The organism is Pseudomonas sp. NIBRBAC000502773 (assembly GCF_006517195.1).
Taxonomy (GTDB): Bacteria; Pseudomonadota; Gammaproteobacteria; order Pseudomonadales; family Pseudomonadaceae; genus Aquipseudomonas; species Aquipseudomonas marginalis.
The window spans coordinates 2048289-2104762 of record NZ_CP041189.1 but is presented as its reverse complement, the minus strand read 5'-3'; the positions used below and the strand labels follow the sequence as shown (position 1 = coordinate 2104762).

Genomic DNA, 56474 nt, shown 5'->3' with positions numbered 1-56474 from the left:
CGCCTGCACATCGATGAAGAGATGATGGGCGAGATCAAGGCGCTGCATGCCGCGATCAACCCGGTCGAGACGCTGTTCGTGGTCGACGCCATGACCGGCCAGGATGCGGCCAACACCGCCAAGGCCTTCGGCGACGCGCTGCCGCTGACCGGCGTGATCCTCACCAAGGTCGACGGCGACGCCCGTGGCGGTGCCGCGCTGTCGGTGCGTGCCATCACCGGCAAGCCGATCAAGTTCATCGGTATGGGCGAGAAGAGCGAAGCGCTCGAGCCGTTCCACCCTGAGCGTATCGCCTCGCGTATCCTCGGCATGGGTGACGTGCTCAGCCTGATCGAGCAGGCCGAAGCGACGCTCGACAAGGACAAAGCCGATAAGCTTGCGAAAAAGTTGAAGAAGGGCAAGGGCTTCGACCTCGAAGACTTCCGTGACCAGCTGCAACAAATGAAGAACATGGGCGGCCTCGGCGGCCTGATGGACAAGCTGCCGAACATCGGCGGCGTGAACCTGGCGCAAATGGGCAATGCCCAGGGCGCGGCAGAGAAGCAATTCAAGCAGATGGAAGCCATCATCAACTCCATGACCCCGGCCGAGCGCCGCGACCCTGAGCTGATCAGCGGTTCGCGCAAGCGTCGGATCGCCATGGGTTCCGGCACCCAGGTGCAGGACATCGGGCGCTTGATCAAGCAGCACAAGCAGATGCAGAAGATGATGAAGAAATTCTCCGCCAAGGGCGGAATGGCCAAGATGATGCGCGGCATGGGCGGTATGTTGCCCGGCGGCGGCATGCCGAAAATGTAAAGTATTCGAGCGGGAGTTCACTCCTGCTCCGACCCACAGGGATGTGGGATCTCCAGCAAACCCGCCGTTGGCGGGGGCTGACCTGCCGTTTTAACCGACGGCTCTCTAGCAGATCTGAATGGCACGCTGATAGGCGCCAGAAAAAGACATTTGCAAAAGTCCGGATATTCCTTAGAATATGCGGCCTTTCGGGCACCTATGCCCGCTGTGCATTTAGATTTGCAGCACCGACTACAGGAACGATGTTCACATGCTAACAATCCGTCTTGCCCTTGGCGGCTCCAAAAAGCGCCCGTTTTACCACTTGACCGTAACTGACAGCCGCAACCCACGTGACGGCTCTCACAAGGAACAAGTAGGTTTCTTCAACCCGATCGCTCGTGGTCAAGAAGTCCGCCTGTCCGTGAACCAAGAGCGCGTAGCCTACTGGCTGAGCGTTGGTGCACAACCGTCTGAGCGTGTTGCCAAGTTGTTGAAGGACTCGGCTAAGGCCGCAGCCTGAGCAATATGAACGCGACGCCAACTGTTGCTGATGATTTGATCGTTATCGGCAAGATTTATTCTGTTCATGGCGTTCGCGGCGAAGTGAAGGTGTATTCCTTTACTGATCCGACTGAAAACCTGTTGCAGTACAAGACCTGGACGCTCAAGCGCGAAGGTAGTGTGAAACAGGTCGAGCTGGTCAGTGGACGCGGGAGCGATAAGTTCCTGGTCGCAAAGCTCAAGGGTCTTGATGATCGTGAAGAAGCTCGTCTTCTGGCCGGTTATGAGATCTGCGTGCCGCGCAACCTGTTCCCTGAATTGACCGACGGCGAATACTACTGGTACCAGCTGGAAGGTCTGAAGGTTATTGATCAACTCGGGCAATTGTTCGGGAAAATCGATCATCTTCTGGAAACCGGCGCCAATGATGTAATGGTGGTCAAGCCTTGCGCTGGCAGCCTGGATGATCGCGAACGCCTGTTGCCCTATACCGAGCAATGCGTGTTGGCTGTCGACCTGGCGGCGGGCGAGATGAAGGTGGAATGGGACGCGGACTTCTAAGCGTGGCTAATTTGCGCATTGAAGTGATCAGTTTGTTTCCCGAGATGTTTTCCGCCATCAGCGAGTACGGCATCACCAGTCGGGCGGTGAAACAGGGGCTGTTGCAGCTCACCTGTTGGAACCCGCGAGACTACACGACGGATCGACATCACACTGTGGACGATCGCCCATTTGGCGGTGGCCCGGGCATGGTGATGAAGATCAAGCCCCTGGAAGATGCGTTGGTTCAGGCCAAGGCAGCCGCCGGGGAGAAGGCGAAGGTAATTTACCTGTCCCCTCAAGGCCGTCAGCTGAAGCAGGCTGGGGTCCGCGAACTGGCGAATGAGGAAGCACTGATCCTGATTGCCGGTCGCTATGAAGGCATTGACGAGCGGTTTATTGAAGCTCATGTCGATGAAGAGTGGTCGATTGGGGACTATGTCCTGTCTGGCGGCGAGCTGCCGGCGATGGTCCTGATAGATGCGGTTACACGACTGCTGCCTGGAGCTTTAGGGCATGCGGACTCCGCGGAGGAAGATTCCTTCACGGACGGTTTGCTGGATTGCCCGCACTACACCCGACCGGAGGTGTATGCGGATCAGCGTGTTCCCGACGTATTGCTAAGTGGCAATCACGCACACATCCGGCGTTGGCGTTTACAGCAGTCCCTTGGTCGGACCTATGAACGACGCGCCGATCTTCTGGAAAGCCGCTCGCTTTCTGGAGAAGAGAAGAAGCTGCTCGAGGAATACATCCTCGCGCGGGACGATAGTTAACAACGTATCGATGGTAGGTCCATTGACTTACCTTAGGAGCACAGCATGACTAACAAAATCATCCTTGCACTCGAAGCAGAGCAGATGACCAAAGAGATCCCTACCTTTGCCCCGGGCGACACCATTGTCGTTCAGGTGAAAGTGAAGGAAGGCGACCGTTCGCGTCTGCAAGCGTTCGAAGGCGTGGTAATCGCCAAGCGTAACCGTGGTGTGAACAGTGCTTTCACTGTTCGTAAAATCTCCAACGGTGTTGGCGTAGAGCGTACTTTCCAGACCTACAGCCCGCAAATCGACAGCATGGCCGTCAAGCGTCGCGGTGACGTACGTAAAGCCAAGCTGTACTACCTGCGTGACCTGTCCGGTAAAGCAGCTCGCATCAAGGAAAAACTGGCTTAAGTCCAGCTTCCCGATGCAGAAAAAAGCAGCCTACGGGCTGCTTTTTTGTGCCCGCGATTTGAGGTCCGGGATAGGATCTACCTGATTCAGCCACTTTTCTGTTCGAGTCCCTATGCCCGCCATCGACCACCCTTTGATCGACCGTTTCCTCGATGCCCTATGGCTGGAAAAAGGCCTGTCAGATAACACCCGCCAGGCCTACCGCAGCGACCTGGCGCTGTTCAACGGCTGGTTGCAGGAGAAACACCTGGAACTGATCAATGCCGGCCGCGAGCTGATCCTCGATCACCTGGCCTGGCGCCTGGAGCAGAACTACAAACCCCGTTCCACTGCGCGATTTCTCTCCGGTGTGCGTGGCTTTTATCGTTATTTGCTCAGGGAAAAACTGATTACCCTCGATCCGACCCTGCAAATCGATATGCCGCAGCTGGGCAGGCCCTTGCCCAAGTCCCTGTCGGAAGCCGACGTCGAGGCCTTGCTCGCTGCGCCCGACCTCAGCGAAGCCATCGGCCAGCGTGACCGCGCCATGCTGGAAGTGTTGTATGCCTGTGGCCTGCGGGTCACGGAGCTGATCAGCCTGACCCTGGAGCAAGTCAATCTGCGCCAGGGGGTGCTGCGGGTAATGGGCAAGGGCAGCAAGGAACGGCTGGTGCCGATGGGGGAGGAGGCGATTGTGTGGGTCGAGCGCTACATGCGCGATGCCCGTAGCGAGCTGCTGGGCGGGCGGCCCAGCGATGTGCTGTTTCCCAGCCAGCGTGGCGAACAGATGACCCGCCAGACGTTCTGGCATCGCATCAAGCACCAGGCCAAGGTCGCGGGGATCGGCAAGAGCCTGTCGCCCCACACCTTGCGCCATGCATTCGCCACCCATTTGCTCAACCACGGTGCGGATTTGCGCGTGGTGCAAATGCTGCTCGGGCACAGCGACTTATCCACCACCCAGATCTACACCCATGTGGCGCGTGCGCGCTTGCAGGATATGCATGCCAAGCACCACCCGCGAGGCTGAAAAGCGCCAATTTATGCCGCCACGGGCTGCCCTGCGGCCCAACTGTGGTAGGCTTTGCCGGTTAGCAAAGGGGACCGCCCGCACTCGTGTTTCCGTATTGGCGCGCCTGCACCCGTCCCTGCATCTGCCTTCAGGAGTTTCCATGCGCTTGACCCAGATTATTGCCGCCGCAGCCATTGCGTTGGTTTCCACCTTTGCCGTCGCCGATGACGCTGCCGAGCAGACCATCCGCAAGAGCCTGGCCAACCTGCAGCTCGATACCCCAATCGAAAGCATCAGCGCCAGCCCGATGGCCGGCCTGTATGAAGTCAAGCTCAAGGGCAGCCGCGTGCTGTACGCCAGTGCGGACGGTCAGTACATCGTCCAGGGCTACCTGTTCCAGCTCAAGGACGGCAAGCCGGTCAACCTGACCGAGAAAGCCGAGCGCCTGGGCGTGTCCAAGCTGATCAACGGCATCCCGGTGGCTGAAACCGTGGTTTACCCGGCCATCGGCGAGACCAAGACCCATATCACCGTGTTTACCGACACCACGTGCCCGTACTGCCATAAGTTGCATGCCGAAGTGCCTGCGCTGAACAAGCTGGGTGTGGAAGTCCGCTACGTAGCGTTCCCGCGCCAGGGCCTGGGTTCGCCGGGCGACGAGCAGTTGCAGGCCGTATGGTGCTCGGCCGACAAGAAAGCGGCCATGGACAAGATGGTCGATGGCAAGGAAATCAAGGCCGCCAAGTGCGCCAACCCGGTGTCGAAGCAATTTGCCCTGGGCCAGTCCATCGGCGTCAACGGTACACCGGCCATCGTTTTGGCTGACGGCCAGGTGATTCCGGGCTACCAGCCGGCACCACAAGTTGCCAAACTGGCGCTGGGTGCCAAATAAACCAGCATCGTCGAACCTTTGACGATCATGGCCTGTGGATAAGTCGACGGGCCATTAATTGAAAGCCGCAGTTGTGCGGCTGTTTTCCACGGCCGACCTAGCGTCGGCCGTTTCATGGGGAGTTCTTCAGTGAAACCGGTCAAAGTAGGCATCTGTGGGTTAGGGACCGTCGGTGGCGGCACCTTCAACGTACTTCAGCGTAATGCTGAAGAAATTTCCCGCCGTGCAGGGCGTGGGATTGAAGTGGCGCAAATTGCCACGCGTTCGCCAAAGCCTCAGTTCCAAACGACCGGTATTGCGATTACCAACGATGTCTTCGCCGTGGCCACCAACCCTGAAATCGATATCGTCATCGAGCTGGTGGGCGGTTACACCGTGGCTCGCGAGCTGGTGCTCAAGGCGATCGAAAACGGCAAGCACGTGGTCACCGCCAACAAGGCGCTGATCGCCGTACACGGCAACGAGATCTTCGCCAAGGCCCGCGAGAAAGGCGTGATCGTGGCATTCGAAGCCGCGGTTGCCGGCGGTATCCCGGTGATCAAGGCGATCCGTGAAGGCCTGTCCGCCAACCGCATCAACTGGGTGGCTGGCATCATCAACGGCACCGGTAACTTCATCCTCACCGAAATGCGCGAGAAGGGCCGTACCTTCGAAGACGTACTGGCCGAAGCCCAGGCCCTGGGGTACGCCGAAGCCGACCCGACATTCGACGTGGAAGGCATCGACGCGGCGCACAAGCTGACCATCCTGGCGTCCATCGCCTTTGGTATCCCGCTGCAGTTCGACAAGGCCTACACCGAAGGCATCACCCGGCTGACCACTGCCGACGTGAACTACGCCGAAGCCCTGGGCTACCGCATCAAGCACCTCGGTGTCGCGCGCAGCACCCCGGCGGGTATCGAGTTGCGTGTGCACCCGACGCTGATCCCGGCCGATCGCCTGATCGCCAACGTCAATGGCGTGATGAACGCCGTGATGGTCAACGGTGATGCCGCTGGTTCCACGCTGTTCTACGGCGCCGGTGCCGGCATGGAGCCGACCGCTTCGTCGGTGATCGCCGACCTGGTGGACGTGGTTCGCGCCATGACCAGCGACCCGGAAAACCGTGTACCGCACCTGGCCTTCCAGCCGGATTCGCTGTCGGCCCACCCGATCCTGCCGATCGAGGCCTGCGAAAGCGCCTACTACCTGCGCATCCAGGCCAAGGATCACCCGGGCGTGTTGGCCCAGGTGGCCAGCATCCTGTCGGAGCGCGGTATCAATATCGAGTCGATCATGCAGAAGGAAGTCGAGGAGCAGAACGGCCAGGTGCCGATGATCCTGCTGACCCACCGGGTGCTCGAGCAGCACATCAACGATGCCATCACCGCGCTGGAAGCCTTGCAAGGCGTCGTGGGCCCGGTGGTGCGGATTCGCGTCGAACACCTGAACTAACCGATCTGTTCCAGAGGTCCCGTGTGTGCGGCGGCCTCTGTTCGAGAATGTTTTAGAGGAGCCAGTCATGCGTTACATCAGCACCCGCGGCCAGGCACCGGCCCTGAATTTCGAAGACGTCTTGCTGGCAGGCCTTGCCACCGACGGCGGCCTGTACGTGCCGGAAAACCTGCCACGCTTTACCCAGGAAGAAATCGCTTCGTGGGCCGGCCTGCCGTACCACGAGCTGGCGTTCCGGGTGATGCGCCCATTCGTCACCGGCAGCATCCCCGATGCGGATTTCAAAAAGATTCTGGAAGAGACCTACGGCGTGTTTTCCCACAGCGCCATCGCGCCTCTGCGCCAGCTCAACGGCAACGAATGGGTGCTCGAGCTGTTCCATGGCCCGACCCTGGCGTTCAAGGACTTCGCCCTGCAACTGCTGGGTCGCCTGCTGGACTACGTGCTGGAGAAGCGCGGCGAGCGCGTGGTGATCATCGGCGCCACCTCCGGTGATACCGGTTCGGCCGCCATCGAAGGCTGCAAGCACTGCGAAAACGTCGACATCTTCATCCTGCACCCGCACAAGCGTGTGTCGGAAGTACAGCGCCGCCAGATGACCACCATCTTCGGTGAGAACATCCATAACATCGCCATCGAAGGCAACTTCGATGACTGCCAGGAAATGGTCAAGAACAGCTTCGCCGACCAGGGCTTCCTCAAAGGCACACGCCTGGTGGCGGTGAACTCGATCAACTGGGCGCGAATCATGGCCCAGATCGTCTACTACTTCCACGCCTCGCTGCAATTGGGTGGCCCGGCGCGCTCGGTGTCGTTCTCGGTGCCGACCGGCAATTTCGGCGACATTTTCGCCGGCTACCTGGCCCGTAACATGGGCCTGCCGATCAACCAGTTGATCGTCGCCACCAACCGTAACGACATCCTGCACCGCTTCATGAGCGGCAACCAATACGTCAAGGAAACCCTGCACGCCACCTTGTCGCCGTCCATGGATATCATGGTGTCGTCGAACTTCGAACGCCTGCTGTTCGACATGCACGGTCGCAACGGCGCAGCCATCGCCGGCTTGATGGACACCTTCAAGAGCGGCGGCGGTTTCAGCGTTGATGAAGAGCGCTGGACCGAAACCCGCAAGCTGTTCGACTCCCTGGCCGTGGACGACGCGCAGACCTGCGAAACCATCGCCGAGGTCTACGCCCAGACCGGCGAGTTGCTCGACCCGCACACCGCCATTGGGGTGAAGGCCGCCCGCGAATGCCGTCGCAGCCTGGATATCCCGATGGTGATCCTCGGCACCGCCCATCCAGTGAAATTCCCGGAAGCGGTGGAGAAGGCGGGTGTCGGCAAGGCGCTGGAACTGCCGGTGCATCTGACCGACCTGTTCGAGCGTGAAGAGCGTTGCACGGTGCTGCCGAATGACTTGAAGGCGATGCAGGCGTTTGTCAGCCAGCATGGCAACCGTGGAAAGCCTTTGTAAGGCAGGTCACCCAGACAAAAACGCCGCTTGGGTCAGCGGCGTTTTTTGTTTCTGGCAGGCCCGACGGCGTGCCGGTTACAAGAGCAACTTAATCGCTACTCCAGTAATCGAAGCAATCGTTGCGACCACGGCCATTGCTACGCCCATGGGGTACCAGAAAGTTTCACAGTTTATTTTCAGGGATTCCGATTTGAGCTTGTCTTGCTCAGCCTGCATGCGTGATATTTCTGCGTAGATGCGCCTCACATCGGCATGCATTCTCTCCATCGTCGCCAGTCGCTCATCGTTTTCCACCATCGCATTCCTCCTTCGCAATAAGGGCCTTTGGCATACGCTTTACCCACGTGGCACTGTGATCAGCGCTCATCGAGTATAGGATTCACCCATGGTCTGCGCGGCAGGGGAAGCCCAAAACAGCAGCCCATTGCGTAAGCATTTATGTGTCGCCGTTTTTTGCCTGTCATGTTGCAAGCGCATGCTGGAAACGTCATCCCCCGACAACCCCGCATAAACGAAAAAGCGAACTTTCCTACGTCACAACCAGTCACTTAGGATAGATGCAGCTCCCGTTTACAAGAATGTTTGCGAACTATTGAGTGGTGATCGAGATGGAAAGTATCAGCCTATTGCTCGAAGAAGCACTGAGCCCTTATCAGGTGACATTGACCACCGCAGGTGTGCAGGAAGAGTGCCTGGTAACCGTGAAGAACCCCGCCGGCGCGATCGTGGTCGAGCGTGAAGTCGACCGGGCGCAATTGCTCGATAAGCGCGTATTGGTGGATGTGGTGGATTGCCTTTTGCGCGACCTCAAGATCGCTGAAGGACGCCTGGAACCCTCGGTCATCGCGGCCTTGCGCAACGCCGCCCAGACCCGCAGCGCTGCCGTTGCATGAAGAATTGTTTATAGATGGAAACTTCCCACGTCATGGCCGGTCAGATTTTGTAACAGCAAGAGCAAACATTGTGCTCCGGTGTTTGTGCCTTGCTGTACTGGTCTTTGTAGGCCACGTTTAACCCCGAAGTGTCTCCCCACTCTTCGGGGTTTCTTTTTGCCTGGGGTTTGTCACGGCGCTGGCGAGTCCTGGAAAAAGCTCGGGTTGTCTCGCAGGTAGTGTTCACGCATGGCAGGGTCCAGCCAGGCGGCATAGGACTGCTGTACGTGTTCCAGCGGGAGGCTGAGCAGAACCTGGTTGATCCGTTCCATGGCCTCGCGCCCCTCAGGTGTATCCGAGCAGCCGATATGCGTGCGCTGGTAAGGCGCTGTGCCCTTGATGGGGTAGAAACTCAAGTCTTCGGCCGCGATCCCCTGTTGCATCGCGTGGTAGCGGATTTCCGGCCAATAGCCCAGCACTGCTTCCAGCCGGCCCAGGCGCTGCATCTGCAGCAAGCTGCCAAGGGCATCGTTGCCGTAGTGCAGTGCCAGTTTGTGTGTGTCGGCCTGTTTCAGTCGCTCATCGATAACGGCGCCGTAGCTGCGTTCCGCGATCGCGCCGACCCTTGCCTCATGGGCGTCGAAGAAGGCCTGCAGGTCGAACTGGCCGTCTACGATAAACGCCGCCAGGGCGCCCTGCTGGCTGCGTCGGATCGTGACCCCATTACTGGCGACCACAAACGCCTGCCTGGAAAATACGATGTACCTGGCCCGCTCGGCCGTCCACAGCAAGGATGGATCGCAGGTGAGCGTGGGCTCGCGCAGCATCTGCATGCCGCGCGCGCGATTGACGTGCATTACCTGGTGGCGATATTCCGGCAAGTGCTCGATCAGTATCGGCAGCAACTGGTCCAGGGCGCCCTGGCCTTTGCCTGGCCCTTCGAAGATGGTCAGCGGCGGCAAGTCGCGCAGCAACCAGATCAACGTGCCCTCGGCGCTCGCCGGCACGGGCCAGCCGCCGGCCAGCATGACGGCCAGGGACAGCGCACTGAACCAGTGCCTGCAACCGTGGGACATCAGATGGCGCCTTGCTCACGCAGGCGGACAATGGCGGCGGCGTCGTATCCCAACTCGCCCAGCACCACGCCGTTGTGTTCACCCAGTTGCGGCCCCACCCATTCGCAACTGCCCGGTGTGTCCGACAGCTTGGGTACGATGCCCGGCATCTTGAAGTCCTTGCCGCCGGGAAGCCGGGCCTTGAGGAACATCTCGCGTGCGAGGAATTGCGGGTCGCCCAGCATGTCCTCGGCGCTGTAGATCCGGCTGGCGGGAACCTCGGCCTTGTTGAGTTGCTCCACCACCTGCTCCAGCGGCAGCGAGTTCACCCAGCGATCAATCACGCCATAGAGTTCATCGCGACGGCTGTCGCGCCCGTCATTGCTGGCCAGTTGTGGATCGTTCGCCAGGTCGTCACGGCCGATGGCACTCATGAAGCGTTTGAAGATGGCATCGCCGTTGGCACCGATCTGTACGTGCTTGCCGTCCGCGCTGGTGTGGATCGACGACGGCGTGATGCCGGGCATGATGTTGCCGGTACGTTCGCGAATAAACCCGAATACATCGAACTCGGGGATCATGCTTTCCATCATGGCGAAGATGGCTTCATACAGCGCCACATCCACCACCTGGCCCACACCGCCGTTGACCTCGCGATGACGCAGCGCCATCAAGGCACCGATGACCGCCCACAGCGCGGCGATGGAGTCGCCAATGGAGATTCCCGTGCGCACCGGCGGGCGATCTTCGAAACCGGTGATATAGCGCAGCCCGCCCATGGACTCGCCCACTGCGCCAAATCCGGGCTGGTCTTTCATCGGTCCGGTCTGGCCAAAACCCGAGAGGCGCACCATCACCAGTTTCGGGTTCAGCCCATGCAGGGTTTCCCAGCTCAGGCCAAGCTTCTCCAACACGCCGGGGCGGAAGTTTTCGATCAGGATGTCGGCGTCTGCCAGCAGTTGCTTGAGAATCGCCAGCCCGTCCGGGTGCTTGAGGTTCAACGTCAGGGACTTTTTGTTGCGCGCCTGCACAAACCACCACAACGAGGTGCCTTCGTACAGCTTGCGCCATTTACGCAGCGGATCGCCGCCGTCCGGGGACTCGACCTTGACCACCTCGGCACCGAATTCAGCACAAATGCGTGAGGCGAAGGGCCCGGCGATCAGGGTGCCGAGTTCGATGACTTTCAGGCCGGCAAGCGGTTTGGCATTAAACGACATGGGGATCCTTGTCTGCGCGGAACGGTGGTGTGAAGCCTTTTAACATAGGCGAGCAGCCCAGGGATAAGGATGATGCAGCGCAGGATTCGTTGAATGACCTCGCCATCGGTTAGACTGACCGCCTTTCCCTGTCTCTAGAAGCCCGTTCATGGCCCAGCCGTCCACGACCTACAAATTCGAACTCAACCTCACCGACCTCGACCGTTCGGTGTACGAGAGCGTCAAGCAGACTATCGCTCGCCACCCCTCGGAAACTGAAGAACGCATGACCGTGCGCCTGCTGGCCTACGCCCTTTTTTACAACGAACAGTTGGCGTTCGGTCGTGGCCTGTCAGATGTAGACGAGCCAGCCCTGTGGGAAAAAAGCCTGGATGATCGGGTTTTGCATTGGATCGAAGTCGGCCAGCCGGATGCCGACCGCCTGACCTGGTGCTCGCGTCGCACTGAGCGCACCAGCCTGCTGGCATACGGCAGCTTGCGTGTTTGGGAGGGCAAAGTGGTGCCGGTGGCGAACACCCTGAAGAATGTCCACATCGCAGCAGTGCCCCAGGAGATTCTGGAGGTTCTGGCCAAGGACATGCCCCGCGTGATCAAGTGGGACGTGATGATCAGTGAAGGCACGATCTTCGTCACCGACGACCGTGGCCAGCACGAAGTGCAACTGCAATGGCTGGTCGGCGAACGCGGTTGAAAATGTGGGAGGGGGCTTGCCCCCGATTGCGGTGTGTCAGCTATATATAAGCTGGCTGATGCACCGCTATCGGGGGCAAGCCCCCTCCCACATTTGATCTGTGTTGCCTTCAGAGTTGTCGTTTAACCGTTGTATTCAAGAGAAGCTCCCGTCACCCATGCGTATCGATCCCCGCCCGTTGCCCGCCGTCCTGCCCTTCCTGGGGGAATTGCCACCGCTGTTGACCCGTCTCTACGCCGCACGTGGCGTGCAGTCCGAGGCCGAGCTGGACAAGAGCCTGGCGCGGTTGATTCCCTATCAGCAGCTCAAGGGCATCGACGCGGCGGTGGACTTGCTGGTGACGGCATTGGAGCAACGCCAGCGCATCCTCATCGTCGGTGACTTCGACGCCGATGGTGCCACCGCCAGCACCGTAGGCACCCTGGGCCTGCGTTTGCTCGGTGCGGCCCATGTCGATTACCTGGTGCCCAACCGCTTCGAATACGGCTATGGCCTGACCCCGGAAATCGTCGCGGTGGCCCTGCAGCGCGAGCCGCAGTTGCTGATCACCGTGGACAATGGCATTTCCAGTGTCGAAGGCGTGGCGGCGGCGAAAGCGGCGGGGTTGCAGGTATTGGTGACCGATCACCACTTGCCCGGGGATGAGCTGCCGGCGGCGGATGCCATCGTCAACCCGAACCAGCCGGGCTGTGAGTTCCCGAGCAAGGCCCTGGCCGGCGTGGGCGTGATCTTCTACGTGCTGATGGCCCTGCGCGCGCGTTTGCGCAGTTTGGGCTGGTATGAAAACAAGCCTCAACCCAACATCGGCGAGCTGCTCGACCTGGTCGCCCTGGGCAGCGTCGCCGACGTGGTGCCCCTGGACGCCAATAACCGCATACTCGTGCATCAGGGCCTGGAGCGTATTCGTGCCGGTCGCGCACGGCCGGGGATCAAGGCGATCCTCGAAGTGGCCAAGCGGGATGCAGCGCGCATCACCTCCACCGACCTCGGCTTTATCCTCGGACCACGCTTGAACGCCGCCGGGCGCCTGGACGATATGAGCCTGGGCATCGAATGCCTGCTCACCACGGATTTCGCCGCGGCACGGGAAATGGCTGCGCAACTGGATGGCATGAACCAGGACCGCAAATCCATCGAACAAGGCATGCAGCGCGAGGCCCTGGCTCAGCTCAAGGACTTGCCGGTGGACTCAATGCCCTACGGCTTGTGCCTGTTTGATCCGGACTGGCACCAAGGTGTGATCGGCATTCTTGCGTCGCGCATGAAGGAGCGCTATTTCCGCCCCACCATTGCCTTCGCCGATGCCGGCGATGGCCTGCTCAAGGGCTCAGGGCGCTCTGTGCAAGGCTTTCACATCCGCGATGCCCTGGCGGTGGTTGCGAGCCAGCATCCCAACCTGATCAGCAAATATGGCGGCCACGCCATGGCGGCGGGGTTGACCTTGCCCGAGGAAAATTTCCCACTGTTTGCCGAGGCCTTTGACGCCGAAGTGCGTCGGCAGCTGCGCGAAGAAGACCTCACCGGGCGCCTGCTGTCCGACGGAACCCTGGCGGTGGAAGAGTTTCACCTGGAACTGGCGCGCGCATTGCGGCATGCCGGGCCGTGGGGGCAACACTTTCCCGAGCCGTTGTTCCATGGCGTGTTCCAGCTGGTCGAGCAGCGGGTGGTGGGGGAGCGGCACCTGAAAGTGGTGCTCAAGAGCGAATGCGGGTCGGTGAAGCTCGATGGCATTGCCTTCGGCGTCGACCGGGAAGTCTGGCCGAACCCGACCGTACGTTGGGTGGAATTGGCCTACAAGCTGGATGTGAACGAGTTTCGTGGCAATGAAACTGTGCAACTGATGATTGCCCACATCGAACCGCGCTAGATCTTACCCACACCGCAAAAAACTGTGGGAGGGGGCTTGCTCCCGATAGCGTTGGGTCAGTCACAGCATTGTTGACTGATGCTCAGCTATCGGGGGCAAGCCCCCTCCCACAGTTTGATTTGTGTAAGGCTCGGGTTTATTCGGTTTTGGCCTGGTGCTTCACGATGATATCCACCAACCGCTTGGCCAGTGCCGGATAGTTCTCATCGAAGTGATGCCCGCCCGGCAGTTTCACCGCCTCGCCCACGGCGGTCTTGTCGGTGCAGCCACTCTCGTCGACTTCTTCGGCACCGTAGATGCACACCACCTTGTCAGCCGGCAGCTTGGCCATTTCCGGGCCGGTCGCGGCTTCTTTGCCGGCGTTGCCCAGCCAACCTTCCACTTCGATTTCAAAGCTGCCGGTGCGGGCGAAGGCCAGCAGGATGATGACGTCCACACGCTGCTGTTCGTTTTCCGGCAGGCGGTTGTAGATCGCCGGCAGGACGTCCGCGCCGAAGGAGTAACCGGTCAGCACGAAGCGCTTGGTGCCCCATTTCTGCCGGTAGTGCTGCATCAGCTCGGTGAGGTCCTTGGCGCTTTGTTCCGGGGTCTTGTGCTGCCAGTAGTAGCGCAGGGTGTCGATGCCGACCACCGGGTAGCCTATCTTGGCCATTTCGCCGGCCACGTCGCGGTCGAGGTCACGCCAGCCGCCATCACCGGAAAGGAACAGCGTCACGGTGTCCTTGGCCTGGCCAGCCGGCACTTCCACCACGGGAATCGCCAGGCCGCCGTTGTCCGAACCCACCAGTTGCTTGCGCAGTTCGTTGTTCAGCACTTGCGGATAGTGAATGTCGTAGTCGCTGATGCTGGTGGTGGCGCGCGGTGTGTCACGTACGAAACTGGCGCTTTCATCGTCAGGGTTGTCGTTCCAGGCCACCAGCCAATTACCGTGTGCTGCGGTTTTCGGCAGTGGGTCCTTGCACCCTTCCTGCACCAACGCGAAGCCGACGGAGATGGCGTTGGCCTTGTCGTCGCTCTGAGTGGCCAGCCAGCGCCAGGCGAGGGCGGCGCCAGGGCCGATGCCGCTGACCAGGGTCGCGGGGCCCTTGAGCTGGCCCAGGGCGCTTTGCAGCGCTTGTTCCTGCAGCTTGCAGTCATCCTTTGGCAGGATCACCTGGACGATCTGCGCCTTGCCGCCCTGGCTCAGGGTAATCAGCTGGCTATCGGTCAGTGTTTCGTCAGCCATCGCCGCCACCGCGACGCGGGCTTTCGGGGTGCCGGCCGGAGTCACGCGGGTCATCACCGAGCCGTCGGCCTGGGGCAGTTGCTCCAGGGTCGGCTGTGGGGCAGGGCGGTTCCAGAACCAAAAGCCGCCACCCAGGACCAGGGCGAGCAGCACTACAAAGGCCAATACATACCGCCAGGAGCGTCGAATCATCAGCGTTTCACCAATCCAGTCAAGCCGCCCGCGATCAGGGCGGCGGTATCGGCCAGTGCCACCAGCGGGTCAAGTCCCGCGGGCACAGCCATGTAACGGGGTTCCCAGTCAGGCTGGAACTTGTCTTTGAAGCGGCGCAAGCCTTGGAAGTTATACAGTTGCTCGCCGCGACGGAACACCATCGAGCCCAGGCGCTGGGTCAGTGGCGCGCCGCGTCGCGGTTGCAGGCCCGACAACGGCACCATGCCGAGGCTGAAGCGGGCGTAGCCGTGATTCTTATAGTGTTGAATCAGGCCGACCATCATGAATTCCATGGTCAGCTTGGGCGCATCCGGGTGGGCGCGCATCAGGTCGAGGCTGGCCAGGTCATGGTTGTAGGTCTCGAGCAGGTTGGCGAAGGCCACCGGGCGGCCTTCGAAGCGAATGATCGCGATACGAAAGTGCTTGAGGTAGTCGTCGCTGAAGCGTCCGAGGGAAAAGCCTTTTTCCCGCACATTCTTACCGGTAAGCCAGGCGTCCGAGATGACTTTTAATTCATCCATCGGTGCCGTGCCGGGTTCAAAGATCTCCAGGGACAGGCCATCCCGGGTGCCACGGTTCCAGGTGTAGCGCAGGTCCTTCATCTCTTTGCCCTTGGCTTCCAGGTCAAAGCGTTTCAGGTCGACGCGGGCTTCCTCGCCCAGCTTGATCGCGGTGAGGCCGATGTCCATGTAATAGGGCAGGTTCTCGGCGCGTACCTGATAGAACACCGGGCGCGCATGATGGATGTCGCACAGGTCGCGGAACTGCCAGATCATTTCGGCACGGGGCTGGGTCGGACCGATCGGGTCATACAAGGCCACCAGGCTGCGGCCGCGACGGGCATACATCAGGAACGCTTCGTCATTCGGGTGGAACAGCAATGCTTTGTCGCCGGTCAGCGCCAGGCCGCCGTCGGGTTGCGACGACGCCATCAGGATCTTGCTGGCGCGTTCCAGTTCATCGGGTGTCGGCAGGTGGATCACCGGGCGTGCGGTGCGCAGCAGCCAGGTCAGCGAGACGATGACCAGCAGCACGGCGGCGCCCAGCAGCGAACGCAGGCCGCGCGGGGCGTTGGCATCAAGGGTGAACTGCCACCACAGTTGATGGCTGTACGGTACATCTTGATACGCGAACAGCAGCAGCCAGATAGAAGCCCCCAGCACACAGACGCTGGCTACCAGGTACAGCGGTGAGAAAGGCAGCTCGGTCAGGCGGCTGGCGCGATAGAACGAGCGGCGGAAGATCGCCAGCAGTATCGCCGTCATGGTCATCAGGCTGGCTTCTTCCCAATCGAACCCCTTGAGCAGCGAGAGCAGGGCGCCCACCAGCAGCAGCACCATGGTCAGCATCCACGCAGCCGACAGGCGTCGACGCAGGCCCTGGGCCAGCAACAGGCACAGCACGCCGATCAGGCTGGCACCGAAGTGCGAGGCGTCAATCAGGCGGTGGGGGATCAGGAAGCCGATGTTTTCCAGGCGTGAGTCGATTTCTGGCGTGGCGCCGGAAAACAGCAGGACCACGCCGGACAAAAAAACCAGTACGGCCAGCACCGGCGCTGCCAAACCCGAGGCTACCCGCAGGCTTTGCTGAGTCTGGAACAGGCGCTGGGCCTCGTTGACCAGCAGGAACACACAGGCGATCAGCAGCGGCAGGACCACGTAGATCATGCGGTACAGCAGCAGGGCGGCGGCCAAGGGCGCGGCGCCGAGCTTGTCGGCGAATGCGGCAAGCAGGATGGCTTCGAATACGCCTACGCCCCCTGGCACATGGCTGAGTACACCGGCGGCCAACGCCAGCAGATACACCAGCAGGAACGGGCCGAAAGGCGGTGCTTCCGGCAGCAGCAGATAAAGGACGGTAGCGGCGGCGGCCACGTCCAGTGCGGTGATGATCAGTTGCAGGAACGTCAGGCGCCGGCCAGGCAGACGCAGGGTCCGACGCCCGGCTTTTACCAGCAGGTTGTCCGGGTAGGGCTGTTCCGGCAGGCGGCGGCGGTAGATGCCGATGCACAACATGGCCGACAGCAACAGCACTGCGCCGGCAACGCCGCCGAGCACCGTTTGTGGCAAATGCAGGTAGGTCGACGCTGCTGGCAAGTTGCTCAGCGTGGCCAATGCAGCCAGCGGGGGCAGGGCGCAGCCCAGTGCCAGGCTGGCGAACACGGTCATGTGGGCGACTTCCGAAGCCCCGATGCCATGGCGTGCATATAAACGGTAGCGTACCGAGCCGCCCGAGAGCATCGACAGGCCAATGGCATTGCCGATCGCAAAGGCAGTAAAGCCGCCAAGGGCCAAGGTTTTGGCCGGCAGGTTCACCCCGGCATAGCGTGCGCCGGAAAACTCATAGCCCAGCAGAATGACGAACCCCGCGACGGCGGCGGCGAACGCACCGAGCAATGCAGGTTTGGGCACTTCCAGGATCGAGTCATGGAGGGCGTAGAGATCCAGCTCCAATAGCAGGTGCCGACAGGCGATCAGGGCGATTGCGAACAGCAACAAGGTCACGGCCAGCCCGATGGGTTGCCGGTATTTGCTCAACAGATCCAGCCAGCGCAAGCGGGTGGGGGCGATAGGTTGTTCTGCTGTGACGGTGTCTTGTGGTTCAGACGAGTTGGCGCGCATCAATCACCTCGTGGATTGTGCGCGACAGGATGGAGGTATCCAGCCAAGTTACCAATCCCTATGGACAAAATAATTACAAATATTAACGCGGATCACCGGGTGCGGCGACTGCGGCCATTGGTCGTAGAGGCGTAAGCATAGCGTGCAATGAGATGGACTCAACAAACCGCGTACGGTTTCATGAAAGATGCCATGCCATTGTTTCAGAAGAACTTTTTCATCGGATACAAAAAAGGCCACTCTTTCGAGTAGCCTTTTTTGATGTTTGGTTGCGGGAGCCGGATTTGAACCGACGACCTTCGGGTTATGAGCCCGACGAGCTACCAGACTGCTCCATCCCGCGTCTGTGGGCGGCATTCTACAGCCAGATGGCGAGGTGTCAACCGTTAATGAGGCGATGGGTCAAATAAGTGTGAAATAGCTGACATGCAACCTAAGTTCGCGATTGAAAACGCTTTTTGTAGTGAGCGGGCTTGCCCCGCGCCAAGCTGCGGAGCAGTCCGTGGTGAAGTGCACACTATCTTGTGTGGGGCTGCTTGCCAGTCCCGCGCGGGGCAAGCCCGCTCGCTAAAACAAAAAAGGCCACTCTTTCGAGTAGCCTTTTTTGATGTTTGGTTGCGGGAGCCGGATTTGAACCGACGACCTTCGGGTTATGAGCCCGACGAGCTACCAGACTGCTCCATCCCGCGTCTGTGTGTCGGCATTCTACAGAGGATCACGAGTGTGTCAACCGGTGAATCGAAGAAAAGCGCTTGTGGTTCAATCGGTTAGCTCTCCATACAGAGCCGTTTGAGGGCTTCGGGCCAGAAGGGCCAAGGGTTTCAGCTCTATTGGGGCGCTAATTTCGATTGAGAAAATAAATTCATCTGGGAAGTTTCCTACCGCTCAGACGGAAGATTCAAACTACTGGTGCTATATACAGGGGTGGATGCGATACTGGCCACCCGTTGGATTACACCCGCCTTTCTACTTATGACGCAGCGCAAAATCATCCACGTTGACTGTGATTGCTTCTACGCCGCCATTGAGATGCGCGATGACCCGAGCCTGGCGCAAAAGCCCCTGGCGGTAGGTGGGTCGGCAGATCGAAGGGGCGTGATCGCTACATGCAACTACGAAGCGCGGGCGTACGGGGTGCGTTCCGCCATGTCGTCGCGGCATGCCCTGAAGCTCTGCCCGGACCTGACCATCGTCAAGCCGCGCATGGATGCCTATAAGGAAGCGTCGAAGGAAATCCAGACGATCTTTCGCGACTACACCGACCTGATCGAGCCCCTGTCGCTGGACGAGGCCTACTTGGATGTCTCCGACAGCCCGCACTTTGGCGGCAGCGCCACGCGCATCGCCCAGGACATTCGGCGCCGGGTCTCCAACCAATTGCACATCACCGTGTCCGCCGGCGTGGCGCCGAACAAGTTCTTGGCCAAGATCGCCAGTGATTGGAAAAAGCCCAACGGCCTGTTTGTCATCACCCCGGATCAGGTCGAGGACTTTGTCTCCCAACTGCGGGTAAGCAAGTTGCACGGCGTGGGCAAGGTGACGGCAGACAAGCTGGCGCGCCTGGGCATCGAAGACTGCCTGCAATTGCGTGAGTGGAACAAGCTGGCGCTGGTGCGTGAGTTCGGCAGCTTTGGCGAGCGCTTGTGGAGCCTGGCCCGTGGGATAGATGAGCGTGTGGTGCAGAACGACAGCCGGCGGCAGTCCATCAGTGTGGAAAATACCTACGATGTGGACCTGCCGGATCTCTCAAGCTGCCTGGCGAAACTTCCAGAGTTGATGGAGACCCTGGCAGGGCGCATGGCGCGTATCGACAGCAGCTACAAGGCGGGCAAGCCGTTCGTTAAGGTGAAGTTTCATGATTTTACCCAGACGACGCTGGAGCAGGCGGGCGCGGCGCGGGATCTGGAGAGTTATCAACAGTTGATGACCCAGGCGTTCAATCGCGGTGGGAAACCGGTGCGGTTGTTGGGGATTGGGGTGCGGTTGCTGGACCTGAGTGGCGGTAACGAGCAGTTAGAGTTCTCTTGGTAGAACCCGGAAACAAAATGTGGGAGGAGGCAAGCCCCTTCCCACATTTGGATCGATAGCGTTTCCGCAGCCTCAGCGTGCTCCGGGATCCGCCACCAACCGCCCCGCATCCTTGGTCAACGCCTGCAGGAATTCCTGCTGCAACTCGGGATCATTGCGGGTCAGTTCGATCAGGCTTTGTTCCAGTTCGCTGGCTTCTTCCTCCAGGCCCAGCTCCGACAGGCGCTTGACCCGGTGCACCCACTGGCTGACTTCATCGTCTTCCAGGTCGTCGTAGATCAGGCCGTGGGCTTCCAGCAACTTGCCGCGCAGGGTGCTGCTGATCGCCAGGGTCGAGTCCGAGTGCACGTCGTCCTGGCCATCTTCCACGCTGATCTTCAAGGTCGTGACGCGGTTCAGGTCCTGCTCGGCAAACGGGCTGTCCAACAGGTTCAGGCGCAGCACGCCGTTGCGGTCGGTGGTCAGCTCATGGGTCTGTTTGCCGGCGGTGACCTGGACCGGGCGTTCGCTCCAGGGCAGGCTCGAATACTCCACGCGTTTGTCGCGCTGGACTTCATCGATACCCGCCAGGTTCTGTTGCGCGCGCCCATGGGATTGCACGTTCATGAACGGGTTGAGACCGTCCACGCCGTAGGTCAGCCAGTCGTGGGTCATGCTGGTCGGCAGGTTGCCGAGGGCGAAGATGTTCGCCACGTTGGCGCCCGCACCCGCGACCAAAGCCACTGCACCCAGGGGCATCTCATAGAGTTTGCGCCAGGGTTGGTAAGGCGTGTAGCGGTCGTAACGACGGGTGACTTCGAATTCGGTGACCTCAAAGGTCTTTTGCTCGTGAATACGAACCCGGCGTTGCGGCAGTTCCAGCACTTTGGGTTCGCCTACATCGATCTGCAGGCTGTGGTCGAGCAACTTACGCTCGACCCGCTCCTCGTGCTCACTGCGTTGCGACATCTGATTGGCGCAGCCGCTGACCAGCAGGGCGCCGCATAAGGCGGCGCCCCCCAGGGCTCTGGTGTTTCGCTTGAACATGACGTCTCTTGATCTGGTTTTCAGCGACGAATACGCGCCTGGAGGAAAGACAGCACGTCAGCCACCGGCAACGGTTGGGCTTCGGCTTCGGTCCGGCTCTTGTATTCCAGATTGCCATCGGCCAGGCCGCGGTCACTGACCACGATCCGGTGCGGGATGCCAATCAGCTCCATGTCGGCGAACTTGATGCCCGGGCTGGTTTTCTTGTCGCGGTCATCCAGCAGCACTTCAAAACCAGCGGCCGTGAGTTCGGCATACAGTTTGTCGGTGGCTTCGCGTACTTGCTCGGTTTCGTAACGCAGCGGTACCAGGGCCACTTGGAAAGGCGCCAGGGCGTCACTCCAGATAATGCCTTTCTCGTCGTTGTTCTGCTCGATGGCAGCGGCAACCACGCGGGAAACGCCAATGCCGTAGCAGCCCATGTCGAGGGTGATCGGCTTGCCGTTCTCGCCCAGCACTTCGCACTTCATCGCCTTGCTGTACTTGTTGCCCAACTGGAAGATGTGCCCGACTTCGATGCCGCGCTTGATTTCCAGGGTGCCCTTGCCGTCCGGGCTTGGGTCGCCAGCAACGACGTTGCGCAGGTCGGCCACGGTCGGCACCGGCAGGTCACGCTCCCAGTTCACGCCGAAGTAGTGCTTGTCGTCGATGTTCGCGCCGATACCGAAGTCGCTCATCAGCTCGACCGAACGGTCGATGATGATCGGCAGCGGCAGGTTCAGCGGGCCGAGGGAGCCGGCACCGGCGCCGATGGCGTCGCGCAGTTCGGCATCGCTGGCCATGACCAGTGGGCTGGCCACGCCAGGTTGCTGGGCGGCCTTGATTTCGTTGAGTTCGTGGTCGCCACGGATCACCAGGGCGATCAGCTTGCCTTCTTCTTCGGCATGCACGATCAGGGTCTTGATGGTCTTTTCAATCGGCAGATTGAATTTCTCCACCAGGGCCGCGATGGTCTTGGTCTCTGGCGTATCCACCAGGCGCAGTTCTTCAGCCGGGGCTGGACGGGAGGTTTCCCGTGGCACGGCTTCGGCTTTCTCGATGTTCGCCGCGTAGTCGGAACCGTTGCTGAACGCGATATCGTCTTCGCCGGACTCGGCCAGCACGTGGAATTCGTGGGAGCCGGCACCGCCGATGGAGCCATTGTCCGCTTCAACCGCCCGGAACTTCAGGCCCAGGCGTGTGAACACGTTGCAGTAGGCCTGGTGCATGCGGTCATAGGTGACCTGCAGTGATGCCTGGTCGGCGTGAAACGAATAGGCGTCCTTCATGATGAATTCACGGCCACGCATCAAGCCGAAGCGTGGGCGGATTTCATCGCGGAATTTGGTCTGGATCTGATACAGGTTCAGAGGCAGCTGCTTGTAGCTGCTCAACTCGTTGCGCATCAGGTCGGTGATCACTTCTTCATGGGTCGGGCCGGCGCAGAAGTCGCGGCCATGACGGTCCTTGAAGCGCAGCAACTCAGGGCCGTACTCTTCCCAGCGTCCGGATTCCTGCCACAGCTCGGCCGGTTGCGTGCTCGGCATCAACACTTCGAGAGAGCCGGCAGCATTCATTTCTTCGCGAACGATGGCTTCGACCTTGCGCATCACCTTCAAGCCCATGGGCAGCCAGGTGTACAGGCCCGAGGCCAGTTTGCGAATCATGCCGGCGCGCAGCATCAGCTGGTGGCTGATCACGACCGCATCGGAAGGCGTTTCTTTCTGTGTGGCGAGCAAATATTGACTGGTACGCATGGTAGGCCGTTGTCGGTTGCTTGAACTTGAAATGACTTGGGATTGTACGGGCGCAAACTGCCGCCGTACAGGCATCAGAATGCAGGGCTGTCTGTAGGCGCAGAGCTTGCTTGCGATGGGGGCGCCGCGGTCTGGCTTTTAAAGGGCCCCCAGAATCAGTCCTCTACCGGCGGATTCAACCGCATCCGCCGATTTTCCTGATACCAGTGCAACGCAATCAGCAGCAGTGTCGGTACGCCCAGCATGCAGGTGATCAGGAAGAAGTTGTGGTACCCGAACTTCTCCACCATCACCCCCGAGTACCCGCCGATCAGGCGCGGCAGCAACAGCATGATCGAACTGAGCAGCGCATATTGGGTGGCGGAAAACTTGAGGTTGGTCAGGCTCGACAGGTAGGCCACGAATGCCGACGTGGCCAGGCCCGAGCTGAAGTTATCCAGGGAGATGGTAAAGATCAGCATCTGCAGGTCGGGGCCCATGTCGGCGAGCATCACGAACAGCAGGTTGGTCCCCGCCGACGCTACACCGCCTATAAACAGGATCGGCAGGATGCCGAAGCGCACGATCAGCAGGCCGCCCATGCCGGCGCCGAGCAGGGTCATGATCAGGCCGAAGATCTTGCTGACCCCGGCGATCTGGTCCTTGGTAAAACCCTGGTCGATGTAGAACACGTTGGCCATCACGCCCATCACCGTGTCGGACATACGATAGGTGGCGATCAGCCCCAGCAGCAGCAATGCCTGCCAGCGGTAGCGCAGGATAAAGTCGTTGACCGGCGTGAGCACCGGCGCCAGGCCCCGTCGACCCATGGCCGACAGGCACAGCGTGGTGAGAATGATATAGAGAATGGCGCGCAGGAACGCGCGGTCGTCCATCAGCAAGTCCCACAGGCTGACGCCCTGGAACAGCACGCTGGCGAAGTCGGTGTTGAACAGCTGGGTGAACATCGCCGGTACGGACACCAGCAACACGATCAGCACGAACACTGACACCAACTGATGCGCGAAGCTGTAGCGCCCGGCCTGCAACTGGGTGCGCAGCGGTACATTCGGTTCGCGCATGAACAGCGTGGTCAGCAGCGCCGGGATCATCAGCACGCCGAACAGCACATAGGTACCGGTCCAGGCCGAGTGCTTATAGTTGAAGCCGGTGGAGCCGAAGCCTTCGGCAAAGAACAGCGCACCGGCCGTGGCCAGCAGGGCGGCGATGCGGTAGCCGGACATATAGCTGGCGGCCAGGGCGGCCTGGCGGCTGTCGTCGGCGATTTCCAGGCGATAGGCGTCGACCGCGATGTCCTGGGTGGCGGAAGCAAAGGCCACCACGACGGCAATGGCGATCAGCCAGGACAGGTGTTTCTGCGGGTCGCAGAAGCCCATGCCGATCAATCCGAGGATCACCAGCGACTGTGCAAGCACCAGCCAGGAGCGACGACGTCCGAGTTTACCGAGCAGTGGCAGGCGCCATTGGTCGAGCAGCGGCGACCAGACCCATTTGAAGGCATACGCCAAACCGATCAGGCTCGCATAGCCGATGGTCTCGCGGGCCACACCGGCCTCACGCAGCCACACCGAAAGCGTCGAGAACACCAACATGTAAGGCAAGCCGGCGGCAAAGCCGAGCAACAACAGCACTAACGTCGAGGGGCTGGCATAGGCGGCGAGCGCGGCGCGCCAGGTTTTACGGGGCATGGGCTGGAGTCTGCCTCAGATTCACGGAAACAAAGCGCGCACTCTAACCGCTGTGCTCTACCGGGCGCCAGCCATGGCGCTGAATATCCACGCGATTGTTGCGCACCATAACGCCCTCATCGCGCAAGCGCGCCCGTTGCTCGTCGCCCGAGGCGCTGCCCACCGGCAGACTTATCCGACCACCGGCACCCAGCACGCGATGCCAGGGTAATGTGGTGCCCTCGGGAAGTTGGCTCAAGGTGCGACCCACCCAGCGCGCGGCGCGTCCCAGCCCGGCCAGTTGCGCCAGTTCGCCGTAACTCACCACGCACTCTGGCGGGACTTGCGCCAGGGTCAGGTACAGCACGGTGCGGCGCATTTCGGCGGGGGTTTGTGGGGCATCGGCAGGCTGATTCACTGTGGGCATATCCGTTGGGATCGTCGGTCTTTTGTAAGAAACGTCTGTAAGTATGCTGTTGAGAATTGAACTCAACACAAATCCTTGAGTCAGTCCTAGCTATCTAACACGATAATCGCCCCTTTTCGCCAACCTTGAGCTCCCTATCCGCTTATGTTGTCCAGAACCCTGCTGTGCCTCGCTGTCTTCAGTGCCTCCACGCCCCTGCTGGCCGATACCGTCTGGTTGAAAAACGGTGACCGCCTGACCGGCAAGATCAAGGTCTTCGACGGTGGCAAGCTGCTGATCCAGACCGACTACGCCGGCGCCATTCCGGTGGACTGGAAACAGGTGAAAACCCTGGAGAGCGACCAGGAACTGCTGGTCAAGCAGGACGCCTACACCGGCGAGAAGGCCAAGTCCCTGCAGGCGGCGGACGATGGCAAGGTGGTGCTGGCCAATGGCGAGGCGCCCAAGACCGTCGAGCTGGCAAGTATCCAGCAGATCATCAAGCCCAAGCCGGTGATCGAAGACCTGGTGTGGAAGGGCAATGTCGACATGGCGCTGGACTACAAGCGCGCCGAAAAAGACACCAACGACTACGACATCGACTTCAAGACCACCGCGCGCCATGGCCAATGGCGCCATACCGGGCAGGGCGAATACAACCGCGAGTTCCAGGACGACGTCACCACCACCGACAACTGGGCGCTGGAGTATGACCTGGACCGCTTCATCACCGAGCACTGGTTCTGGCAGGGGCGCCTGACCTACAAGCGCGACAAGGTTGAAGACCTGGCGCGTCAACGTACCGTCGGTACCGGCCCGGGCTACCAGTTCTGGGACGACGAGCTGGGTGCGTTCTCCCTCGGCTCGCTGGTCAACCGCACCGATTACGAATACGCCGATGGCGGCAAGGACAACTTCTATTCCCTGGCCATGAAGTGGAACTACAACCGCTACCTGGTGGGCAAGACCGTTGAGTTCTTCACCAATGGCGAGGTGGGCAAGCCTATCGACGGCCCGGCCGAGTACTCCCTGGATGCGGAAATGGGCCTGCGCTACAAGGTGACCGAGTGGGCGTCGCTCAACCTCAAGGCCGAGCGCGACGTGATCAGCGGCGATTCGGAAAGCAGCCTGAGCAAAACCCGCTATACCGCAGGCTTCGGCGTCGCCTGGTAATCGAGCCCTGGCAACCGGAGCGTAGATTGATTACCTTGTGTTGAGATCCATTCCCATACGCTATGGGCGGCTGAATACCCGAGGAGTCATACGTTGAGCGCGCAGGTTGCCAAGAACGCCCGAGAGCTGTTGCTCAAGGAATACCGTGGGGCTCTCTCCACACTGTCCAAGGCCATGCCCGGCTTTCCGTTCGGCTCGGTCGTGCCGTATTGCCTCGACGAGCAGGGCCGCCCGCTGATCCTGATCAGCCGTATCGCCCAGCACACCCATAACCTGCAAAAAGATCCCAAGTGCTCGCTGCTGGTCGGCGAGCGCGAAGCGGATGACGTGCAGGCCGTGGGGCGCCTGACCTACCTGGCCGAAGCCGAGAAACTCGACGACCCTGCCGCCATCGAAGCGGCGGCCGAGCGCTATTACCGTTACTTCCCCGATTCGGCCAACTACCACCAGGCCCACGATTTCGATTTCTGGGTGCTCAAGCCGGTGCGCCACCGTTATATCGGCGGGTTTGGCGCGATTCACTGGATCGACCAATTGACCTTGGCCAACCCCTTCGCGGGCAAGGCCGAGCGCAGCATGGTCGAGCACATGAACAGCGACCACACCAAGGCCATTGCCCATTACGTCGAGTTGGCCGGCTTGCCTGCTTTCGAACCTGCGCAATTGGCCGGCATCGACAGCGAAGGCCTGCATCTGCGCATCGGCCAGGCTTTGCACTGGCTGCCGTTTGCAGCGTCTTGCAACACGCCGACACAAGTACGCGAAGCCCTGGTTTCATTGGCCCACGCCGAGGTCTGGCCGAAAAAAGCCGCCGCTGAAGCTTGAATTCACGAAACGGCGACGTCATCTAAGGTGGACTGGCAAGGCATTCTTGCGTTGAGGAACCTTTTGATGCGCCCTTTTTTATTGCTCTTTCTGCTGTTCCCGGTGTTGGAGCTGTTCGTATTCGTTCAAGTCAGCGGTGCGATCGGGTTTTTCCCGGCCCTGTTGCTGATCATTCTCGGCTCGATGCTCGGTGTCCTGGTGCTGCGCGTCGCCGGCCTGGCCACGGCGCTGCGTGCTCGTGAGAGCCTGAACCGCGGCGAACTGCCGGCCCAGACCATGCTCGAAGGCCTGATGATGGCGTTGGCGGGCGGCCTGTTGATCCTGCCCGGCTTTATCAGCGACGTAGTGGGCCTGGTGATGCTGCTGCCGTTCACCCGCAAATTGCTCGCGGGCAAGATGCGCCAGCGCGCCGAAGAGGCCGCGATTCGCCAACGTGCGTTCGCCGACGACCTGCAACCCCGTGGCGGCCCGGCCCCGCGCCAACCGTTGGGGCGAGAAGGCGACGTGATCGAAGGCGAGTTCGAACACCGCGACAGCAAATAACCGCTTCACTGGCACGGCACCTTCGGGTGCCGTGTTGCTTTTTATAGGCGGGCAGACGCAAAAAAATCATCGCTGGCCCCTTGTAATAAGCTTATGCGCCCTTATGTAACGGTCACCGCAAGGTTTCTGGTGGCGACACCGGACAGACTTCCGTGTTTCGCCCAGCGAACCGCGACCGGCACTGCCGGAATACAACCCGCCGGTATCGATACCGGCCGATGAAAAACACAATTAGGAGAGATCGACAATGAGCAAGCTTCGTCCTCTGCACGACCGCGTCGTAATCCGTCGCAGCGAAGAAGAAAAGAAAACCGCTGGCGGTATCGTTCTGCCAGGTTCGGCTGCTGAAAAAGCCAACCACGGTGTGATCGTCGCTGCAGGCCCAGGCAAGACTCTGGAAAACGGTGACGTACGTGCGCTGGCCGTTAAAGTCGGTGACAAGGTTGTATTTGGCCCTTACTCCGGCAGCAACACTGTGAAAGTCGACGGCGAAGACCTGCTGGTTATGGCTGAGAACGAGATTCTCGCCGTTCTGGAAGACTGATTTCCCCGCTCATTTTCCCGTTACTACAAAGTATTTAAGGAATATCGATCATGGCTGCTAAAGAAGTTAAATTCGGCGATTCCGCCCGTAAGAAAATGCTCACCGGTGTCAACATCCTGGCTGACGCAGTAAAAGCGACCCTGGGCCCGAAAGGCCGTAACGTGATCATCGAGAAGAGCTTCGGCGCTCCGACCATCACCAAGGACGGCGTTTCCGTCGCCAAAGAAATCGAACTGGAAGACCGTTTCGAAAACATGGGCGCGCAGCTGGTCAAAGACGTTGCCTCCCGTGCCAACGATGACGCAGGCGACGGTACTACCACCGCCACCGTTCTGGCTCAGGCCATCGTCAACGAAGGCTACAAGGCCGTTGCTGCCGGCATGAACCCGATGGACCTCAAGCGCGGCATCGACAAGGCGACCATCGCCATCGTCGCTGAGCTGAAAAACCTGTCCAAGCCTTGCGCCGACACCAAGGCTATCGCCCAGGTAGGCACCATCTCCGCCAACTCCGACAGCTCCATCGGCGACATCATTGCCGAAGCCATGGAAAAAGTCGGTAAAGAAGGCGTGATCACCGTTGAAGAAGGCACTGGCCTGGAAAACGAACTGTCGGTTGTTGAAGGCATGCAGTTCGACCGTGGCTACCTGTCCCCGTACTTCGTCAACAAGCCGGAAACCATGGTTGCCGAGCTGGACAGCCCGCTGATCCTGCTGGTCGACAAGAAGATTTCCAACATCCGCGAAATGCTGCCAGTGCTGGAAGCCGTTGCCAAAGCCGGCCGCCCACTGCTGATCGTTTCCGAAGACGTTGAAGGCGAAGCCCTGGCGACCCTGGTTGTGAACAACATGCGTGGCATCGTTAAAGTCGCAGCCGTCAAGGCTCCAGGCTTCGGTGACCGTCGCAAGGCCATGCTGCAGGACATCGCCGTCCTGACCGGCGGTACCGTTATCTCCGAAGAGATCGGCCTGAGCCTGGAAAGCGCCACCCTGGAAAACCTGGGTAGCGCCAAGCGCGTGACCATCTCCAAGGAAAACACCATCATCGTTGACGGTGCTGGCGTTGACGGCGACATCCAATCGCGCATCACTCAGATCCGTGCCCAGGTTGCCGAGACGTCCTCGGACTACGACCGTGAAAAACTGCAAGAGCGCCTGGCCAAGCTGTCCGGCGGCGTTGCAGTGATCAAGGTTGGCGCGGGTTCCGAAGTTGAAATGAAAGAGAAGAAAGCCCGCGTTGAAGACGCCCTGCACGCAACCCGCGCAGCCGTCGAAGAAGGCGTGGTACCTGGCGGTGGCGTTGCGCTGATCCGTGCCCTGGAGGCCCTGACCAACCTGACCGGCGACAACGCTGACCAGAACGTCGGTATCGCTGTGCTGCGTCGTGCGGTTGAAGCACCGCTGCGTCAGATCGCTGCCAACTCCGGCGACGAGCCAAGCGTTGTGGTCAACGAAGTCAAGAACGGCAAAGGTAACTACGGTTACAACGCTGCGACTGGCGTCTACGGCGACATGATCGAAATGGGCATCCTGGACCCTACCAAGGTGACTCGTTCCGCGCTGCAGGCCGCAGCTTCCATCGGTGGTCTGATCCTGACCACCGAAGCTGCAATCGCTGACAAGCCGAAGGCTGAAGGCTCGGCTGGCGGCGGTATGCCAGACATGGGCGGCATGGGTGGCATGGGCGGCATGATGTAAGCCAGCCTTACCCCTGTACTGAAAAAGCCCCGCCTGCAGTGATGCAGGCGGGGCTTTTTTGTGGGCGCTGTCTTTGGCTTCAGGTGGGCGTTGCGCGCGTGGAGGGCCGGTACAGCAACAGGCAATACAGCCCCAGGCAGATCAGCCAGCAGAAAATTGCCGTCCACACGTTATGGGAAAAGAAGTGTGCGCCTTGCATCATACGGCTGATGGAAAACACACCGCCCAAGCCGACGGCGAAGATGAATGCGTAGCGCGCCATCCGTGGCTGCCGGTCACGCAGTGCAAAAAACAGGGCAAACAAGGCGAACCCGGTGGCGGCATGACCGCCTGGCCAGCAGCGCCCGGGTTTATCGGTGGGCGGGCGAGGGCTCAGCAGTTTGCTGTAGGTTTCCTGACCGCCGAATTCCTGGACGCTCCACGGGCACTGGACGCCGGTGATGGTTTTCAGCGGAGCGACAAACGCGGTCGCCAGCCCGAGTGACAGCACCAGGCAGCGCAGTTCACGACGATAGGGTTTGAGCCGTCGGAGGATAAACGTGCCGGCAAATCCCAGGATCGCCAGGACCGAGAACAGGATGACCAACTGTTTGGCACGGTCATGCAGGATGTCTTCGAGGAAGAAACTGTAACGCCCGATGAAACCGCCCTCCGCGCCGTTGTAGAACAACTTGGCGAGGTCCATGTCCAGCGAGGTCAGCTCCAGCAACAGCAACAGGAGTGCTGCGCCGCCGGGGATGCCCAGGCAGAGCCATAGGTTGAGAGGTTTGGAGACGGGGACGGCGGGGGTGGTTCCCATGGTGGACCCTGGTGAAAAACGTCCCGTACGGACCTGTACGGGACGTTTTGGTTAGCGCGTGCTCAGTGCCGGGGCCTCTTCCTTGGGCGCTCTCCAGCTCAGCAACTGTTGTTTGAAGCCATAGCTGGCGGCCTGGTAGTAGGTGATCGCCCGCTGGATCAACGGGTCATCGCTGCCGACCCGCAACTCCTGGCTCTCACCCAGGGCCTGGTCGTGGCGGCGCAGGCCCAGGCGTGGGCTGAGAATGGCCAGGTCCTTGCCGTCGAACAGGCCCAGGTGCTGGTAGTTGCCGACCACCACCCGAGGTGGCAGTGGGTTGTCTTGCAGCAGGTTGCGACCAAAGAAGGTGGATTCGTAGCTCAGGTTGAGCAGGCCCAGCAGCGTGGGCGCCAGGTCGATCTGGCTGGCCAGTTGTGCGCTTTCCCGTGCGTCGATCAGCTTGGGTGCATAGATGAACAGCGGAATCTGGTAGTTGGTGATGGGCAGGTCTTCCTTGCCTGCGCTGCCGGCGGTGTGGTCGGCGACGAAGATGAAGATCGTGTTATCGAACCAGGGTTTTTGGCGGGCGGCTTCCAGGAATTGGCCGATGGCGTGGTCGGTGTATTTCACCGCACCGTCGCGGCCATTCCCGGATTTGATATCGATACGCCCATCCGGGTAGGTGTAGGGGCGGTGGTTGGAGGTGGTCATCAGTTGCAGCAAAAAGGGTTGCTGCTTGGCGTAGTCGGTGTCGGCCAGTTTCAGGGTTTGGTTATACAGGTCCTCGTCAGCCATGCCCCAGGCGTTCTTGAACGAGATTTCTGACTCGGGCACGCTGCTCTGGTCCACGACGCGATAACCATTGCCGCTGAAAAACGCGTTCATGTTATCGAAGTACCCGCGCCCGCCGTACACAAACACGCTGTCGTAACCGACGGCCGTGAGCTGTTGCCCCAGGCTGGCGAAGCCGCTTTCACGACCGATGCGCTTGACGATCGAGCGCCCGGGCGTGGGTGGAATCGCCAGGGTGATCGCCTCCAGGCCACGGTCGGTGCGGGTGCCGGTGGCATAGAAATTATTGAAATACAGGCTCTGTTTACGCAGCGCATCCAGGTTAGGCGTGAGGTTGCGCTCGTCGCCGTTGCTGCCCATGTACTTGGCGCTGAAACTTTCGATGGTCACCAGCACGACATTGGGTTTGCGCGGCGTGCCCGGATTGGTGATGGCGCGGCGGATATCCAGCGGGTCCTGGCCGATAAAGCGGGCGTTGGGTTCGCTCAGCTCTGCACGCAGTTGCGTGGCGATAACCTCAGTCGGCAGGGTTTTGTAGAACTGTGGGTAATCCAGTTCGTTGTTACGGAATGCGGCGAAAAACTGATACGGGCCATTGCTGGCCAGTTCATTCTTGTAGGCGTTGCCGCCCTGGGCTCGCGGGCTGTCCTGGCTGATCAGCTGCAGGCTGAGGCCAGCAATCACCAACAGGGCCAGGGCATTCACCAGGCGACCGCGCATCGGCGGCAGTGGGGCGCTCATCGCTGCATTGAACGGTTTGCGCAAGGCCAGGCTCAAGACAATCGCCAGCATGGCGAGCAGGCTCAGCAGTTTGCCGATCGGGTAGGACTCGAGCAGGTTGTTCAACACCTCGTCGGAGTACACCAGGTAATCGACGGCAATGAAGTTGAAGCGCACGCCGAACTCATCCCAGAACAGCCACTCGGCCACCGAGGTAAACAGCATGGCGAACAGGCTGACGGTGAGCACGGCCTGCAGGAACCAGCGGTGACCGCGCCGGCGCCACAGCGCGGGCGGGCACAGCAGCAAATAAAGGCCCAGCGGCAGTGCCGCGTAGGCCAGGAAGCCCAGGTCGTATAGCAGGCCCACGCCAAACACCGGCAGCAGGTTGCCGCCGACTTCATCCAAATGGGTGATGAGCAGCACGCTGCGAGTGAGCAGGAAAATAACCAGCCAAGCACCGGTTACCAACAGCAGATAGCGCATTGGCGCCGTCTTGAGAAACCCCATGTCCATGTTCCTTATATCAATGGGTGGCGATCTTCTGCCTGACACTGTAGTCAGTTTGTGAAGCTATAGTGAAAAACTTGTTCAACTCTGTGCAAGGTTGAAAACCTTTATCGTCGTACCTCTCAGCTCTATCCCTGAGCCACACTTGGCCTTAAGCTGCGCGAGCCAACACGGCCGTTACCGCGTACGGAGACACTGCCCATGCGAATTCTATTGGTTGAAGACAACCGCGATATTCTGGCCAACCTGGCCGACTACCTGGGGCTAAAAGGCTACACCGTGGACTGTGCGCAGGACGGTTTGTCGGGCCTGCACCTGGCCGCCACCGAGCATTACGACTTGATCGTGCTCGACATCATGCTGCCTGGCATCGATGGCTACACCTTGTGCAAGCGCCTGCGTGAAGACGCCCGCCGCGACACGCCAGTGATCATGCTCACCGCCCGCGACCAGTTGGATGACCGGCTGCAGGGCTTCAAGTCCGGTGCCGACGATTACTTGCTCAAACCGTTTGCCCTGTCGGAACTGGCCGCGCGCATCGAAGCGGTGCTGCGCCGTGCCCAAGGTGGCGGTCGTCGCGCCCTGCAAGTGGCCGATCTGAATTACGACCTCGATACCCTGGAAGTAACCCGCGAAGGGCGCCTGCTCAAGCTCAACCCGGTCGGTCTCAAGCTGCTCGCGGTCTTGATGCAGAAAAGTCCCCACGTACTGCGTCGGGAAGTGCTGGAAGAGGCGCTGTGGGGCGATGACTGCCCGGACAGCGACAGCCTGCGCAGCCACGTGCACCAATTGCGCCAGGTGATCGATAAGCCGTTCGCCAAGCCGTTGCTGCAAACCGTGCATGGTGTGGGTTACCGCCTGGCCGAGGGCCGTGATGGAGTTTAAGCAAAGCCTTGCCCAGCGCATCATCATCGCCTTTGCCTTGATGAGTGCGTTGGTGGCGGGGGCCTTCGCCATGGGCATCGTCGCCACCGTGCACCTGGTGGAAGAGAAATTGATCTCGGCAGGCTTGGGCGGTGACCTGCAGCGCCTGCTGCTGATGGACACCGTCGAGGACTGGCGGCACCGCCCCGAGCCCGACCAGCTGTTTTACTTCAGCGGTGGCCCCGGGGATTTTGAATTGCCCAAGGACCTGCGGCATCTGGAACCAGGGTTTCATGAGGTGTTTCGCGAGGCCCTGTCGTACCACGCCATGGTCGAAGTGGTCGACGGTCGGCGCTATGTGCTGCTGCAGGATCAAAGCGATTTCGAAGAGCGCGAGCGCGTGCTGTTTGCCGTGGTGCTGGTGGGCTTCGTGCTCAGCCTGGCGCTGGCGGTATTCCTCGGCTGGGTGCTGGCCCGTAAAGTGATGGCGCCGGTGGTACGCCTGGCTCGTCAGGTGCGGCATCGCGACCAGTTGCTGGGCCTGGCGCCGCCCCTAGCCCCGGACTACGCGGCCGACGAAGTGGGTGAGCTGGCGGTGGCCTTCGACGCCACGCTGGGGCGCCTGCGCCAGGCATTGTCCCGTGAGCAGTTGTTCACCAGCGATGTCAGCCACGAACTGCGCACGCCTTTGATGGTCCTGGCCAGCTCCTGCGAATTGTTGCTGGAAAACCCGGCTATCGATCAGCGTGGGCGTAACCAGGTCGAGCGAATCGCCCGCGCCTGCGAAGAAATGCGCGAACTGGTGCAAACCTTCCTGATGCTGGCCCGGGCTCAACATGATGACGGTAGCATGTCACCCAAGGTCAATCTGTCCCAGGTGGCGGATGATCTGCTTGGCATCTGGCGCGAGCCCATCGAGCACAAGGGCCTGGAGTTGATCTACCAGCCGGGCAACCCGTTGGATACGCGCTACAACGCGACCTTCCTGCATGCCGTGATGGGCAACCTGTTGCGCAATGCCCTGCATTACACCGAAAGCGGCTTCATCCGGCTGACCCTGGAGCCGACCGGGTTTGTGGTGGAAGACAGCGGCGTCGGCATTCCCGAAGACAAGCGCGAAGCGATGTTCGAGCCGTTCGTCCGCGGCAGTGAGAAGCGCGGCGAGGGCCTGGGGTTGGGTTTGTCACTGGTCCAGCGCATCTGCGAGAACCAGGGCTGGAGCGTTACCCTCAGCACCATGGAGCCCAATGGCTGTCGCTTTCACGTCCAGTTGAGTCAGGTCAACGCCTGAGCGTTCCCCCTGCCGTTATCCTGCCAGAGATCCCCGTAAATCGGCGAAGATGGCCCTATGATATTGCTTGTGTCTGTAAAGTCTTGAAATGTATGGGATTGGACAGGACAAGTTTTTCACAAGGGGTTGACCTGTTGATCACAGGACGCTGCTTAAGGTTGTAGGCATCAGCAACTGGAGATCCGTTGATGCCTACCCCGATCAAGCTCGAATTTTCCGAAAAGTACGACGACCAGCACGCCCACGAATATTTGCTCAAGCATCAGGACAATCTGGCGCGCCGGTTGTCACACAAACGCGACGAGCAACTGGCCCGTGGCGCGTTGGCGATGGCCGGCGAGCCAGGCCTGGTGCTGGACCTGCCGTGTGGCGCCGGGCGTTTCTGGCCGCTGCTGGCGGAAAAACCCAACCGTGTGATCATTGGCGCCGACAATTCGGCCTCCATGTTGAAGGTCGCGATGGCCGCCCAGCCCGCAGAAGTGGTGAAACGGGTACGGCCCTTGCAGACATCTGCCTTCGACATCGATTTGCCGGATAACTCGGTCGACAGCATTTTCTGTATGCGCCTGCTCCACCACATCGGTGATCCGGCGCACCGTCAGGCAATTCTGCGGGAGTTTCAGCGGGTTACCCGTGACAGCGTGATCATTTCGCTGTGGGTCGATGGCAATTTCAAAGCCTGGAAACGCAAGCGTCTGGAAGGAAAGCGCCGCAAGACAGGTGAGCAGGAAGGTTACCAAAACAGATTTGTGTTACCGGCTGCTACTGTTGAATCAGAGTTCGAGCAAGCCGGTTTTCGTGTTCAGGAGTCCCTGGACTTCATACCGCTCTACGCCATGTGGCGGGTGTATGTATTGCGCAAGAGGTAACAGGATGGCAGTTGAGTGCGTAGCAGGCAGTCACGTAACTCCCGAAGAACGCTTCGATTATTTCTGGCGTCAGCAAGGCGAGTGGGTCGAAGAGCCCAATCGCCGGCGTGGCGGTGAAAGTGGTGTACAGCGTGTACTCAGCGCCAATGGCCGTTTGCTCTACAGCAAGCGTCAGACGGGCCATATCTACCGCAGTTGGCTGCATCCGTTTGGACGCCCAACCGTATTGCGCGAGCGCGATGCCCTCAAGGGCCTGCGACTGCTGGATGTTCGCGTGCCCGAAATGGTCTTTTGTGAGGCGCGTCGTGACCCCGAGCACCGCTGGAAGGCACTGCTGGTGACCGCTGCCCTCGATGGCTTCGACGAAATTGAAAACTGGTACGCCGCCGGTGGTCGCGAACAGTATGGCGAGCAGGTGCACGAGCGCTTGCTCAAGGAGTTGGCCGCTACCCTGGCCCGCATGCACAAGGGACGCTGGCAGCACGGTTGCCTGTACATCAAGCATATTTTCGTGCGGGTGACGGGCGAGGGCGACTCGGCCCAGGTGGAAGTGGCGCTGCTGGACTTCGAGAAATGCCGCCAGCGCTTGACCGCTTATCGGGCAGCCTCCCATGACATGTTGCAGCTGCGTCGCCATTCGTCGTGGAACAGCACCGACTGGGAAAAACTCAGCTACTTTTATGAAGCGGCGTTTGGCAGCGCTATCAAGGGTTTAACCAGATGAAGCTAGAAATAGCACGAGGTCTGTTCCTGGTCGGGGCGATGGGCATTGCCGCCCTGGCCCTGGCCGCATGGGAGCAACCTCGCACACAGGTACTCAGTGCGGTGCAAGGTGGCGGGCAATGCCTGTTGCCCCGCGTCGCCAAGGCGAGTGCGGCGGTCAAGCCTGATCATGAGTTGCTGTTGTTCATGTTTGGGATGTCTCAAGGGATGAGGCCGCAAAGTTGAAACGATTCAAACCCCCGAAGAAGGGCCTTGCGATGCGAGGCCCTTTTTTTTTGCCTTTCAAACCTTATCCGCAAGGCGTCTGCTACGGGGGCGCGATGTTGGCTAGACGGTATCTACGCAGCTCAGATCAGATGCAGGTGGTTATCCCAGAGCCCTGCCGGCAATTCCAACGGTTTGGCGACCAACTGTTTCTGGCGGCAATCGTAGTAGCGGCAACGGCCCTGGCCCGAGGTGACGACAAAACCATCGGCCACTGCACCGACGCCTGCGCAGTCGGGCAGCGGTCCATCCAGGCGCAGCTCGGCAGTGTCCATGTCCCAGATAAAGAAGCGGTTGCCACGGGGTGCGGTCAACGCCACCAGGCGCAATTCGCTGTGCACGGCGACGCTGGCGGTGTAATGCCCCATGGCCTGCAACTGCTCATCGGCCACCGGGAACGCCACGAACGGCTGGCCCGGGCGCTTGATCGCCAGCAACTCGGAGCGCTCCTGGGACGGCCCCATGAACTGCTGGCCGGTGAGAAGGGTGCCATCGCTGGCGATGCCCATATGGCGCACGCTGTTCATCTGCTGGCCGAGGGTTTCCTTGCTGATCAGCGTGCCGTCACGGTGCATCAGCACCAGGCTCGGTTCCATGGCGTTCAGGTTCATCTCCACGCGGCTTTCGGCTTCGGTGCGAATGCCGCCGTTGGCCACTGCCAGGGTTTCGCCGTCGGGCATCCACGACACCTGGTGCGGGCCGATGCCATGGGTGGAGATCTCGCCGCTGTGCACCAGGCGCTCGCCTTCGAACTTGTACACACCGAGCAGGCCACGGCCGGGGTCGGACGTGTCGTTCTCGGTGGCGTACAGCCAATCGCCGCTCTTGTGGATGACCGCATGGCCATAGAAGTGCCGGTTGGCGTTCGAGGCGATGGTTTGCAACAGCGCGCCATTACGCAGGTCGATCAGGTAACTCTCGGTGCCCGGGCGGCGGGCAACAAACAGCGCAATCGGCAGTGTCGGGTGGTTGATGATGTCGTGGCAGCGCTGGCCGACCTGGGTGGCGAACACCTGCTTGCCGTCCAGCTGAAAACCCACGGCATAGTGCTTGCCGTCTGCATCATCGCGCGCCGACAGCAGCAGCGGGCGCTTGTCCTTCCCTTTGAACAGCGTCCAGCCACCCAACGTGAGTGCGCTGAGCAGCACGCTGCCGATCGCCAAAGCCTGTCGCCTGAGCATCATCAGTCACCGTCGTTGGCATTGAAGCCCAGTTGGATCCCCAGCGCCTTGGCCAGCTCGCCTTCGTGCAGGCGGTGGACGACGTTGAGGCTGTCGTAGATGTCGTTGAGCTGCTGGCGCCCGGCGTCATCGTTCAACAGTTCGTTGAGGGTGCGCTGGTTGCTGGCGAACAGTTTCAGCGCGGCGGCATAGGCTGCGTCGATCTTGTCGGCCAGCGGCTTCTGATCCGCCGGCAGCAAACCACGCAGGCCCTTGTTGTCCACCCCCACCCACACGGTCTGGGCGGCGGCGAGGCTGGCTTCCAGGCTTTGCAGGGACGACTGGCTGCGCCATGCATCGGCCTGGAACGGCTGCGGGATGCCCTTGGTCTGGCGGCCCATGGGCGTGCCGAGTTTTTTCTTCAGGGTGTCCAGCGCGGTCACTTGTACGCGCAGCAGATCGGCGATGGCTTCGTGGGAGTCAGCGTAGCGCTGGTTCGGGAACTTGCTCATCTGCGCGAGCATGCCGTCGGTGCTGTTCCAGCTGGCCAGGATCTCTTCGGCCAGGGCTTTCTGGCGCTCACCGATGGCCACCAGCAGCGGGCAGTAACGGGCTTTCTGCGCCTCGTCGGCGATGTCGGTCTTGGCGTCGTAGAGGATGTATTCGTAGGCCGACAGGCCCTGTACCACCACGCTGGACTTGGCCAGTGCGGTGCCGTCGATCTGCGGTTGGGCGGCGACCAGTTGCTCGACCTGGCGGCCCACCAGGTTCTTCTTGTCCGGCCAGAACTGCACCTGCCACGAGCGGTTGCCCTCGGCCAGCGGGCCGATCAGCAGCGGTTGCAACTCGGCCCAGGCTTTTTGCGCGTGGAGGAAGTCGGCGCGGGCAGTGTCCAGGCTTTCCTTGCCCTGGCAGTAGGCGAGGGCGCTGACGGCCAACTGGCGGTCGGCTTCGACCCAGCGGCTGTAGGTCGGCAGGATCACCTGCTTGGCGATCGCCGCCGAGGTCACGGCTTGCGGGTCTTGTGGCGAGCAGGCGCCCAGGGCGAGGGCGGCCAGGCTGGTGAACAACAACTTGGGACGGAACATGTCGAGCTCCCTTCTGTAATTGGGGCGAAGCTTATAAAGAATTCAGGAACGCCAGCAACGCAGCGCGCTGCTCGGCATTGAAGGACAACACATGCTGCTGCGCCGCTTGTGCTTCGCCGCCGTGCCACAGCACGGCTTCGAGCAGGTTGCGGGCGCGGCCGTCATGCAGGAACTGGGTATGGCCACTGACGGTCTGCGTCAGGCCGATGCCCCACAACGGCGGCGTGCGCCAGTCGCGGCCACCGGCCTTGAATTCCGTGCGGTTGTCGGCCAGGCCTGGGCCCATGTCGTGCAACAGCAGGTCGCTGTAGGGGCGAATCACTTGGTTGGCCAACTCGGGTTCGGCGGCATTCGCAGCGGTGGTGAACGTCGGTTTATGGCAACCCTGGCAACCGGCCTGGTAGAACAGGTTTTTCCCGGCCAGCACCTGCGGGGTGTCGACGTCGCGGCGCACGGGCACGGCCAGGTTACGGGTATAGAACAGCACCAGGCGCAGGATGTTATCGCTGACTTCCGGCTCGCCCTCGGGGCCATTGCCGTTGGGTGCCTGTTTGCAGGCGACTTGGGCGTCGGTGCAGTCATCGAAGGGTCTCAGGGAGGTGGTGAGGCCCATATCACCAGAGAACGCGTGAACATTTTGTTGATTGAGATTGGGTTGCCCGGCTTTCCAGCCAAAACGTCCGAGTACGGTTTTTTGCTCGGCGTCATCCCAGACCCGATTCGCGCGGCCGACGAGGGCTTCCTTGTCGGCGGTCTGCGGGTCGGTATTGCGCAGGATGTCTGCGTCGCTGATGGCTTCGAGCAGGCCCAGGCCGATCATCGGCGGGGCGATGCGTGCGGAGAAGCGTGTATCTGGATGCATCGGGCCATAGCCGAGCTGGGTGATTTGCAGGTCGGGCTTGCGCAGCTCGACGACGGTGCCGTCCTTGAAGGTGACGTTGACCGGCGTGTAGTCGACGCGCACCTTGCCTTCCGGCGGCACGCCGGGCACCGCCATGTCTTGCAGTTGCCCGCCGTAGACGGGCTCGGGTACCACCCCGATTTGCTCGATGAGCTTGGCGTAGGGCGGCTGGTCCTGGATAGACAGGGGAATCGACAGGCGCACCAGCATCGACACCGCATTGGCCGCGTCGGGCAACGGCGGGTGGCCGCGGCCGTCCTTGATATGGCAGTTCTGGCAGGCGTTGGTATTGAACAGCGGGCCCAGGCCATCGCGGGCGGTGGTGGTGGACGGCGCGATCACCCAGGGGCTGCGAAAGAAGCTGTTGCCCACGCTGAAATCCAGGCGGCGCGTGGGCGACAGGTTGGCCGAGGGCAGGGAAAACGCATTCTGGTCGCGCTTGTTCACCGTCGTCGCGCCGCCCGCTCGCGCTTCACCCGGCTCGGCCTTGGTGAAGCGTGGGGCGTCGTCGCAGGCGGCCAGGCTCAAGGCCATCAACGCTGCGCACAGGCGAAAAAGCGAACGAAACATCGAGTTTCCCGGACCAAGGCTGAAAATAAGGTCGCAAAGTCTAACAGGGCGGGGCGGATTGAATAAGAGCAATTATCGTTTGGTGGCATCCCGATTCATTCCCGCTAGAATGACCGCACATTTTTTTCTGGAGGTGGCCAATGCAGGCTCTCGACGCTTTGCTCAACCGTGTTTCCGTGCCGCGTTTGCTGGAACCGGCACCGACCCAGGAGCAGCGCGATGTGCTGTTCGCCGCAGCCATGCGTGCGCCCGACCACGGCCAACTGCGCCCTTGGCGTTTCCTCACCGTGGAAGGTGCCGCCCGTGAGCAGATGGGCACGCTGTTGGCCGAAGCCGCTCGCCTGCAGGACGCCGATGCTCCCCAGGCTGTCATCGACAAGGCCCAGAACGGCCCGCTGCGGGCGCCGCTGGTGGTGGTGGTGATTGCCCGCCTGCAGGAGCACTTCAAGGTGCCCAAGTCTGAACAACTGTTGGCAGCCGCCTGCGCGGCCCACGGTATTCTGCTGGCGGCCTATGCCCAGGGGATTGGTGCGGTGTGGCGCACGGGTGAACTGTCCTACTCGGCTCATGTCGCCAAAGGCCTGGGGCTGACGGCGGATGAGGAGGTGATTGGCTTCCTTTATTTGGGTACACCGCAGAACCCGCCGCGTACGGCGCCGAAGGAAGATGTGGCGGCGTTTGTGCAGGCTTGGACGGGTCTCTAAGCAGTAGGCGGTCAAAATGTAGGAGGGGGCTTGCCCCCGATTGCAGTGTGTCAGTCAACTCATCGGTAGCTGACACATCGCTATCGGGGGCAAGCCCCCTCCCACATGGGTCCCGTGGTGTTTCTTAAACCTTGAACTGATCCATGAGTTTCATCTGCTGGCTGGCCAACGCATTGAGCTGGCTGCTGATGGCCGCCGACTCGGTGGCCTGGCCAGTGAGGGTTTCGGTCACGGTGCGGATCGCCGAGACGTTGCGGTTGACCTCTTCGGCCACGGCGCTTTGCTGCTCGGCGGCGCTGGCGATTTGAAGGTTCATGTCGCTGATCACCGTCACGGCATCACTGATCTTGCCCAGGGCCTGCGCGGCTTGATGGATCTGCCCGGCGTTACTCTGGGCCTGGCTCTGGCTCGAGTGCATGGTTGCCACCACGCCACGGGTGCCGCTCTGGATGCGTTCGATCACCTGGCGGATTTCCTCCACCGAATCCTGGGTGCGCTTGGCCAGGTTGCGCACTTCGTCGGCCACCACCGCAAACCCCCGGCCGCTTTCCCCGGCGCGTGCGGCTTCGATCGCCGCGTTGAGCGCCAGCAGGTTGGTTTGCTCGGCAATGCTGCGGATCACTTCCAGGACTGAACCGATCTGCTCGCTATTGACCGCCAGGGCTTCGACTTCGCCCACCGCCTTGCTGACTTCTTCGGCAAGGGTGGTGATGTCGCGGGTGCTCTGCTCGATGATCGACATGCCTTCACGGGCCGAGTGGTCGGCGCCGCGTGCCGCGCTGGCGGCATTGGAGGCGCTGTTGGCGACGTCATGGGCGGTGGCGCTCATTTCGTTGGACGCCGTGGCCACCTGGTCGATTTCGCGGAACTGCACCTGCATGCCTTCGCTGGTCTGGCGTGCGATGGCCGAGGACTGGTCAGCCGTGCCACGGGCTTCGGTGATGCTTTGCTTGATCTGCGCGATGGTCGGTTGCAGCTTGTCGAGGAAGCGGTTGAACCAGTTCACCAACTCGCCCAGTTCATCTTTCTTGGCATAGGCCAGGCGCTGGGTGAGATCGCCGTCGCCGCTGGCGATGTCCTTGAGCATGGCGGCCACGCTGTTGATCGGGCGGGTCACGCCGGTGGCGGTGAGCCAGATCAGCAGCAAGCCGAGCAGGCCGGCGGCGGCGCCGACCAGCAAGGCCTTGAGCGTGCCGCTGGCCTGGGCGTCGTCGAGTACCGCCTGCAGCTTGACGTTATCGGCCAGCATCACGCTTTTGGGCAGTTTGATCACCACGCCCCATGGCTTGGCATCGGCGAGTGGCTTGACCGGGTACACGGCGCGAATAGTGTCGCCCTGTTCACGGATCATGCGGTTGTCACTGGCCAGCAATTGCACGATTTCCTTGCCTTCGGCGCCAAGGGTGTCGATCAGGTTCTTGCCGACCTTGTCCGGTTCGCCGCTGTAGGCGGCAATCAGGCCGGTACTGGAAAGAATCTCCAGGTGCGCCGCGCCGTTGAACAGGTCTTTCTGTGCGGCGTCGGTGGTGGCTTGCAGGGCGGTGAGGGCAATGTCCACACCGATGACGCCGATGAGTTTGCCGTCGACGATCAGCGGCGAAGCGATGGTGGTCATCAGCACCTTTTTGCCGCCCACCGTATCTTCATACGGGTCCAGCAGGCAGGTAGTGCGGGTGTCCCGGGGGCAGGTGTACCAGATGTTGTAGGGCGTACCGTTGAGGGTGAGGGTGGTCTTGTTCAGGTCCTCTTCGACCATGACGGTGTTCAAGCCTTCGCCGCCGGCACGGCTCCAATAGCTGGAGAAGCGCCCTTTTTCGTTGGAGGCGCGCGCTTTGTCATCGACGAATTCGCTGTCCTTGCCATCCAGGCTGTTGGGTTCGAACGACAGCCAGAAACCCAGCACCTTGCTGTTGCGATCGAACGTGGTTTTCAGGCTCTGGTTGATTTCTTCGCGCAGCGCGCTGGCGTCCAGGCCACGCTTGCTGGCCATGGTGCGCAGGTCCTTGACCTGGTCGGCCAGTGCGGTCAGCGCCAGCAGGCTGTCGCCGAAGGTTTTCTGCAGTTGCACTGCCTGTTCGGCCGCCCTGGCTTGCAGCAGTTGTTCCACGCCGTCGGTAAGCATGCGCGAGCTTGAGTCGCTGACCAACTGATCGTTCTGGTTGGTGTTGTAGATGTTGATGCCGACCACCAGCGCAATCACCCCCAACAGGCAGAGCCCGGACAGCAGCACGATTTTCAAGCGGATAGAGAGGGTGTCGAACATAGGTTCACTCACGAATGGGCATGTTGGAGGGCTCGCAGTGCAGGCCAAGTCCATTCAGCGCTATGTCTGAAACATCGGCGTAACAAATTAATTCATGAGAGGCAGGCGATGAGCGGTAGGAGAACGGCTACAGCCGGCGTCACACAGGCTGTGCGAGCCGTTCCGGGCGTGACCAGATCCACAGGTTGCCCAGGCTCATCCCGGCAATCGCCAGGTAGATCGGCCAGCCGTGGTCGAGCATCACCAGCATCAGGATGGCGCACAGCAGCATGCTCACGGTGGCGCTGACTTTGGCCCGGCGCGCGATGATCCTGCCGTTGCGCCAGTTGAACAGGATCGGTCCGAACAGGCGGTGGTTTTCCAGCCAGGCACTGAGGCGCGGTGAGCTTTTGGTCGCGGCCCAGGCGGCCAGGAGGATGAACTCGGTGGTGGGCAAACCCGGCACAACAATCGCCACCAGCCCGATGCCCAGGCTGACGTAGGCCAGCAGGCCGAAGAGGATCTGTGCGATTTTCGAGGTGGATTGGGGTTTTCCGGTCATGGTGTGTGCAAAGTAGGGGGTAACAAAAGAGTCGGCATTGAAATGCGGTTTAAATGTGGGAGGGGGCTTGCTCCCGATAGCGGTGCATCAGCCAACAAATAGGTACCTGACCCTCCGCCATCGGGGGCAAGCCCCCTCCCACAGTTGATTGCATTTCAATGTGGGCGATCAGGCCAGTTCAGGGGCGCTAGCGTACGCCTGTTCCAGCAACACGGTGAAGCGTACAAACGCATCCACCGCGCCTTTTTCCGCTGCGGCTTCTTCCTCGGCGCTCAATTGCAACGCATCCAGGGTGCGAGTGAAGCTTTTCCAGCCTTCGGCGCGACCACCGGCCGGCTCACCCAGGTGGCGGGCACCGAAGGTTTCGCTCAGGCCCAGGCCTACGGCGCGCTTGATCAGGAACGCCGCGCCCAGCTTGGAACCTTCGGACACGAACAACCAGCCCAGGGCCTCGGCCTTGCTCGGGTTTTTCAGCGCACCGGGGAACGGTGCTGGCACTTCGGTATCCAGGTCAGCCAGGTCCAGCCTGGCGGCTTCGGCGCGGCAGCGTTCGGCCAGGTCAGGCACGATCTTGATCAGTTCGGCATCGTTGTACAGGGCCACCAGTTCCGACTGGAACAGGTACTGCGCCACTACGAAACGCGCGAAGTTGGCCTGGGTTTCAAACGGCGCGTGGGCCTTCACCAACGCGTCCAGCTTGGTGTGTGGCTCGTGGGTAATCTGGTTCAGGCGCTGGGAGCGCAGGCTTGGGCGTTCTGCGGTAGAAGAAGCGGTCATGAAAAAGTCCTTGAGAAGGGGGAGCGCCTTATGGCCCTTAAAGAGAGCTGTTATCAACTAGACGAACAAGAAGACGCGGCACAGTAAAAAATCCTCACCTCGCCGCTGAAATTTCGACGAGGTGAGTCGGGTGTCGTCAGATGTCCCAGATCAGGTTGATCGCAACGTTGCGGCCCGGCTGGGTCAGGCGGTCGAGGTTGGCCGGTCCGGTCACCGCGGCTTCGCCGACACTGTCGTAGCTGCGTACGTCATCCCAGTTCCAGTATTTCTTGTCGGTGAGGTTGTAGAGGCCGCCGTTGATGGTCACGTCCTGGGTGACTTTGTAGAAGGCGGTCAGGTCGACAACCCCGAAGCCCGGAGTCTTGAAGGGCCCGCTGGTGTCGCCGTCCGGCGCGTGGAAGGTACTGCTGTCGACGCGATCCTGTTTTTTCACCAGGGTCCAGCTCAACAGACCACCGTAGTTGTCCTGATCGTAGCCCAGGCCAAACACGCCCTTGAGCGGGTTGACGCTGTTCAGCGGCTCGCCGTTATCGTCGTTACGACCGTAGGCATAGGACACCGAACCCTGGGTGTAGAGGCCTTGCGGGGCGCCGAATGCATCCAGGTTCAGGCGCCCCTTGGCTTCGGCCCCCTTGATGGTGGCGCGCTTGATATTGATGGCCTGGAACTGTTCGACCGTGCCGCCGACGACGGCGTTGTCCTCATCGATAAAGTCGCGGTACTTGTTGTAAAACACGGCGATTTCAAAGGATCCCTCGTCAAATTTGCCGCGAATCCCGGTCTCGATGCCCTTGCTGGTTTCTGGCTTGAGGTCGGGGTTGGGCTCGACGGTGTAGCCCAGGTTGAGGTTTTCAAAGCGGCCGTACAACGCCTTGGCGGAGGGCGTACGGAAACCTTCGGCATATTGGCCGAACCAGGTGTATTGATCCGTCAGGGCGTAAGTCAGGCCGAACTTGGGCGTCACACGGTGCCAGGTTTTTTCCTTGTCGCTCACCGGGTCCGTCCCCGTCGGGTTGACGGTGTTGAGGAACTCCTGGGTCAGCTTGGGTTTGAGCTGGGTGTAGTCGTAGCGCACGGCGGGCAGGAAGGTCCATTTGTCCCAGCTGATCTGGTCCTGTGCGAACAGCGAATACGTGTTGATGGTCGGGTCGGGGAAGTCACTGGACTTTTTCACACTGTCGGAGGCCATCGGGCTGGGCGCGCCGATGGCGGTGCAGCCACTGCCGACGGCCACACAGGTCGCGCCGCCCTCGCGCGAGCCGGTGACTTTCTGCTGCTTGAGGGTAGTGCCGTAGGTCACTTGGTGATCGGTTTCACCGAGGCTGAACGCTTTGTCCAACTGCGCATCGAAAATCCACTGTTTTTCCTGGTACAGCGTGTCGCGGGTGCGCAGGACACGACGACCTGACTGATAGATCTCGGCAGTGGTCTGGTCGGTCTTGGCGATCTGGTAGTTGAGGCTGGTCTTGATCCGGTCGGCAATCGGCGACTCAAGGGCGAAGCTGTTTTCCAGGCCGAAACGTTCGCGGGTAATGGTGTCGTTACCACGGCGATCACGGTAGAGGTTGAAGCCTCGGCCGCCGATGAACGGGCCGCCCACCGCGTTCTTCAGGTTGACGTCGCGATCATCCTTGTACTTCTCATAGGTCAGGCCCAGGCGGTTGTCATCGCCATAGTTCCAGCCGAGCTTGGCCAGGATGTTGGTGGTGCGCGCGTCCTCGGGGTTGGCGCCGGTACGGGCCAGGCCGGTGGCGTTGTTGCCGTCGTAGGATTCGGTCTCATGGCCATTGCGCTGGCTCAGGTGCAGCAAGCCATCGAAGTCCTGCACGCGGCCGGCGACGGTGCCGGAGGTCAGCCAGCTTTCGTCGGCGGAACTGTAGCCGGTCTTCAAGCGTGCGCCGACGTCCTGGCCGGGCTTGATGATGTCGTCCGGGTCGAGGGTGAAGTAACTCACGGCGCCGCCGATGGCGCTGCTGCCGTAGAGGGCCGAGGCCGGGCCGCGCAGGATCTCGACGCGCTTGACGATTTCCGGGTCGACGTAGTTGCGGCGGGTCTTGGCGTAGGGGCCGTTGAAGAAGTTGTCGGGCACTTCCACACCGTCCACCTGGGTAAGGATGCGGTCGCCGTCGATCCCGCGGATGTTGAACCCGGCATTGCCGGCGCGGGTGCCTGCGCCGCCGACCGAGACGCCGGGCTCGTAGCGCACCAGCTCACGGATGTTGTTGACGTTCTGGCGGTCCAGTTCTTCGCGATCATGCACGCTGACGGTGCTCGGTACGCTGTTCACATCCTGCGCGTTACGGGTGGCGCTGATGGTCACCTGTTGCAGGTTGAGGGTGCTGCCTGCCGTGCGCTTTTCCAGGACGATGTTGTTATTGCCCAGCTTGCGGTAGCTCAGGTTGGTCCCCACCAACAGCCGGTCCAGGGCTTTCTCCGGCGACAGGGCGCCGCGCACCCCAGGGGACGACACACCCTGGCCCAGCTCGGCGGGCAGGCCGACTTGCCAGCCGGTCACGCTGGTAAAAGCGTTCAGCGCCGAGACCAATGGCTGTTGCTCGATGCTGAAGCTGTAGTTGCCGTGGCTGCGGGCGGCAGGTTCGGCGGCAGTGGCGGCCATCACTGGCGAACCGGCCAGCAGGATGGCGGCGGTCAGCAAGGACAGCACGGGGGAGGAGGACCGGCGGTTGAAACGAGAGGACATCGAGAGCGCTCCGGAAGGTACGAATCTTATAGTTGCGAACCGAACCAAATAGGAATCAGTTGCATTGGCTAAGACGAGACGTAACGTCGAAGGCTATCGAGTAAAAATAATTCTCATTTAGTTCAAAATCACCAGCGCGGGGTATTCCGACAACTTCGCTGAGGTGATGTGGGCCAGGGAGCGCACCACATCCAGGGGTTGGTCGAGGCGGTAGTTGCCGGTGACGGCGACGCTGGCGAGCTTGTCGTTGGTGTTGACGATCCAGCCGGGGTAGTAACGACGCAGTTCGGCGAGCACTTCGCTCATCGGGCAGTTTTCGAAAATCAGCCGGCCTTGCACCCAGGCCAGGTCCTTGTTGGCATCCAGCGTGGCCGGTTGGCCAAAGCCCTTGGGCCCGATGCGGATGCTTTCGCCGGCACTCAGGCGCACGCGGGCATCGTCGAAGGTGTTGCTCAGGTCGACATCGCCACGCTGCACCTGCACCTGGGCTTCGCCGTTGAGGTAGCGCACGGCGAAGGCGGTATCACGCACGCTGGCGCGCACGGGGCCGGCGTCGATTTCCAGGGGCAGGCCATGGCCGGGCATGATTTCGAAAAAGGCTTCGCCCTGGTATAGGCGGACGATCCGCTGGTGGTCCTTGATGCTGCTGGAAAACGCCGAATTGGTGTTAAGCAACACTTTCGAGCCATCGTCCAATTGCAGGCGCTGGCGTTCGCCCACCACCGTGAGATGGTCGGCTTGCAGGCGTACCGGCAGGTTGCTGAAGCTGAACAGGCCGATCAACAGCACGGCGGCGGTGGCCAGCGGTTTCCAGTGTGGCTTGATCCGGCGCCAGCCCCTGGGTTTGCGCGGCGCGGCCAGGGCGACGGCGGCGCTGTGTACCGGCGCGCCACCCCAGGCGGCCTGGGCCTTGCCGAAGGCGTGGACGTGGGCCGGGTCTTGGGCCAGCCAGGCTTCAAACTCGGCCTGCTGCCCGGGCGCTGGGCACTGCAAGGCGATCAGCCAGTCGAGGGCCTGGTCCATAGCCGTGTCTTGCAACACCTCATGAGCCAGCTCATGGGGGCGCAGTTTATTCGGGTCCGTCACGGTGTTCCTCGGGTCTTCGCCACGTTCTATTCATCTTTCCTACAGCTTGGGTCGACAATTCTGTCGGCTGAAGCTTAAGGCCGATCCAGTCTTTCGGCCACACCTACACAAATGGCCATGATCAATTTCAGTTCCTTTTGCACGGTGCTCAAGGACACGTCCAACTGATCGGCGATCTCCTGGTAGCTGCAGCCGTGCAAGCGGCTGAGGATGAAAATCTGCTGCTGGCGCGCGCTCAACTGGCCGAGGCTGATGCTCAGGTGTTCAAGCAATTGCTCGGCCTGGGTTGCATCTTCGGGGGTGCTGATGGGGGCGGCGACGCTTTGCAGGATCTCCAGCGGTACATCTTCCTGCAGGGTGCGCGCTTGAATCCTGCGTGAACGCAAGTGATCCAGCGCCAGGTTACGCGCGGTCTGGTAGACGAAGGGTTCGAGGTGATCGATCGGCCGCTCGCTGAGGGCCCGGGTGACGCGCAGGTAGGTTTCCTGCAACAGGTCCTCGGCGGTGCTGTGGTTATTCACCATCCGCTGCAAGGTGCGTAGCAGAATCACCCGTTGGGTGAGAAAGACTTGGTTGAAGCGAGATTGGCTCACAGTGATACCAGACCGATTTGCAGTTAATGATAATGCTTATCATCAACTGAAATGGCAAGTGGCTATTTCTCTGTGTCTACATAGAACAAATGTGGGAGGGGGCTTGTACTGCCCCTCCCACAGGACCGCGTTATTCGGCGTTGCACAACGCCAGGCAGTTATCCAGCATGCGGTTCGAGAAGCCCCACTCGTTGTCATACCAGGCCAGCACTTTCAGCAACTTGCCGCTGACCTTGGTGTGGTTGGCATCGAAGATCGACGACAGCGGGTTATGGTTGAAGTCACTGGAGACCAGCGGCAGGGTGTTATAGCCGAGGATCTTCGAGTGTTGGCTGGCTTCCTTGAGCAGTGCGTTGACTTCGTCGGCAGTGGCGTCTTTCTTCAATTGCACGGTGAGGTCCACCAGCGACACGTTGATCACCGGTACACGCACGGCCATGCCGGTCAGCTTGCCTGCCAGCTCCGGCAGCACCAGGCCCACCGCTTCGGCAGCGCCGGTCTTGCTTGGGATCATGTTCTGGGTGGCCGAACGCGCGCGGTACGGGTCGGTGTGGTAGACGTCGGTCAGGTTCTGGTCGTTGGTATAGGCATGAATCGTGGTCATCAAGCCGCTTTCGATACCCAATTCGCGGTGCAGCACCTGGGCGACCGGCGCCAGGCAGTTGGTGGTGCACGAGGCGTTGGAGATGATCTGGTGGGATTGACGCAGAATGTCGTGGTTCACGCCGTAGACCACGGTCGCGTCCGCGCCTTTGGCCGGGGCGGAGATGATCACCTTGCGTGCGCCGGCGGTAATATGGGCGGCAGCCTTGTCACGGTCGGTGAACAGACCGGTGCATTCGAACACCACGTCGACCTTGTGCGCCGCCCACGGCAGGTCGGCCGGGTTGCGAATGGCACTGACGGCAATCCGGTCACCATTGACGGTCAGGCTTTCCTGATCGTGGGCAACCTCTGCATCGAAAGTGCCGTGCACGGTGTCGTATTTGAGCAGGTGGGCGTTGATCGAGCTGTCGCCCAAATCATTGATGGCGACGATCTGCAAATCCTGGCGATAGCCTTGGGTATACAGTGCGCGCAGGACATTACGGCCGATACGGCCAAAACCATTGATTGCGATACGAAGAGTCATTGGAAAGTGCCTGTCGTCGATTTGTTGTAAGAATTACAAGATTATTCGCATAAAAATAGAAAACAAGCCTTTTTAGTGGCAATATTTTGTTCAATCTACAACGAGTGACCTGAATCAACTGGTCCGATGATCCAAACGACTCTCTGCCATCCCATGAGCTGCGGGCGTTTGATCAGCATAGACACTCAGGTCGCCACATCCGTTAGCCTGGAGTTCTACACATGCATCCCCGCGTCCTTGAGGTCACCGAACGGCTTATCGCCCGCAGCCGCGCCACTCGTGAGGCTTACCTTGCGCTCATTCGCGGCGCAGCCAGCGACGGTCCGATGCGCGGCAAGCTGCAATGCGCCAACTTCGCCCATGGCGTGGCCGGTTGCGGCACCGAAGATAAAAATAGCCTGCGCATGATGAACGCCGCTAACGTGGCAATTGTTTCGTCATATAACGACATGCTCTCGGCGCACCAGCCGTACGAACATTTCCCGGAACAAATCAAGAAAGCCCTACGCGAAGTCGGCTCGGTCGGCCAGTTCGCCGGCGGCACCCCGGCCATGTGCGACGGCGTGACCCAGGGCGAGCCCGGCATGGAACTGAGCCTGCTCAGCCGTGAAGTCATCGCCATGTCCACGGCGGTAGCGCTGTCCCACAACATGTTCGACGCCGCGCTGATGCTGGGCATCTGCGACAAGATCGTGCCCGGCCTGATGATGGGCGCGCTGCGCTACGGCCACCTGCCGATGATCTTCGTACCGGGCGGGCCGATGCCGTCGGGCATCTCCAACAAGCAGAAGGCCGACGTGCGCCAGCGCTACGCCGAAGGCAAGGCCACTCGCGAAGAGCTGCTGGAATCGGAGATGAAGTCCTACCACAGCCCCGGTACCTGCACCTTCTACGGCACCGCCAACACCAATCAACTCCTGATGGAAGTGATGGGCCTGCATTTGCCGGGTGCCTCGTTCGTCAACCCGTACACGCCGCTGCGTGACGCCCTGACCCGCGAAGCCGCGCACCAGGTCACGCGCCTGACCAAGGCCAACGGCAACTTCACGCCGATCGGCGAGATCGTCGACGAGAAATCCATCGTCAACGCCATCGTTGCGCTCAACGCGACGGGCGGTTCCACCAACCACACCCTGCACATGCCGGCCATCGCCATGTCGGCGGGCATCATCCTCACCTGGGACGACATGGCCGACCTCTCCGAGGTGGTGCCGACCCTGTCCCACGTGTATCCAAACGGCAAGGCCGACATCAACCACTTCCAGGCGGCGGGCGGCATGTCGTTCCTGATCCGCGAGCTGCTTGAAGCCGGCCTGCTTCACGACGACGTCAACACTGTGGCGGGCAAGGGCCTGAGCCGTTATATCCAGGAACCATTCCTGGTTGATGGCGAGCTGGTGTGGCGCGACGGCCCGATCGAAAGCCTCGACGAAACCATCCTGCGCCCTGTGGCGCGTGCGTTCTCGCCGGAAGGCGGCCTGCGTGTGATGGAAGGCAACCTCGGCCGCGGAGTGATGAAAGTCTCTGCGGTAGCGCCTGAGCATCAGATCGTCGAAGCGCCGGCGGTGGTGTTCCAGGACCAGCAGGACCTGGCCGATGCGTTCAAGGCCGGCCAGTTGGAAAAGGATTTTGTCGCTGTGATGCGCTTCCAGGGCCCGCGCTCCAACGGCATGCCGGAACTGCACAAGATGACGCCGTTCCTCGGCGTGCTGCAGGACCGTGGCTTCAAGGTGGCGCTGGTGACAGACGGGCGTATGTCCGGCGCGTCGGGTAAGATCCCCGCCGCGATTCACGTCAACCCCGAAGCCCAGAGCGGCGGGCCACTGGCGCGGGTCAAAGATGGCGATATCATTCGCGTGGATGGCGTGAAGGGCACCTTGGAGCTTAAGGTGGACGCCGAAGAATTTGCAGCGCGCACGCCTGCCACGGGCCTGTTGGGCAATAACGTGGGGGCCGGTCGCGAGCTGTTTGCATTTATGCGCTTGGCCGCAAGCTCCGCAGAGCAGGGCGCCAGCGCCTTTACCTGTGCCTTGGAGACGCTTAAGTGAAGCTAGCGCTGGTCGGTGACATCGGGGGTACCAACGCCCGTTTTGCGTTGTGGCGAGATCAGGCACTGCATTCGATCCGGGTGCATGCCACGGCGGATCACCAAAGCCCTGAGGACGCGATCAAGGTCTACCTCAAGGAAGAAGGCCTGCAAATCGGCGACATCGGTGCGGTGTGCCTGTCGGTCGCCGGGCCGGTGAGCGGGGATGAATTTAAATTCACCAACAATCACTGGCGCTTGAGCAAGACTGCGTTTTGCCAGGCGTTGCAGGTGGATGAACTGCTGCTGGTCAATGACTTCTCGGCCATGGCCCTGGGCATGACTCGCCTCAAGCCCGACGAATTCCGTGTGGTCTGCGAAGGCACGCCGGAACCGTTGCGCCCGGCGGTGGTGATCGGTCCGGGCACCGGCCTGGGTGTCGGTACCCTGCTGGACCTCGGTGCTGGTCGTTACGCGGCGTTACCGGGGGAGGGCGGCCATGTCGACCTGCCCCTGAGCAGCCCACGGGAAACCCAGCTGTGGCAGCATATCTACACCGAGATCGGCCACGTCAGCGCCGAAACCGCCTTGAGCGGTGGCGGTCTGCCGCGTCTGTACCGGGCGATTTGCGCGGTCGATGGCCACACCCCGGTGCTCGACACCCCCGAAGCCATCACGGCAGCGGGCCTGGCGGGCGACCCGGTGGCCATGGAAGTGTTGGATCAATTCAGCATCTGGCTGGGCCGGGTAGCCGGCAACAATGTGCTGACCACCGGTGGGCGCGGTGGTGTGTATATCGTAGGTGGGGTGATTCCGCGGTTTGCCGACTTCTTCATCCACAGCGGTTTTGCCAGGAGCTTCAGTGACAAAGGCTGCATGAGCGACTACTTCAAGGGCATCCCGGTGTGGCTGGTGACCGCGCCGTATTCCGGGTTGACCGGGGCGGGCGTCGCATTGGAGCAGGCGTTTGCCTGACCCGCACCCCCTATAACAACAAGGAGGACCCCGTGAGCGTAATCAGTAAATCGATTCTCCTCGTCGACGACGACCAGGAAATCCGCGAATTGCTGCAGACCTACCTCAGTCGCGCCGGTTTCCAGGTGCGTGGCGTGCCGGATGGCGCGGGGTTCCGCCAGGCGATGAACGAGGCGCCGTGCGACCTGGTCATCCTCGATGTGATGCTGCCGGACGAAGACGGTTTCAGCCTCTGCCGCTGGATTCGCCAGCACCCGCGCCAGGCGCAGGTGCCGATCATCATGCTCACCGCCAGTTCCGACGAAGCCGACCGCGTGATCGGCCTGGAACTGGGGGCCGACGACTATATCGGCAAGCCCTTCAGCCCCCGCGAGTTGCAGGCGCGGATCAAGGCCTTGTTGCGCCGCTGCCAGTTCGGCCAGGAGCGCAGCGGCAATGGCGATGTGCTGGTGTTCGATGAATGGCGCCTGGACATGATCAGCCATCGGCTGTTCCACGTGGATGGCGAAGAGGTGATCCTCTCCGGTGCCGACTTTGCCCTGCTCAAGTTGTTTCTCGATCACCCGCAGCAGATTCTCGACCGCGACACTATCGGCAACGCCACCCGTGGCCGCGACCTGATGCCCCTCGACCGGATCGTCGACATGGCCGTGAGCCGCCTGCGTCAACGCCTACGCGACACCGAAAAACCCCCGAGGCTGATCCGCACCGTGCGCGGCAGCGGCTATCAACTGGCAGCCAGCGTGGTTGCCGGCAATGCCCACTGAGCCGCTGAGCGAACGCCGCCGGCGCTTCCCGGTACCGCGCTCGCTGCTGGGGCGCATGTTGCTGCTGACCTTGCTCGCGGTGCTGTTCGCCCAGGCGCTGTCCAGCGTGATCTGGGTCTCGCAGTTGCGCGCCACCCAGCTCGAAGGCCTGGTCACCAGCGCCCGTAGCCTGGCGCACTCGATGACTGCCAGCGTGAGTTATTTCCGTTCGTTGCCGGTGGCCTATCGACCGTTGGTCCTTGACCAGTTGCGCAGTATGGGCGGCACCCGTTTTGTCGTGACCCTCAATGACCGGCCGCTCGACATGCAAGTGTTGCCGCAAACCCCGCGCAAACAGGCGGTGCTGGTGGCCGTGGATGAAGTCCTGCGCCAGACCCTGGGCGCCGACGTGCCTATCTCGGTGGAGTTCGTCAGCGCCGAAGACCTGCGCATCTTCAACGCCGGGTTGAAACTGGATGAGTTGCCGCGCTCCTGGGCCCATTACGCGCTGACCCTGGAACCGGTCAACCCGCCGGTATTGGTGACCCAGATCGAACTCGCCCCCGGCGAATGGCTGTACATCGCTTCGCTGTTGCCCGAGCCCTACACCAGCCTTGAAGAACAGGGCCTGCCGTCCCAGCAAGTGTGGTTTATCGTGCTGACCAGCGGCTTTTTGCTGCTGTTCATCGGCCTGCTGGTGCACTGGCAAAGCCGGCCGCTCAAGCGCCTGGCGCGGGCGGCGCGTGACATGTCCCTGGGCGCCGATGTGGAACCGGTGGCCGAAGGCGGCGGCAGTGAAGTGGTGGAAGTGGGCCGCGCGTTCAATGCCATGCGCGAACGCATCAGCCGTTACCTCACGGAGCGCAGCCAGTTGTTCAGCGCGATTTCCCACGACCTGCGCACACCGATTACCCGCCTGCGCCTGCGCGTGGAATTGCTCGAAGACGAGAACCTGCAAACCAAATTCGGCCGTGACCTGGATGAGTTGGAGTTGCTGGTCAAGGGCGCGCTGCAATGTGTGAAAGACACCGATATCCACGAGAACATCCAGCCGGTCGACCTCAACCATGTGCTCGAATGCCTGGTGGAGCCTTATGTGGCGCCCAACGGCAACGGCCGGGTCACCCTGGACGGCGCAGCAGTGGCGGCGTACCCGGGCAAGCCGCTGGCGCTCAAGCGCTGCATCGGCAACCTGATCGATAATGCCTTGAAGTACGGGCAGAACGCCCATTTGCGTATTGAGGACGATGGCGCGGAGTTCATCCTGCACGTCGACGACGAAGGCCCTGGCGTGCCGGAACAGCGCCTGGAACAGGTCTTCGAACCGCATTTTCGCCTGGCCGGCCAGCAGCAGGGTTACGGTTTGGGCTTGGGGATTGCGCGCAATATTGCCCATAGCCATGGCGGTGAAGTGAGTTTGCAGAATTTGCGTGAGGGCGGCTTGCGGGTCACCCTGCAACTGCCTCGAACCCTGGACTGAAAAACACCATTGGACAAATAGGGGAGGGGGCAAGCCCCTTCCCACATTTTGATCGTCTTTGTGTCAGACGCTTTGGCGCAGTCGTGCCAAATCCCTCAGCGGCGGTGCCCCAAACAACCGGCTGTACTCCCGGCTGAACTGCGACGGGCTTTCATACCCTACCCGATACCCCGCCGCCGACGCTTCCAGCCCTTCGGCAATCATCAGCCGACGTGCTTCCTGCAAACGCAGCTGCTTCTGGTACTGCAGCGGGCTCATGGCCGTAATTGCCTTGAAACGGTGATGCAGGGTCGAGACGCTGAGGTTCACTTCCTTGGCCAGGTCATCGATGCGCAGCGGTTGTTCGTAGTTGCCATTGAGCCACTTGATCGCCTGGCTGACGCGATGGCTCTGGCTGTTGGCTACGGCAATTTCATACAGGCGATAACCCTGGGGACCGCGCAGCAGGCGGTAGAGGATTTCACGGTTGATCAGCGGCGCCAACATGGCGATGTCTTTGGGTGTATCCAGCAGGCGCGCCAGGCGCAGCACGGCGTCGAGCAACTGGGGGTCGATGCGGTCCACATACATCCCGCGCGATGTCGGGCGCGTGGGCACGCCCATGGGGCCGGCCTCGGCGATCAAGGCAGTGAGCTGCGCCGGGTCGATATTGATGCGCACTGACAGGTTTGGATCTTCCGGCGTGGCATCGATGATCCGCCCGGCCACCGGCATCGCCACCGAGAACACCAGGTAATTGAGCGGGTCGTAGGCAAAGATTTCGTCGGCCAGGCGCACTTCCTTGCTGCCGTTGGCGAGGATGCACAACGCCGGCTCCACCAGCACCGGCATGAAGTCACGCGGCGTGTTGTGGCGGTTCAGGAACAGTGACGTAATCGCCGTGCCATAGGAGCCGTCTTCCCAGGTATGACGATGTACGATGCTCGCCAGTTCGGCGCGCTGTTTTTCCGTCTCGGCGTCGAGGGGCATGGACTGATGTTCGGGCGACGGCATAAGGCGTCCTCTGCATGCTTTTTTGATGGGCTCAGCTTAGCGGCGGCTTTTCAAACAGTGTTAGGTCGATTCTGCACAATCCTTGCCTGATCCTGCGACGTGTCGTGAATCAGGCAAGTTCTCGGGCTGTCATGTCCCTGAAACAAGGCGTTTGCCTGTGGAATCGAACCGGCGGTCCCTCCGTCCTTCCTACGCTTCTCGCAGGATTGTGCAATAAGCCTGCAGGAATTGACTAACCGCGCCCGCACCCGCGCCGTTATCTTTGATCCTGTGGCAACACGCCCCCACAGTGCTTGCCGAGCATCACTTCTCAACGGGAGAGTCGAACATGTCCACCCCCATTCCCGCGAGCCATATGGCCTTTATCCGCGCCCGCACCGGGTGCAGCACCGAACTGGGTGCACGCTTGAGCAGTTTGATCGAACCGGGCCGTCAGGCTCAGGGTTGCCTGCAATTTTCGTTGCAGCATTCCCAGGTCGATCCCGATGTCTGGTTGATCTCGGGTTTCTGGAGCAGCGAGCAGGCGATGAGTGCCTACTTCAACTCGCCGGCCCTGATGATCTTCACTGAGCTGTTGAACGACATGGTCGTGCGCAGCATGGATTTCCAGACCTTCACCGATGCCTCCGCCGCCAATGCCTACGGCGAGTACCTGCAACTGGCCGGTTAATGGTTAGAATGGCCCACTTTTCCATTGGCCAGGACCTGCAACATGGCACGTAAACAATTTG

General features: G+C 61.0%; 51 protein-coding genes, 2 tRNA genes and 2 pseudogenes (2 of these 55 cut by a window edge). 30 read left to right on the top strand and 25 right to left on the bottom strand.

Features of this window, described 5'->3' with window-relative positions; all coding sequences use genetic code 11:
• The 9 genes from ffh to thrC form a co-directional block, all read left to right on the top strand.
• Positions 1 to 798, top strand: partial view of a signal recognition particle protein gene (gene ffh / locus NIBR502773_RS09695; RefSeq protein WP_003175900.1) — the 3' portion only. It extends 579 nt beyond the left edge of the window; only the last 798 of its 1377 coding nucleotides appear in the window; its start codon lies beyond the left edge, outside the window; it ends in the stop codon at positions 796 to 798.
• Positions 799 to 1048: 250 nt separating this feature from the next.
• Positions 1049 to 1300 carry a 30S ribosomal protein S16 gene (gene rpsP / locus NIBR502773_RS09690; protein WP_003238923.1) on the top strand — a complete coding sequence of 84 codons (252 nt, stop codon included), beginning with the start codon at positions 1049 to 1051 and terminating at the stop codon, positions 1298 to 1300.
• Between the two features lie 5 nt (positions 1301 to 1305).
• Positions 1306 to 1842, top strand: coding sequence for a ribosome maturation factor RimM (rimM, locus tag NIBR502773_RS09685; RefSeq protein WP_027605457.1), 537 nt, complete (start codon positions 1306 to 1308; stop codon positions 1840 to 1842).
• On the top strand, positions 1824 to 2597 hold the full coding sequence (trmD, locus tag NIBR502773_RS09680; protein ID WP_016977714.1) for a tRNA (guanosine(37)-N1)-methyltransferase TrmD: 774 nt from the start codon (positions 1824 to 1826) through the stop codon (positions 2595 to 2597). The genes rimM and trmD overlap by 19 nt, the downstream gene beginning before the upstream one ends.
• A 45-nt stretch (positions 2598 to 2642) precedes the next feature.
• Entirely contained in the window at positions 2643 to 2993 is a 351-nt protein-coding gene (rplS, locus tag NIBR502773_RS09675; protein WP_003175895.1) for a 50S ribosomal protein L19, read from the top strand.
• Positions 2994 to 3105: 112 nt separating this feature from the next.
• The gene (xerD, locus tag NIBR502773_RS09670; RefSeq protein WP_141155929.1) at positions 3106 to 4002 is read left to right on the top strand and encodes a site-specific tyrosine recombinase XerD; all 897 of its coding nucleotides are present in this window, start codon (positions 3106 to 3108) and stop codon (positions 4000 to 4002) included.
• Positions 4003 to 4144: 142 nt separating this feature from the next.
• Entirely contained in the window at positions 4145 to 4876 is a 732-nt protein-coding gene (locus NIBR502773_RS09665) for a thioredoxin fold domain-containing protein (RefSeq protein ID WP_027605460.1), read from the top strand.
• Between the two features lie 129 nt (positions 4877 to 5005).
• Positions 5006 to 6310: a homoserine dehydrogenase gene (locus NIBR502773_RS09660; RefSeq protein ID WP_065939217.1), complete on the top strand. Its 1305-nt coding sequence runs from the start codon at positions 5006 to 5008 to the stop codon at positions 6308 to 6310.
• A gap of 67 nt (positions 6311 to 6377) precedes the next feature.
• Positions 6378 to 7787 carry a threonine synthase gene (gene thrC, locus NIBR502773_RS09655; RefSeq protein WP_027605462.1) on the top strand — a complete coding sequence of 470 codons (1410 nt, stop codon included), beginning with the start codon at positions 6378 to 6380 and terminating at the stop codon, positions 7785 to 7787.
• Between the two features lie 75 nt (positions 7788 to 7862).
• Here the strand turns inward: thrC and NIBR502773_RS09650 are convergent, their stop codons facing one another.
• The gene (locus tag NIBR502773_RS09650) at positions 7863 to 8084 is read right to left on the bottom strand and encodes a hypothetical protein (protein ID WP_141155928.1); all 222 of its coding nucleotides are present in this window, start codon (positions 8082 to 8084) and stop codon (positions 7863 to 7865) included.
• A 311-nt stretch (positions 8085 to 8395) separates the two neighbouring features.
• Between NIBR502773_RS09650 and NIBR502773_RS09645 the strand changes: the two genes are divergently transcribed.
• Complete coding sequence (locus NIBR502773_RS09645) at positions 8396 to 8680, top strand: DUF3509 domain-containing protein (RefSeq protein WP_115487217.1); 285 nt, start codon at positions 8396 to 8398, stop codon at positions 8678 to 8680.
• A gap of 170 nt (positions 8681 to 8850) precedes the next feature.
• On the opposite strand, the gene NIBR502773_RS09640 is transcribed toward NIBR502773_RS09645, so the two are convergent.
• Positions 8851 to 9735: a TIGR02285 family protein gene (locus NIBR502773_RS09640; protein WP_115487216.1), complete on the bottom strand. Its 885-nt coding sequence runs from the start codon at positions 9733 to 9735 to the stop codon at positions 8851 to 8853.
• On the bottom strand, positions 9735 to 10934 hold the full coding sequence (locus tag NIBR502773_RS09635) for a CaiB/BaiF CoA-transferase family protein (protein WP_065939216.1): 1200 nt from the start codon (positions 10932 to 10934) through the stop codon (positions 9735 to 9737). The genes NIBR502773_RS09640 and NIBR502773_RS09635 overlap by 1 nt, the downstream gene beginning before the upstream one ends.
• Before the next feature lie 148 nt (positions 10935 to 11082).
• Here NIBR502773_RS09635 and NIBR502773_RS09630 point away from each other — a divergent pair, with 148 nt between their 5' ends.
• Both NIBR502773_RS09630 and recJ read left to right on the top strand, forming a co-directional pair.
• Positions 11083 to 11625, top strand: coding sequence for a YaeQ family protein (locus NIBR502773_RS09630; protein ID WP_027605467.1), 543 nt, complete (start codon positions 11083 to 11085; stop codon positions 11623 to 11625).
• Positions 11626 to 11782: 157 nt separating this feature from the next.
• Positions 11783 to 13492: a single-stranded-DNA-specific exonuclease RecJ gene (gene recJ / locus NIBR502773_RS09625; RefSeq protein ID WP_065924825.1), complete on the top strand. Its 1710-nt coding sequence runs from the start codon at positions 11783 to 11785 to the stop codon at positions 13490 to 13492.
• Positions 13493 to 13628: 136 nt separating this feature from the next.
• On the opposite strand, the gene NIBR502773_RS09620 is transcribed toward recJ, so the two are convergent.
• From NIBR502773_RS09620 to NIBR502773_RS09605, 4 genes are all read right to left on the bottom strand, one after another.
• Positions 13629 to 14909: a virulence factor family protein gene (locus tag NIBR502773_RS09620; RefSeq protein ID WP_141155927.1), complete on the bottom strand. Its 1281-nt coding sequence runs from the start codon at positions 14907 to 14909 to the stop codon at positions 13629 to 13631.
• The gene (mprF, locus tag NIBR502773_RS09615) at positions 14909 to 17551 is read right to left on the bottom strand and encodes a bifunctional lysylphosphatidylglycerol flippase/synthetase MprF (protein WP_141155926.1); all 2643 of its coding nucleotides are present in this window, start codon (positions 17549 to 17551) and stop codon (positions 14909 to 14911) included. The genes NIBR502773_RS09620 and mprF overlap by 1 nt, the downstream gene beginning before the upstream one ends.
• 266 nt (positions 17552 to 17817) lie before the next feature.
• Positions 17818 to 17894: transfer RNA gene (locus NIBR502773_RS09610), tRNA-Met, on the bottom strand.
• 269 nt (positions 17895 to 18163) lie between these two features.
• Positions 18164 to 18240: transfer RNA gene (locus tag NIBR502773_RS09605), tRNA-Met, on the bottom strand.
• A 283-nt stretch (positions 18241 to 18523) separates the two neighbouring features.
• Here NIBR502773_RS09605 and dinB point away from each other — a divergent pair.
• On the top strand, positions 18524 to 19582 hold the full coding sequence (gene dinB, locus NIBR502773_RS09600; RefSeq protein WP_027605471.1) for a DNA polymerase IV: 1059 nt from the start codon (positions 18524 to 18526) through the stop codon (positions 19580 to 19582).
• A 69-nt stretch (positions 19583 to 19651) separates the two neighbouring features.
• Here dinB and NIBR502773_RS09595 read toward each other — a convergent pair whose 3' ends face one another.
• The 4 genes from NIBR502773_RS09595 to NIBR502773_RS09580 all read right to left on the bottom strand — a co-directional run bounded on the left by NIBR502773_RS09595 (position 19652) and on the right by NIBR502773_RS09580 (position 24435).
• Positions 19652 to 20605 (bottom strand): hypothetical protein, encoded by a 954-nt coding sequence (locus NIBR502773_RS09595; RefSeq protein WP_065925011.1) that lies wholly within the window; start codon positions 20603 to 20605, stop codon positions 19652 to 19654.
• Positions 20606 to 20625: 20 nt separating this feature from the next.
• Positions 20626 to 22341, bottom strand: coding sequence for a proline--tRNA ligase (locus tag NIBR502773_RS09590; protein ID WP_027605473.1), 1716 nt, complete (start codon positions 22339 to 22341; stop codon positions 20626 to 20628).
• Between the two features lie 155 nt (positions 22342 to 22496).
• Positions 22497 to 24029: an AmpG family muropeptide MFS transporter gene (locus NIBR502773_RS09585; protein ID WP_141155925.1), complete on the bottom strand. Its 1533-nt coding sequence runs from the start codon at positions 24027 to 24029 to the stop codon at positions 22497 to 22499.
• A gap of 43 nt (positions 24030 to 24072) precedes the next feature.
• Complete coding sequence (locus tag NIBR502773_RS09580; RefSeq protein ID WP_141155924.1) at positions 24073 to 24435, bottom strand: MGMT family protein; 363 nt, start codon at positions 24433 to 24435, stop codon at positions 24073 to 24075.
• 144 nt (positions 24436 to 24579) lie between these two features.
• Between NIBR502773_RS09580 and NIBR502773_RS09575 the strand changes: the two genes are divergently transcribed.
• From NIBR502773_RS09575 to groL, 5 genes are all read left to right on the top strand, one after another.
• Complete coding sequence (locus NIBR502773_RS09575) at positions 24580 to 25587, top strand: DUF481 domain-containing protein (protein ID WP_027605476.1); 1008 nt, start codon at positions 24580 to 24582, stop codon at positions 25585 to 25587.
• A 93-nt stretch (positions 25588 to 25680) separates the two neighbouring features.
• The gene (locus NIBR502773_RS09570; protein WP_065939207.1) at positions 25681 to 26412 is read left to right on the top strand and encodes a HugZ family protein; all 732 of its coding nucleotides are present in this window, start codon (positions 25681 to 25683) and stop codon (positions 26410 to 26412) included.
• 66 nt (positions 26413 to 26478) lie between these two features.
• Positions 26479 to 26955: an FxsA family protein gene (locus NIBR502773_RS09565; protein WP_024077215.1), complete on the top strand. Its 477-nt coding sequence runs from the start codon at positions 26479 to 26481 to the stop codon at positions 26953 to 26955.
• A 247-nt stretch (positions 26956 to 27202) separates the two neighbouring features.
• A complete protein-coding gene (gene groES / locus NIBR502773_RS09560) occupies positions 27203 to 27499 on the top strand; it encodes a co-chaperone GroES (RefSeq protein ID WP_003175874.1) in 297 nt (98 codons plus the stop codon).
• 50 nt (positions 27500 to 27549) lie between these two features.
• Positions 27550 to 29196, top strand: a complete 1647-nt coding sequence (gene groL / locus NIBR502773_RS09555) for a chaperonin GroEL (protein WP_027605479.1) — start codon at positions 27550 to 27552, stop codon at positions 29194 to 29196.
• A 79-nt stretch (positions 29197 to 29275) separates the two neighbouring features.
• Here the strand turns inward: groL and NIBR502773_RS09550 are convergent, their stop codons facing one another.
• Positions 29276 to 29995 (bottom strand): phosphatase PAP2 family protein, encoded by a 720-nt coding sequence (locus tag NIBR502773_RS09550; protein WP_141155923.1) that lies wholly within the window; start codon positions 29993 to 29995, stop codon positions 29276 to 29278.
• A gap of 51 nt (positions 29996 to 30046) precedes the next feature.
• Positions 30047 to 31996 carry an LTA synthase family protein gene (locus tag NIBR502773_RS09545; protein WP_141155922.1) on the bottom strand — a complete coding sequence of 650 codons (1950 nt, stop codon included), beginning with the start codon at positions 31994 to 31996 and terminating at the stop codon, positions 30047 to 30049.
• 201 nt (positions 31997 to 32197) lie between these two features.
• On the opposite strand from NIBR502773_RS09545, the gene colR reads away from it, so the two are divergent.
• The 5 genes from colR to NIBR502773_RS09520 all read left to right on the top strand — a co-directional run bounded on the left by colR (position 32198) and on the right by NIBR502773_RS09520 (position 35968).
• Positions 32198 to 32881: a two-component system response regulator ColR gene (colR, locus tag NIBR502773_RS09540; RefSeq protein WP_027605482.1), complete on the top strand. Its 684-nt coding sequence runs from the start codon at positions 32198 to 32200 to the stop codon at positions 32879 to 32881.
• Positions 32871 to 34151 carry a HAMP domain-containing sensor histidine kinase gene (locus NIBR502773_RS09535; RefSeq protein ID WP_141155921.1) on the top strand — a complete coding sequence of 427 codons (1281 nt, stop codon included), beginning with the start codon at positions 32871 to 32873 and terminating at the stop codon, positions 34149 to 34151. The genes colR and NIBR502773_RS09535 overlap by 11 nt, the downstream gene beginning before the upstream one ends.
• Positions 34152 to 34339: 188 nt before the next feature.
• On the top strand, positions 34340 to 35020 hold the full coding sequence (locus NIBR502773_RS09530; RefSeq protein WP_027605484.1) for a class I SAM-dependent methyltransferase: 681 nt from the start codon (positions 34340 to 34342) through the stop codon (positions 35018 to 35020).
• A gap of 4 nt (positions 35021 to 35024) precedes the next feature.
• A complete protein-coding gene (locus NIBR502773_RS09525; protein ID WP_141155920.1) occupies positions 35025 to 35744 on the top strand; it encodes a lipopolysaccharide kinase InaA family protein in 720 nt (239 codons plus the stop codon).
• Complete coding sequence (locus tag NIBR502773_RS09520) at positions 35741 to 35968, top strand: hypothetical protein (protein WP_027605486.1); 228 nt, start codon at positions 35741 to 35743, stop codon at positions 35966 to 35968. Before NIBR502773_RS09525 ends, NIBR502773_RS09520 begins: the two co-directional genes overlap by 4 nt.
• 122 nt (positions 35969 to 36090) lie before the next feature.
• On the opposite strand, the gene NIBR502773_RS09515 is transcribed toward NIBR502773_RS09520, so the two are convergent.
• Genes NIBR502773_RS09515 through NIBR502773_RS09505 form a run of 3 tightly spaced genes read right to left on the bottom strand, consistent with a single transcriptional unit; the run spans position 36091 to position 39726 of the window.
• Positions 36091 to 37188 (bottom strand): DUF1513 domain-containing protein, encoded by a 1098-nt coding sequence (locus tag NIBR502773_RS09515; protein WP_115487256.1) that lies wholly within the window; start codon positions 37186 to 37188, stop codon positions 36091 to 36093.
• A gap of 2 nt (positions 37189 to 37190) precedes the next feature.
• Positions 37191 to 38255 carry an imelysin family protein gene (locus NIBR502773_RS09510; RefSeq protein ID WP_065939200.1) on the bottom strand — a complete coding sequence of 355 codons (1065 nt, stop codon included), beginning with the start codon at positions 38253 to 38255 and terminating at the stop codon, positions 37191 to 37193.
• A gap of 31 nt (positions 38256 to 38286) precedes the next feature.
• Entirely contained in the window at positions 38287 to 39726 is a 1440-nt protein-coding gene (locus tag NIBR502773_RS09505) for a di-heme oxidoredictase family protein (RefSeq protein WP_141155919.1), read from the bottom strand.
• A gap of 140 nt (positions 39727 to 39866) precedes the next feature.
• Between NIBR502773_RS09505 and NIBR502773_RS09500 the strand changes: the two genes are divergently transcribed.
• Positions 39867 to 40430, top strand: a complete 564-nt coding sequence (locus tag NIBR502773_RS09500; RefSeq protein WP_027605490.1) for an NAD(P)H nitroreductase — start codon at positions 39867 to 39869, stop codon at positions 40428 to 40430.
• A gap of 124 nt (positions 40431 to 40554) precedes the next feature.
• On the opposite strand, the pseudogene NIBR502773_RS31285 reads toward NIBR502773_RS09500, so the two are convergent.
• From NIBR502773_RS31285 to gap, 8 genes and pseudogenes are all read right to left on the bottom strand, one after another.
• A pseudogene (locus tag NIBR502773_RS31285) lies at positions 40555 to 41085 on the bottom strand (methyl-accepting chemotaxis protein); the annotation flags it as partial.
• Between the two features lie 375 nt (positions 41086 to 41460).
• A pseudogene (locus NIBR502773_RS31280) lies at positions 41461 to 42420 on the bottom strand (chemotaxis protein); the annotation flags it as partial.
• A gap of 412 nt (positions 42421 to 42832) precedes the next feature.
• Complete coding sequence (locus NIBR502773_RS09490; RefSeq protein WP_141155917.1) at positions 42833 to 43234, bottom strand: YbaN family protein; 402 nt, start codon at positions 43232 to 43234, stop codon at positions 42833 to 42835.
• Positions 43235 to 43402: 168 nt separating this feature from the next.
• Positions 43403 to 44011 carry a biliverdin-producing heme oxygenase gene (locus NIBR502773_RS09485; RefSeq protein ID WP_141155916.1) on the bottom strand — a complete coding sequence of 203 codons (609 nt, stop codon included), beginning with the start codon at positions 44009 to 44011 and terminating at the stop codon, positions 43403 to 43405.
• Between the two features lie 136 nt (positions 44012 to 44147).
• A complete protein-coding gene (locus tag NIBR502773_RS09480) occupies positions 44148 to 46712 on the bottom strand; it encodes a TonB-dependent receptor (RefSeq protein ID WP_141155915.1) in 2565 nt (854 codons plus the stop codon).
• Positions 46713 to 46829: 117 nt separating this feature from the next.
• Complete coding sequence (locus NIBR502773_RS09475) at positions 46830 to 47798, bottom strand: FecR domain-containing protein (protein WP_141155914.1); 969 nt, start codon at positions 47796 to 47798, stop codon at positions 46830 to 46832.
• Positions 47799 to 47872: 74 nt separating this feature from the next.
• Positions 47873 to 48391 (bottom strand): RNA polymerase sigma factor, encoded by a 519-nt coding sequence (locus NIBR502773_RS09470; protein WP_027605496.1) that lies wholly within the window; start codon positions 48389 to 48391, stop codon positions 47873 to 47875.
• Positions 48392 to 48521: 130 nt separating this feature from the next.
• Positions 48522 to 49523 carry a type I glyceraldehyde-3-phosphate dehydrogenase gene (gap, locus tag NIBR502773_RS09465; RefSeq protein ID WP_065925864.1) on the bottom strand — a complete coding sequence of 334 codons (1002 nt, stop codon included), beginning with the start codon at positions 49521 to 49523 and terminating at the stop codon, positions 48522 to 48524.
• Positions 49524 to 49744: 221 nt separating this feature from the next.
• On the opposite strand from gap, the gene edd reads away from it, so the two are divergent.
• From edd to NIBR502773_RS09445, 4 genes are read left to right on the top strand one after another with little or no spacing between them, the layout of a single operon-like run.
• Entirely contained in the window at positions 49745 to 51571 is a 1827-nt protein-coding gene (gene edd / locus NIBR502773_RS09460) for a phosphogluconate dehydratase (RefSeq protein WP_115487197.1), read from the top strand.
• Positions 51568 to 52524 carry a glucokinase gene (locus tag NIBR502773_RS09455; protein WP_092488960.1) on the top strand — a complete coding sequence of 319 codons (957 nt, stop codon included), beginning with the start codon at positions 51568 to 51570 and terminating at the stop codon, positions 52522 to 52524. Before edd ends, NIBR502773_RS09455 begins: the two co-directional genes overlap by 4 nt.
• Before the next feature lie 32 nt (positions 52525 to 52556).
• On the top strand, positions 52557 to 53291 hold the full coding sequence (locus NIBR502773_RS09450) for a response regulator (RefSeq protein ID WP_024077192.1): 735 nt from the start codon (positions 52557 to 52559) through the stop codon (positions 53289 to 53291).
• Positions 53281 to 54750, top strand: a complete 1470-nt coding sequence (locus NIBR502773_RS09445) for an ATP-binding protein (RefSeq protein ID WP_027605500.1) — start codon at positions 53281 to 53283, stop codon at positions 54748 to 54750. Before NIBR502773_RS09450 ends, NIBR502773_RS09445 begins: the two co-directional genes overlap by 11 nt.
• Positions 54751 to 54813: 63 nt before the next feature.
• On the opposite strand, the gene NIBR502773_RS09440 is transcribed toward NIBR502773_RS09445, so the two are convergent.
• Entirely contained in the window at positions 54814 to 55743 is a 930-nt protein-coding gene (locus NIBR502773_RS09440) for an AraC family transcriptional regulator (protein ID WP_027605501.1), read from the bottom strand.
• A gap of 328 nt (positions 55744 to 56071) precedes the next feature.
• On the opposite strand from NIBR502773_RS09440, the gene NIBR502773_RS09435 reads away from it, so the two are divergent.
• Positions 56072 to 56413, top strand: a complete 342-nt coding sequence (locus NIBR502773_RS09435; protein ID WP_065925866.1) for an antibiotic biosynthesis monooxygenase family protein — start codon at positions 56072 to 56074, stop codon at positions 56411 to 56413.
• Between the two features lie 42 nt (positions 56414 to 56455).
• Positions 56456 to 56474 carry the beginning of a hypothetical protein gene (locus NIBR502773_RS09430; RefSeq protein WP_027605503.1) on the top strand. 227 nt of this gene lie beyond the right edge of the window, so the window shows 19 of its 246 coding nt (coding positions 1–19); it begins with the start codon at positions 56456 to 56458; the stop codon falls past the right edge of the window.

Excerpts from the sequence above, each read along its gene's own strand:
- rpsP (WP_003238923.1), top strand. The coding sequence starts at position 1,049 with ATGCTAACAATCCGTCTTGCCCTTGGCGGCTCCAAAAAGCGCCCGTTT.
- rimM (WP_027605457.1), top strand. The coding sequence starts at position 1,306 with ATGAACGCGACGCCAACTGTTGCTGATGATTTGATCGTTATCGGCAAG.
- trmD (WP_016977714.1), top strand. The coding sequence starts at position 1,824 with ATGGGACGCGGACTTCTAAGCGTGGCTAATTTGCGCATTGAAGTGATC.
- rplS (WP_003175895.1), top strand. The coding sequence starts at position 2,643 with ATGACTAACAAAATCATCCTTGCACTCGAAGCAGAGCAGATGACCAAA.
- xerD (WP_141155929.1), top strand. The coding sequence starts at position 3,106 with ATGCCCGCCATCGACCACCCTTTGATCGACCGTTTCCTCGATGCCCTA.
- NIBR502773_RS09665 (WP_027605460.1), top strand. The coding sequence starts at position 4,145 with ATGCGCTTGACCCAGATTATTGCCGCCGCAGCCATTGCGTTGGTTTCC.
- thrC (WP_027605462.1), top strand. The coding sequence starts at position 6,378 with ATGCGTTACATCAGCACCCGCGGCCAGGCACCGGCCCTGAATTTCGAA.
- NIBR502773_RS09650 (WP_141155928.1), bottom strand. The coding sequence starts at position 8,084 with ATGGTGGAAAACGATGAGCGACTGGCGACGATGGAGAGAATGCATGCC.
- NIBR502773_RS09645 (WP_115487217.1), top strand. The coding sequence starts at position 8,396 with ATGGAAAGTATCAGCCTATTGCTCGAAGAAGCACTGAGCCCTTATCAG.
- NIBR502773_RS09640 (WP_115487216.1), bottom strand. The coding sequence starts at position 9,735 with ATGTCCCACGGTTGCAGGCACTGGTTCAGTGCGCTGTCCCTGGCCGTC.
- NIBR502773_RS09635 (WP_065939216.1), bottom strand. The coding sequence starts at position 10,934 with ATGTCGTTTAATGCCAAACCGCTTGCCGGCCTGAAAGTCATCGAACTC.
- NIBR502773_RS09630 (WP_027605467.1), top strand. The coding sequence starts at position 11,083 with ATGGCCCAGCCGTCCACGACCTACAAATTCGAACTCAACCTCACCGAC.
- recJ (WP_065924825.1), top strand. The coding sequence starts at position 11,783 with ATGCGTATCGATCCCCGCCCGTTGCCCGCCGTCCTGCCCTTCCTGGGG.
- NIBR502773_RS09620 (WP_141155927.1), bottom strand. The coding sequence starts at position 14,909 with ATGATTCGACGCTCCTGGCGGTATGTATTGGCCTTTGTAGTGCTGCTC.
- mprF (WP_141155926.1), bottom strand. The coding sequence starts at position 17,551 with ATGCGCGCCAACTCGTCTGAACCACAAGACACCGTCACAGCAGAACAA.
- dinB (WP_027605471.1), top strand. The coding sequence starts at position 18,524 with ATGACGCAGCGCAAAATCATCCACGTTGACTGTGATTGCTTCTACGCC.
- NIBR502773_RS09595 (WP_065925011.1), bottom strand. The coding sequence starts at position 20,605 with ATGTTCAAGCGAAACACCAGAGCCCTGGGGGGCGCCGCCTTATGCGGC.
- NIBR502773_RS09590 (WP_027605473.1), bottom strand. The coding sequence starts at position 22,341 with ATGCGTACCAGTCAATATTTGCTCGCCACACAGAAAGAAACGCCTTCC.
- NIBR502773_RS09585 (WP_141155925.1), bottom strand. The coding sequence starts at position 24,029 with ATGCCCCGTAAAACCTGGCGCGCCGCGCTCGCCGCCTATGCCAGCCCC.
- NIBR502773_RS09580 (WP_141155924.1), bottom strand. The coding sequence starts at position 24,435 with ATGCCCACAGTGAATCAGCCTGCCGATGCCCCACAAACCCCCGCCGAA.
- NIBR502773_RS09575 (WP_027605476.1), top strand. The coding sequence starts at position 24,580 with ATGTTGTCCAGAACCCTGCTGTGCCTCGCTGTCTTCAGTGCCTCCACG.
- NIBR502773_RS09565 (WP_024077215.1), top strand. The coding sequence starts at position 26,479 with ATGCGCCCTTTTTTATTGCTCTTTCTGCTGTTCCCGGTGTTGGAGCTG.
- groES (WP_003175874.1), top strand. The coding sequence starts at position 27,203 with ATGAGCAAGCTTCGTCCTCTGCACGACCGCGTCGTAATCCGTCGCAGC.
- groL (WP_027605479.1), top strand. The coding sequence starts at position 27,550 with ATGGCTGCTAAAGAAGTTAAATTCGGCGATTCCGCCCGTAAGAAAATG.
- NIBR502773_RS09550 (WP_141155923.1), bottom strand. The coding sequence starts at position 29,995 with ATGGGAACCACCCCCGCCGTCCCCGTCTCCAAACCTCTCAACCTATGG.
- NIBR502773_RS09545 (WP_141155922.1), bottom strand. The coding sequence starts at position 31,996 with ATGGGGTTTCTCAAGACGGCGCCAATGCGCTATCTGCTGTTGGTAACC.
- colR (WP_027605482.1), top strand. The coding sequence starts at position 32,198 with ATGCGAATTCTATTGGTTGAAGACAACCGCGATATTCTGGCCAACCTG.
- NIBR502773_RS09535 (WP_141155921.1), top strand. The coding sequence starts at position 32,871 with ATGGAGTTTAAGCAAAGCCTTGCCCAGCGCATCATCATCGCCTTTGCC.
- NIBR502773_RS09530 (WP_027605484.1), top strand. The coding sequence starts at position 34,340 with ATGCCTACCCCGATCAAGCTCGAATTTTCCGAAAAGTACGACGACCAG.
- NIBR502773_RS09525 (WP_141155920.1), top strand. The coding sequence starts at position 35,025 with ATGGCAGTTGAGTGCGTAGCAGGCAGTCACGTAACTCCCGAAGAACGC.
- NIBR502773_RS09520 (WP_027605486.1), top strand. The coding sequence starts at position 35,741 with ATGAAGCTAGAAATAGCACGAGGTCTGTTCCTGGTCGGGGCGATGGGC.
- NIBR502773_RS09515 (WP_115487256.1), bottom strand. The coding sequence starts at position 37,188 with ATGCTCAGGCGACAGGCTTTGGCGATCGGCAGCGTGCTGCTCAGCGCA.
- NIBR502773_RS09510 (WP_065939200.1), bottom strand. The coding sequence starts at position 38,255 with ATGTTCCGTCCCAAGTTGTTGTTCACCAGCCTGGCCGCCCTCGCCCTG.
- NIBR502773_RS09505 (WP_141155919.1), bottom strand. The coding sequence starts at position 39,726 with ATGTTTCGTTCGCTTTTTCGCCTGTGCGCAGCGTTGATGGCCTTGAGC.
- NIBR502773_RS09500 (WP_027605490.1), top strand. The coding sequence starts at position 39,867 with ATGCAGGCTCTCGACGCTTTGCTCAACCGTGTTTCCGTGCCGCGTTTG.
- NIBR502773_RS09490 (WP_141155917.1), bottom strand. The coding sequence starts at position 43,234 with ATGACCGGAAAACCCCAATCCACCTCGAAAATCGCACAGATCCTCTTC.
- NIBR502773_RS09485 (WP_141155916.1), bottom strand. The coding sequence starts at position 44,011 with ATGACCGCTTCTTCTACCGCAGAACGCCCAAGCCTGCGCTCCCAGCGC.
- NIBR502773_RS09480 (WP_141155915.1), bottom strand. The coding sequence starts at position 46,712 with ATGTCCTCTCGTTTCAACCGCCGGTCCTCCTCCCCCGTGCTGTCCTTG.
- gap (WP_065925864.1), bottom strand. The coding sequence starts at position 49,523 with ATGACTCTTCGTATCGCAATCAATGGTTTTGGCCGTATCGGCCGTAAT.
- edd (WP_115487197.1), top strand. The coding sequence starts at position 49,745 with ATGCATCCCCGCGTCCTTGAGGTCACCGAACGGCTTATCGCCCGCAGC.
- NIBR502773_RS09445 (WP_027605500.1), top strand. The coding sequence starts at position 53,281 with ATGCCCACTGAGCCGCTGAGCGAACGCCGCCGGCGCTTCCCGGTACCG.
- NIBR502773_RS09440 (WP_027605501.1), bottom strand. The coding sequence starts at position 55,743 with ATGCCGTCGCCCGAACATCAGTCCATGCCCCTCGACGCCGAGACGGAA.
- NIBR502773_RS09435 (WP_065925866.1), top strand. The coding sequence starts at position 56,072 with ATGTCCACCCCCATTCCCGCGAGCCATATGGCCTTTATCCGCGCCCGC.